General features: G+C 61.6%; 56 protein-coding genes (1 of these 56 only partly in view). 26 read left to right on the forward strand and 30 right to left on the reverse strand.

From position 1 onward, the window contains the following. The coding region (gene hypB, locus DL86_RS09385; protein WP_036260670.1) for a hydrogenase nickel incorporation protein HypB at window positions 1-384 on the forward strand (384 nt) is incomplete at its 5' end. 142 nt (window positions 385-526) lie between these two features. Here the strand turns inward: hypB and DL86_RS09390 are convergent. The 4 genes from DL86_RS09390 to DL86_RS09405 all read right to left on the reverse strand — a co-directional run bounded on the left by DL86_RS09390 (window position 527) and on the right by DL86_RS09405 (window position 5373). Next, the gene (locus tag DL86_RS09390; RefSeq protein ID WP_036260672.1) at window positions 527-1999 is read right to left on the reverse strand and encodes an MBL fold metallo-hydrolase; all 1473 of its coding nucleotides are present in this window, start codon (window positions 1997-1999) and stop codon (window positions 527-529) included. A 674-nt stretch (window positions 2000-2673) separates the two neighbouring features. Beyond that, window positions 2674-3402, reverse strand: coding sequence for an SDR family NAD(P)-dependent oxidoreductase (locus tag DL86_RS09395; RefSeq protein ID WP_036260673.1), 729 nt, complete (start codon window positions 3400-3402; stop codon window positions 2674-2676). 168 nt (window positions 3403-3570) lie between these two features. Continuing rightward, window positions 3571-4230, reverse strand: a complete 660-nt coding sequence (locus DL86_RS09400) for a DUF938 domain-containing protein (RefSeq protein ID WP_036260842.1) — start codon at window positions 4228-4230, stop codon at window positions 3571-3573. Window positions 4231-4329: 99 nt separating this feature from the next. Continuing rightward, entirely contained in the window at window positions 4330-5373 is a 1044-nt protein-coding gene (locus DL86_RS09405; RefSeq protein WP_280948991.1) for an alpha/beta fold hydrolase, read from the reverse strand. Between the two features lie 356 nt (window positions 5374-5729). Here DL86_RS09405 and DL86_RS09410 point away from each other — a divergent pair, with 356 nt between their 5' ends. Continuing rightward, window positions 5730-6068: a YdhR family protein gene (locus tag DL86_RS09410; protein WP_156964561.1), complete on the forward strand. Its 339-nt coding sequence runs from the start codon at window positions 5730-5732 to the stop codon at window positions 6066-6068. Between the two features lie 221 nt (window positions 6069-6289). Here the strand turns inward: DL86_RS09410 and DL86_RS09415 are convergent, their stop codons facing one another. The 4 genes from DL86_RS09415 to DL86_RS09430 all read right to left on the reverse strand — a co-directional run bounded on the left by DL86_RS09415 (window position 6290) and on the right by DL86_RS09430 (window position 10519). Next, the gene (locus DL86_RS09415; protein ID WP_036260676.1) at window positions 6290-7711 is read right to left on the reverse strand and encodes an ABC transporter substrate-binding protein; all 1422 of its coding nucleotides are present in this window, start codon (window positions 7709-7711) and stop codon (window positions 6290-6292) included. Window positions 7712-7919: 208 nt separating this feature from the next. Then, window positions 7920-8765 (reverse strand): ABC transporter permease, encoded by an 846-nt coding sequence (locus DL86_RS09420; RefSeq protein WP_156964562.1) that lies wholly within the window; start codon window positions 8763-8765, stop codon window positions 7920-7922. Window positions 8766-8918: 153 nt separating this feature from the next. Further along, window positions 8919-9704: a Crp/Fnr family transcriptional regulator gene (locus tag DL86_RS09425; RefSeq protein WP_156964563.1), complete on the reverse strand. Its 786-nt coding sequence runs from the start codon at window positions 9702-9704 to the stop codon at window positions 8919-8921. After that, window positions 9701-10519, reverse strand: a complete 819-nt coding sequence (locus DL86_RS09430; RefSeq protein WP_084572824.1) for an ABC transporter ATP-binding protein — start codon at window positions 10517-10519, stop codon at window positions 9701-9703. The genes DL86_RS09425 and DL86_RS09430 overlap by 4 nt, the downstream gene beginning before the upstream one ends. A gap of 180 nt (window positions 10520-10699) precedes the next feature. On the opposite strand from DL86_RS09430, the gene DL86_RS09435 reads away from it, so the two are divergent. From DL86_RS09435 to DL86_RS09445, 3 genes are read left to right on the forward strand one after another with little or no spacing between them, the layout of a single operon-like run. Then, window positions 10700-12433, forward strand: a complete 1734-nt coding sequence (locus DL86_RS09435; protein ID WP_084572825.1) for a fumarate reductase/succinate dehydrogenase flavoprotein subunit — start codon at window positions 10700-10702, stop codon at window positions 12431-12433. Window positions 12434-12442: 9 nt separating this feature from the next. Next, a complete protein-coding gene (locus DL86_RS09440; RefSeq protein ID WP_036260679.1) occupies window positions 12443-12676 on the forward strand; it encodes a 4Fe-4S dicluster domain-containing protein in 234 nt (77 codons plus the stop codon). Then, window positions 12676-13650: a HEAT repeat domain-containing protein gene (locus tag DL86_RS09445; RefSeq protein WP_036260681.1), complete on the forward strand. Its 975-nt coding sequence runs from the start codon at window positions 12676-12678 to the stop codon at window positions 13648-13650. The genes DL86_RS09440 and DL86_RS09445 overlap by 1 nt, the downstream gene beginning before the upstream one ends. Before the next feature lie 178 nt (window positions 13651-13828). On the opposite strand, the gene nikR is transcribed toward DL86_RS09445, so the two are convergent. The 3 genes from nikR to DL86_RS09460 all read right to left on the reverse strand — a co-directional run bounded on the left by nikR (window position 13829) and on the right by DL86_RS09460 (window position 16573). Further along, entirely contained in the window at window positions 13829-14305 is a 477-nt protein-coding gene (nikR, locus tag DL86_RS09450; RefSeq protein WP_051953099.1) for a nickel-responsive transcriptional regulator NikR, read from the reverse strand. 149 nt (window positions 14306-14454) lie between these two features. Next, the gene (locus DL86_RS09455; RefSeq protein ID WP_036260682.1) at window positions 14455-15213 is read right to left on the reverse strand and encodes an acetoacetate decarboxylase; all 759 of its coding nucleotides are present in this window, start codon (window positions 15211-15213) and stop codon (window positions 14455-14457) included. Between the two features lie 187 nt (window positions 15214-15400). Continuing rightward, window positions 15401-16573, reverse strand: coding sequence for a patatin-like phospholipase family protein (locus DL86_RS09460; protein WP_036260852.1), 1173 nt, complete (start codon window positions 16571-16573; stop codon window positions 15401-15403). Between the two features lie 443 nt (window positions 16574-17016). On the opposite strand from DL86_RS09460, the gene DL86_RS09465 reads away from it, so the two are divergent. From DL86_RS09465 to DL86_RS09475, 3 genes are all read left to right on the forward strand, one after another. Next, window positions 17017-17910, forward strand: coding sequence for a DnaJ C-terminal domain-containing protein (locus DL86_RS09465; protein WP_036260854.1), 894 nt, complete (start codon window positions 17017-17019; stop codon window positions 17908-17910). Then, entirely contained in the window at window positions 17907-18239 is a 333-nt protein-coding gene (locus DL86_RS09470) for a chaperone modulator CbpM (protein ID WP_036260683.1), read from the forward strand. The genes DL86_RS09465 and DL86_RS09470 overlap by 4 nt, the downstream gene beginning before the upstream one ends. Before the next feature lie 315 nt (window positions 18240-18554). Then, on the forward strand, window positions 18555-19139 hold the full coding sequence (locus DL86_RS09475; RefSeq protein ID WP_051953100.1) for a phosphatase PAP2 family protein: 585 nt from the start codon (window positions 18555-18557) through the stop codon (window positions 19137-19139). A 104-nt stretch (window positions 19140-19243) separates the two neighbouring features. On the opposite strand, the gene DL86_RS09480 is transcribed toward DL86_RS09475, so the two are convergent. Continuing rightward, window positions 19244-20020: a PRC-barrel domain-containing protein gene (locus DL86_RS09480; RefSeq protein WP_036260685.1), complete on the reverse strand. Its 777-nt coding sequence runs from the start codon at window positions 20018-20020 to the stop codon at window positions 19244-19246. Between the two features lie 142 nt (window positions 20021-20162). Beyond that, window positions 20163-20888 (reverse strand): glutathione S-transferase N-terminal domain-containing protein, encoded by a 726-nt coding sequence (locus DL86_RS09485; RefSeq protein ID WP_036260687.1) that lies wholly within the window; start codon window positions 20886-20888, stop codon window positions 20163-20165. Window positions 20889-21177: 289 nt separating this feature from the next. Here DL86_RS09485 and DL86_RS09490 point away from each other — a divergent pair, with 289 nt between their 5' ends. Continuing rightward, window positions 21178-21666, forward strand: a complete 489-nt coding sequence (locus DL86_RS09490) for a CDP-archaeol synthase (RefSeq protein WP_036260689.1) — start codon at window positions 21178-21180, stop codon at window positions 21664-21666. A gap of 16 nt (window positions 21667-21682) precedes the next feature. Here DL86_RS09490 and DL86_RS09495 read toward each other — a convergent pair whose 3' ends face one another. Beyond that, complete coding sequence (locus tag DL86_RS09495) at window positions 21683-22675, reverse strand: metallophosphoesterase (protein ID WP_051953101.1); 993 nt, start codon at window positions 22673-22675, stop codon at window positions 21683-21685. A 207-nt stretch (window positions 22676-22882) separates the two neighbouring features. After that, window positions 22883-23326 (reverse strand): META domain-containing protein, encoded by a 444-nt coding sequence (locus DL86_RS09500; RefSeq protein ID WP_036260691.1) that lies wholly within the window; start codon window positions 23324-23326, stop codon window positions 22883-22885. 227 nt (window positions 23327-23553) lie between these two features. On the opposite strand from DL86_RS09500, the gene DL86_RS09505 reads away from it, so the two are divergent. From DL86_RS09505 to DL86_RS09525, 5 genes are all read left to right on the forward strand, one after another. After that, a complete protein-coding gene (locus tag DL86_RS09505; RefSeq protein ID WP_036260859.1) occupies window positions 23554-24483 on the forward strand; it encodes a thioredoxin family protein in 930 nt (309 codons plus the stop codon). Window positions 24484-24536: 53 nt separating this feature from the next. After that, complete coding sequence (locus DL86_RS09510) at window positions 24537-25259, forward strand: alpha/beta fold hydrolase (protein WP_036260693.1); 723 nt, start codon at window positions 24537-24539, stop codon at window positions 25257-25259. 364 nt (window positions 25260-25623) lie between these two features. After that, window positions 25624-26292, forward strand: a complete 669-nt coding sequence (locus DL86_RS09515; RefSeq protein WP_036260861.1) for an LON peptidase substrate-binding domain-containing protein — start codon at window positions 25624-25626, stop codon at window positions 26290-26292. 75 nt (window positions 26293-26367) lie between these two features. Beyond that, entirely contained in the window at window positions 26368-26589 is a 222-nt protein-coding gene (locus tag DL86_RS09520) for a Trm112 family protein (RefSeq protein ID WP_036260694.1), read from the forward strand. 374 nt (window positions 26590-26963) lie between these two features. Then, window positions 26964-27257, forward strand: coding sequence for a c-type cytochrome (locus DL86_RS09525; RefSeq protein WP_036260696.1), 294 nt, complete (start codon window positions 26964-26966; stop codon window positions 27255-27257). 156 nt (window positions 27258-27413) lie between these two features. Here the strand turns inward: DL86_RS09525 and DL86_RS09530 are convergent, their stop codons facing one another. After that, entirely contained in the window at window positions 27414-27851 is a 438-nt protein-coding gene (locus DL86_RS09530; RefSeq protein WP_036260698.1) for a universal stress protein, read from the reverse strand. Window positions 27852-28039: 188 nt separating this feature from the next. Here DL86_RS09530 and DL86_RS19220 point away from each other — a divergent pair, with 188 nt between their 5' ends. The 5 genes from DL86_RS19220 (at window position 28040) to cydX (ending at window position 31530) form a co-directional block, all read left to right on the forward strand. After that, window positions 28040-28291 carry a heavy-metal-associated domain-containing protein gene (locus tag DL86_RS19220; RefSeq protein ID WP_084572817.1) on the forward strand — a complete coding sequence of 84 codons (252 nt, stop codon included), beginning with the start codon at window positions 28040-28042 and terminating at the stop codon, window positions 28289-28291. Between the two features lie 203 nt (window positions 28292-28494). Continuing rightward, complete coding sequence (locus DL86_RS09540; RefSeq protein ID WP_036260702.1) at window positions 28495-28680, forward strand: hypothetical protein; 186 nt, start codon at window positions 28495-28497, stop codon at window positions 28678-28680. Continuing rightward, window positions 28677-30248: a cytochrome ubiquinol oxidase subunit I gene (locus DL86_RS09545; protein WP_036260704.1), complete on the forward strand. Its 1572-nt coding sequence runs from the start codon at window positions 28677-28679 to the stop codon at window positions 30246-30248. The genes DL86_RS09540 and DL86_RS09545 overlap by 4 nt, the downstream gene beginning before the upstream one ends. Before the next feature lie 19 nt (window positions 30249-30267). Next, on the forward strand, window positions 30268-31407 hold the full coding sequence (cydB, locus tag DL86_RS09550; protein ID WP_036260706.1) for a cytochrome d ubiquinol oxidase subunit II: 1140 nt from the start codon (window positions 30268-30270) through the stop codon (window positions 31405-31407). An 18-nt stretch (window positions 31408-31425) separates the two neighbouring features. Then, window positions 31426-31530, forward strand: coding sequence for a cytochrome bd-I oxidase subunit CydX (gene cydX / locus DL86_RS19225; protein WP_084572818.1), 105 nt, complete (start codon window positions 31426-31428; stop codon window positions 31528-31530). Between the two features lie 236 nt (window positions 31531-31766). On the opposite strand, the gene DL86_RS09555 is transcribed toward cydX, so the two are convergent. Continuing rightward, window positions 31767-32630, reverse strand: a complete 864-nt coding sequence (locus DL86_RS09555; RefSeq protein WP_036260708.1) for an MBL fold metallo-hydrolase — start codon at window positions 32628-32630, stop codon at window positions 31767-31769. A gap of 197 nt (window positions 32631-32827) precedes the next feature. Here DL86_RS09555 and DL86_RS19780 point away from each other — a divergent pair, with 197 nt between their 5' ends. Next, window positions 32828-33043 carry a hypothetical protein gene (locus DL86_RS19780; protein ID WP_036260862.1) on the forward strand — a complete coding sequence of 72 codons (216 nt, stop codon included), beginning with the start codon at window positions 32828-32830 and terminating at the stop codon, window positions 33041-33043. Window positions 33044-33261: 218 nt separating this feature from the next. On the opposite strand, the gene DL86_RS09565 is transcribed toward DL86_RS19780, so the two are convergent. The 5 genes from DL86_RS09565 to DL86_RS09585 form a co-directional block, all read right to left on the reverse strand. Next, window positions 33262-34692 (reverse strand): coniferyl aldehyde dehydrogenase, encoded by a 1431-nt coding sequence (locus DL86_RS09565; protein ID WP_051953139.1) that lies wholly within the window; start codon window positions 34690-34692, stop codon window positions 33262-33264. 68 nt (window positions 34693-34760) lie between these two features. Next, the gene (gene cydB / locus DL86_RS09570) at window positions 34761-35810 is read right to left on the reverse strand and encodes a cytochrome d ubiquinol oxidase subunit II (RefSeq protein ID WP_051953104.1); all 1050 of its coding nucleotides are present in this window, start codon (window positions 35808-35810) and stop codon (window positions 34761-34763) included. Beyond that, on the reverse strand, window positions 35795-37198 hold the full coding sequence (locus DL86_RS09575; protein ID WP_036260710.1) for a cytochrome ubiquinol oxidase subunit I: 1404 nt from the start codon (window positions 37196-37198) through the stop codon (window positions 35795-35797). Before DL86_RS09575 ends, cydB (DL86_RS09570) begins: the two co-directional genes overlap by 16 nt. 149 nt (window positions 37199-37347) lie before the next feature. Then, a complete protein-coding gene (locus DL86_RS09580) occupies window positions 37348-38118 on the reverse strand; it encodes a CDP-diacylglycerol diphosphatase (protein WP_051953106.1) in 771 nt (256 codons plus the stop codon). 242 nt (window positions 38119-38360) lie between these two features. Then, window positions 38361-38561 (reverse strand): hypothetical protein, encoded by a 201-nt coding sequence (locus tag DL86_RS09585; RefSeq protein ID WP_036260712.1) that lies wholly within the window; start codon window positions 38559-38561, stop codon window positions 38361-38363. Window positions 38562-39031: 470 nt separating this feature from the next. Here DL86_RS09585 and DL86_RS09590 point away from each other — a divergent pair, with 470 nt between their 5' ends. Continuing rightward, the gene (locus DL86_RS09590) at window positions 39032-39592 is read left to right on the forward strand and encodes an NUDIX hydrolase (RefSeq protein WP_051953107.1); all 561 of its coding nucleotides are present in this window, start codon (window positions 39032-39034) and stop codon (window positions 39590-39592) included. A gap of 213 nt (window positions 39593-39805) precedes the next feature. Here DL86_RS09590 and DL86_RS09600 read toward each other — a convergent pair whose 3' ends face one another. The 3 genes from DL86_RS09600 to DL86_RS09615 all read right to left on the reverse strand — a co-directional run bounded on the left by DL86_RS09600 (window position 39806) and on the right by DL86_RS09615 (window position 44468). Continuing rightward, window positions 39806-40603: a DUF2189 domain-containing protein gene (locus tag DL86_RS09600; RefSeq protein ID WP_036260715.1), complete on the reverse strand. Its 798-nt coding sequence runs from the start codon at window positions 40601-40603 to the stop codon at window positions 39806-39808. Between the two features lie 267 nt (window positions 40604-40870). Next, a complete protein-coding gene (locus DL86_RS09605) occupies window positions 40871-42643 on the reverse strand; it encodes a L,D-transpeptidase family protein (RefSeq protein ID WP_162180415.1) in 1773 nt (590 codons plus the stop codon). A gap of 283 nt (window positions 42644-42926) precedes the next feature. Continuing rightward, on the reverse strand, window positions 42927-44468 hold the full coding sequence (locus DL86_RS09615) for a sigma-54-dependent transcriptional regulator (RefSeq protein ID WP_051953141.1): 1542 nt from the start codon (window positions 44466-44468) through the stop codon (window positions 42927-42929). Window positions 44469-44719: 251 nt separating this feature from the next. Between DL86_RS09615 and DL86_RS09620 the strand changes: the two genes are divergently transcribed. From DL86_RS09620 to DL86_RS09630, 3 genes are all read left to right on the forward strand, one after another. Beyond that, a complete protein-coding gene (locus DL86_RS09620) occupies window positions 44720-45544 on the forward strand; it encodes an ABC transporter substrate-binding protein (RefSeq protein WP_036260719.1) in 825 nt (274 codons plus the stop codon). Between the two features lie 9 nt (window positions 45545-45553). Then, window positions 45554-46255 carry an ABC transporter permease gene (locus tag DL86_RS09625; RefSeq protein ID WP_036260721.1) on the forward strand — a complete coding sequence of 234 codons (702 nt, stop codon included), beginning with the start codon at window positions 45554-45556 and terminating at the stop codon, window positions 46253-46255. A gap of 84 nt (window positions 46256-46339) precedes the next feature. Continuing rightward, window positions 46340-48205 carry a M3 family oligoendopeptidase gene (locus DL86_RS09630; RefSeq protein WP_036260723.1) on the forward strand — a complete coding sequence of 622 codons (1866 nt, stop codon included), beginning with the start codon at window positions 46340-46342 and terminating at the stop codon, window positions 48203-48205. Between the two features lie 79 nt (window positions 48206-48284). Here DL86_RS09630 and DL86_RS18685 read toward each other — a convergent pair whose 3' ends face one another. Beyond that, window positions 48285-48740 (reverse strand): hypothetical protein, encoded by a 456-nt coding sequence (locus tag DL86_RS18685; protein ID WP_156964564.1) that lies wholly within the window; start codon window positions 48738-48740, stop codon window positions 48285-48287. Window positions 48741-48930: 190 nt separating this feature from the next. Continuing rightward, a complete protein-coding gene (gene trpS / locus DL86_RS09640) occupies window positions 48931-49965 on the reverse strand; it encodes a tryptophan--tRNA ligase (protein WP_036260724.1) in 1035 nt (344 codons plus the stop codon). 227 nt (window positions 49966-50192) lie between these two features. Here trpS and DL86_RS09645 point away from each other — a divergent pair, with 227 nt between their 5' ends. Further along, complete coding sequence (locus tag DL86_RS09645) at window positions 50193-51296, forward strand: DUF3616 domain-containing protein (protein ID WP_051953113.1); 1104 nt, start codon at window positions 50193-50195, stop codon at window positions 51294-51296. Between the two features lie 147 nt (window positions 51297-51443). Beyond that, window positions 51444-52031, forward strand: coding sequence for a hypothetical protein (locus DL86_RS09650; protein ID WP_051953115.1), 588 nt, complete (start codon window positions 51444-51446; stop codon window positions 52029-52031). Window positions 52032-52145: 114 nt separating this feature from the next. Here the strand turns inward: DL86_RS09650 and hslU are convergent, their stop codons facing one another. The 3 genes from hslU to DL86_RS09670 form a co-directional block, all read right to left on the reverse strand. Next, entirely contained in the window at window positions 52146-53456 is a 1311-nt protein-coding gene (gene hslU, locus DL86_RS09655) for an ATP-dependent protease ATPase subunit HslU (RefSeq protein ID WP_036260726.1), read from the reverse strand. Between the two features lie 22 nt (window positions 53457-53478). After that, complete coding sequence (gene hslV, locus DL86_RS09660) at window positions 53479-54063, reverse strand: ATP-dependent protease subunit HslV (protein WP_036260728.1); 585 nt, start codon at window positions 54061-54063, stop codon at window positions 53479-53481. Window positions 54064-54435: 372 nt separating this feature from the next. Next, window positions 54436-55656, reverse strand: partial view of an alkaline phosphatase family protein gene (locus DL86_RS09670; protein ID WP_245276322.1) — the 3' portion only. The gene runs 702 nt beyond the window's last position; 1221 of the gene's 1923 nt are visible here — the last part of the coding sequence; the start codon falls outside the window, past its right edge — the gene reads right to left on this strand; the stop codon is at window positions 54436-54438.

Consider the following 55656-nt stretch of genomic DNA (forward strand, 5'->3'; position numbering starts at 1 on the left):
CATCTCGACGCCGACATGGTCCGCCGCGGCCTCGACGTCCTGCGGCCGGGGTTCGGATCGCTCGTGTTCATCGAGAATGTCGGCAACCTTGTTTGTCCGGCCCTGTTCGATCTCGGCGAACGCGCCAAGGTCGTCGTGTTGTCGGTGACCGAAGGCGACGACAAGCCGCTCAAATATCCGCATATGTTCCGCGCCGCCGAGCTGATGATCATCAGCAAGATCGACCTCGCCCCTTACGTCGATTTCGACATCGCCCGCTGCGAGGAAATGGCCCGCGAAGTCAATCCAGGCATCCGCGCAATCCACCTCTCCGCCCAATCCGGAGCAGGCCTCGACCAATGGCGCGAATGGATCATAGCCAAAAAGACCCAGCAAGGGGGGTAAGAGCATGTTCTTAAAAAAGTCGATCGACTTTTTCGATATTGGGACATCGGATATATCAGATGTCCCATAAGAGCATGCTCCAACCATCTGATCTTAAGCGATTCCTTCCCGATCAGATGGTTCCATCTGATCGGGAAGCGTTCTAGTTCGTGGCTTGACCGATCGCCGCGCGGAGGTCGGCGAGGGTTACGACGCGAGGGCCATGCAGCGCTGCGATCTGAGACACGTCCAGCTTGAGCTTCTGAATGTTCTCGTAAAGATTCACCGAATAGGGGTTCGGCGCCGCAGGCGGCGTCGCATTGGGGGCGGGCGGCGTATAGGCGTCGGCCTCGATCAGGATTTTCTCGGTTGGCAGGTAAACCAGAGCCAATTCGTCGCTGTGGCCATTGCCGGCGATCCGATGGATTTCGATCGTGCGCGAACCATCGGTCAGCACATGCTTGTCGGCGTAGGTCTCGAACTTCGCGGCCTTCTGCGACGTCGACAGCCGGTCCGGATGCAGCGCCCGCGGCGCGGCCCATGCCTTTTCGAAATAGGGCTTGTCGAGTTCGTGGGTCACGATGACGGCATCCGCGTCGACGAAGGTGCGCAGGCCGCCCGAATGGTCGAAATGGACGTGGCTGTTGACGAGATATTTGATCGGCTTGTTGGGAATTGTCTCTTTGACCTTGTCGATAAGAGCGAGTGAGCGCTCCTCGTTGAGAGGGGCTTCCACCAGCACGACGTGATCGCGCTGCTCAATGGCCACGCTGTGGTGCGTCCCGCCGGTGAGATAATAGACGCCGTCTGCCAGCTTGTTAACCGCGACCGTAGGCGGCGTCGGCTGGGAGCTCGCCACATTCTGCGGGATGGCGATGTCCACGGCAGGGTTCAGCTTGACTGCGGCGATAGTCAGATCGAGCACCGGATGGCCGCCCTGAATTCGCGCGATATGGGCGGGGAATTGGACGCCGCCGAAGTCCTTGTAGTCGGCGAAGCTTGTCTCCACCAACGTGTCGCCGAGGATCGGATTGTCGATCCAGGTGCGCACCCGTTCGATCTGGTTGCGCTCGTTGATTGTGCCGACATATCGGTATTTTCCTTCGGCCGTGAAGGATACCTCCACCTTTGCTCCACTGGGCTCCGCCTTGGCGTTGTTCGCCAGCGCGGCCTTCAGGAAGCCTTGCGGGGTCGACCAAATTTCCGCGATGCGCTCTTCCACGGCGGCGGGTTGGGCGGTGGCGACCGGAGCCGTTCCCGGTGGAGAGTTGGGCGGCGGCGCAAGGTTCCAGGCCTGGGCGCCGCTCACATAAAGGTCAGGCTTCTGCTCCACCGGCGCGGGCCGCTGGCGGCCAGGCTCGATGGCCTGTTTGCGCACGATCTGCACTCGCGCGCTGGGAACGCCATAATCGATGCTGGCGACGTAACTGCTAACATCGAACCGCGGCCAGGGAAGGTTCGGATTTGGCGCCTGGCCAAACTGGAACCAGAGTCCGGAACCAGAGAATTCGATGGATTTTACGCCGGCGACGCCAAGTGCGCTCGCCGCTTCCTGCAAGGAGGCTGCGTGCGCTGAGCACACGGCCATGGTCATGGCCAGCGTCAGGCCGCGAATTGGAATTATCGCTCTCTGCATGAGAACCCCTTCTTTATGGCTAAAAGTCTACTAAACTAGTAGAATAAAGCATAATGCAATTGCATCCGTCAAGACGACCGAGCCAAGAGCTGGGCTAAAACCTGACCTAATCCGGGTCTTTCTGCATCCGTTCAGATCGAGGGGCAGGCAATTGGCGCATGCGATACAGCCGGGATTTTCCAACCGGTAGGGCCGGTTGCTTAAGCGATCGCGTGACCGGAGTTTTGCGTCGAGCTCTCTAGCTGAGGGCGCGTCAATGTACGGCCGCCTCTCATCGACGCGCCGTTCGACCCGCTTTGCCGCCCGCGCCGTTGCGCCGAGCGTGACCTGATGAGCAAGCTAGAGCATGATGCCGAAAAGTGGAAACCGGTTTTCGGCCGACATCATGCTCTAACTCTTTGATGAGAGGCGGATTTAAGACTTTGGACGAGATCGCGTTGCGATTCCGTCCAAAGTCATCCGGCTCTAGAGCGCTTTCAGTTTCGGCGGAATCGGAAAGCAGCTCTAGGTCTTTGTTTTGTCGTATTTTCTTAACGCGAACCGGTATCCACTTCGCTCGAAAATGCTCTAGCTTTCGTCGGAGCGGCTATCGGTTGTGGATCAGCCACGCTCCCGGATATTCGCCATAGGCGCTGCGCCGAGGCGGCCTGAGCGGTGGCTTCGCTCCGAGGCGCTCAAAAGGGCTCCTTGAAAGGACGCAGATCAAGTTCATGCGTCCAGGCGCTCTTTGTCTGACGATGCAAGGCCCAGTAGACATCGGCGATCGCATCGGGTTCGAGGAGTCCGTCCTCGCCCTTCGAGTCAAAGAAATCGGGAAACCGGCTTCGGGCGAAATCTCCCCGGATTACGCCGTCGATCACGACATGGGCCACATGTATGCCCGACGGTCCGAATTCTCTCGCCAACCCCTGCGCGAGCGCGCGCAACGCTGCTTTGGCCGCGGCAAAGGCTGTAAAAGGGGGGCGGGCGCGGAGCGAGGCCGTGGCGCCGGTGAAGATCAAAGTGCCTTTCTGCTGCGGGAGCATGCGCCGGATCGATTCCCGGCCCGCCAAAAAGCCTCCGAATGCATTCTGCCGCCACAGGCTCTCAAACAAGTCCGCGTCGGTCTGTAGCAAGGGGGCCATGGCATTGTTGCCGACATTATAGACGACCAGCTCAAGATCGCCCCCAGCGGCGGCGCGGTCGAAGAGCGCGATGACGTCCGCCTCTCGCGTCGCGTCCGCGACCAGCGTTTCCGCCGCGCCTCCAGAGCGCCGAATGGCCGTTGCGACCGCCTCCAGCCGTTCCGGCGTTCGGCCGGACACGATCACGCGCATCCCTTCACGCGCGAATCGGCGAGCCAAGGCGGCGCCGAGGCCCGCCGTGGCTCCAACCCCTAGAACAACTGCCGAGCCAGAATTCAATTTTCATCCCTTTGTGGCCGCAACTTTGCAGTATTGCTGGCGGCCTCGCCAGTTTCAATAGCGAAACGGGCGCCCGCTTCGACAGCAAAGCGAACGCCCGCCCGCCACTCCGGCCAGCTGCTCAGCCGGCCGCGCTTCCGGCCCCCGCCCCGGGAAGTTCAGCGCACTTTAGGGCTTGCCGAAGAGAAGGATGAAATTGTTCGCCGGCAGGCCTAACTGCTGCTTCAAGACAATCCCGTGCGCATTCGCCGCCCTTTCCAAATCCCGCACGTCCTTGAGTCCCCATTCGGGAACCTTCGCAGCGAGGATCTCCTTGTCGAAATCCTCGTTGGATTGGGTGGTGTATTTGGCGTCCACCTTAAACGGACCGTAAATGGCGAGGAAGCCGTCGTCCTTGAGAACCCGCGCAGCCACTTGCGCTATTCCATCAATGATGGACACGGGCGCCACCTGGAACAGGTTGATGACGAAGATGACGTCATAAAGCCGATCCTTCGGGTCGGGCCATGTTTCCGGATTCGTCAAATCGATGCGCACCGGGTCCGCGACATTGGCGTCGCCGGCCTCGGCCCGCTTCGCCTTGATGCTCTCGAAAACATCAGCATCATAATCGGATGGCTGAAACCGCAATTGCGGGAAATGGGGCGCGAAATAATTGATATGCATGCCGCTGCCGCTGGCGAGCTCCAGGACGTCGCCGGTCTTTGGGAAAAGCTCCTTGAAAACCGAAAGGATCGGATCGCGGTTCCGGTTGCCGGCCCATGCGACATAGGGGCTGAGCGGATAGGGGTCGATCGCTGGCCTGTCGACGAGATCGATAACAGACATGGTTTCTCCTTGTTTCTTCATGAGCCAAAACCGACGCCGAATGCGACGTCGGTCGCCTCATGCGGGCGACTGCCGCCGACGCGCCGGCATTTCAGGACGTCAACTTTGCAAGAGCTCTCTCAAATGAGAGTCGATCTGCGCGTTGTACCCAGGGTCGACGCCGAACAGAGCCAGGTGCCCCCATTGTGACGACACGCGCTTCAATTTGCTGTTTGGCGTGAATGCTTGTTCGAAGGCGATATCCTTGAGGGGAAAAAAGCCATCCTCCTCGATTGCGATGACGAAGGTTTTCGCGGTGATGCGGGACAGCGCCTTCGTTAAGTCGCCCGAAGCGATCCGGCTGACATCATTCTCCTGCCATTTCGAAGCCTGCAGGATCAGGTTGTTGGGATCTTGCTGAATGAAATGATTTTCGACGAAGCCGATCACGAAGTCGTCGACGGACGAAAAGCCGAGCGCTCGCCATCCGGCGGCATTGAAGAGGTTGTGCGTGAAGCCGGAGGTTGCGAATAATTTTGCATGCCGTCGCAGGCCCCGATGCGCGGCGTGCGGGTCGGCGTACCAACCGCCATCCAAAGCCGGATCGCTGGCGATCGCCTCGATGAAGGTTTCGACCAGCAATCGATTATGCGGCGCGGTCTTGGCTGCGCCGGCGATAGGCGCCGCTCGCTTGACGACATCAGGAAAGCGGACGGCCCATTCATAGGTCTGCTGGGCGCCCATCGACCCGCCGAGAACCAACTCAAGTTTCTCGATGCCGAATTTCTCGGTGATCAGCCGATGCTGCGCCCGCACGTCGTCGGCGATGCGAACGCGGGGAAACCGCGGACCATTGAAAGGGACGGGTGCGTTGTGTGGCGAACTGGAAAGGCCATTGCCAATCTGGTTGACGAGAATGATGAAATATTTGTCCGGATCAAGCGCGCGACCCGGACCGACATAGGCGCGCTCCAGACTCTTGCTCGTTCCCGAATACCAGGTTGGAAATAAAATCGCATTGTCCTTGTTAGGGGCAAGCGCGCCAAAGGTGGCGTAGGCTAGTTTCAAGCCTCTGATGCGGCCGCCGTCCTCCAGGTCGAAATCGCCGAGATCGTAGGTTTCGAACGGCCCATGGCTTTCCTGCGAATAATAAAGATTAGCCACGATCTGCATCCTTATCGCGGGACGATTGGCCGCAGCTCCCCTGCATATGGGGAAAAACTCCTGCGGGCCTCGGCTCTGGACATATTTGATCAAAGTCTATAGATTTTAGCAATAAAGAAATTTTGATCGGATGCGCGGCGGCTTTTTGCTCCGCCGGGGACGGCGTTGGTTTAGGCCATTGGAGGGTCGGGATCGTCAGCTAGCCTTGGCCAAGGATCCGTTGCGATGTGCGTTTGCGCAAGGGTTGGGATACAGGCGTCGACATGGGATCGACGCGCAGCCGCGACCTCCCGTCGAACCTGTGCATAGGAACGCAAGCCGCCACAGGCGGCATTCTCATGAAAGGAAGAGCTGTAATGAGCGTGAGCAAAGTTTTTCTATATGCGGAGATCCAAGTTTCCGTGCCCTTCAACGCAGTGGATTGGCCCGCGATCAATATCGCCATGAGCAAAGAAAAGGGCTTGAAGAGCAAGACATGGCTGAGCGGCATAGGCGCCAATACGATCGGCGGATTCTACGAATTCGACTCCGTTGAAAATGCCAGGGCCTATGCCGAGGGCTATCTTGCTGGGGCCGCCAAGCAGTTGGGCGGCAGTCTTTCGGTGAAGCTCTTTGACGGAGATGTGGTTGAAGAGGCCAGCCGGGGCATAGCATCGCCCTACTATGCCCGCGTTGACGAGTCCGTCGCCGCGTGAATGGATCGCGCCGCTCGAAACCTATCCAATTAAGCTAGCTGGCGCGCAATGGTTTCGTTCGCGGCAAGCTCGCGCTTTGAGGCCACGATCTTGCGGCCCTGATAAATGCGACGGCGCAATTACCCTGACGCGGCCAATTGGTCGAAAGCGCAAGGCCGCGCGATGTCGCCCGCATGGCGCGCGCCCTAAACTTGGCCAAGGCGCGCGCCGCATTCATCGCATCAACGATTGGCGGCCCGCGCTGACTGCAGGGCGGCTTTTGCGCCGGCGAAATCCTTGACTTCGCCGCCATGGCTTTGCGCCCAGGCCTCGGCGTCGCTCTTCAGGAGGAAGGCGTTGAGTTCTTCTGGTCCATTGGCGACGAACCATGCTTGGTCGGCGAGAAGTTTAATTCCAGTGTTGCGGTCTTGTGCGTAGACGGCGCCAGTCGACTTGCCCGCTTTCTCAAAGCTCAGGAGAGCCTTCAGGGCTGCCTCCGGCGACGCGTAGTGACGGACCAATGGCTCCCCTTTCAGCCAGATCTGAGCGACGCGCTTCAAATCCGAAATTGGCGCGCCGGTCGTTGCGTCCTTCGCCTTGAGCGGAGACGGAGAATAATTGGCCAGTTGCGCGCTGTAGTCGAGGCCTGACTCGGCGAAGGCCTGACGGATATATTTATCGACGATGAAGGCATCGAGGTCGAGATCCGTATCCGCGCGCTTCAAGAGTTTCAGCGTTTCGACCGAAGTGGCGACGTCCTTGCGATATTCTGGCTTCCACGAAAAATCCCTGGTCTGCAAGCCGAGCGGACCATGGAACAGATAAATGACCGGCGCTTCGATGCCGGAAACTTTGGCGATGAGCTCGCTGTATTTCTCAGGTTCGGCAGCGACAAGCCGATTGGCCTCGATCGCCGCCTTCAAATAGGCGACCACGATTTCAGGGTATTTTTCGGCATAATCCGCATCGACCAGAAGGCCATGGAAGGTCGGCGTGTCGGCTTGCGAACCGTCGAAGATCTTGCGCGCGAACCCGCGGGCGGGGAAAAGTTCAGCGAAGGGAACAAAATCGGCGTGCGCATCGACCTTGTTGCTTTGCAGGGCGGAGCCCGCGACTTCCGGCGCCTGGCTGATTATTTGGACATCTTTTTCCGGATCCCACCCCTGCGCCTTGACCGCGCGCAAGAGCATTCCGTGGGCGGTCGAGGCGAAAGGCACGGAGATCGTCTTGCCCTTCAAGTCGGCGAGCGACTGCGCGCTCGACTCCGTCGGCACAACGATCCCGTTCCCGCTGCCTTTGACGCTGCCCGAAAGCACGCTGATGAACAGGCTGCGCTTGCCCGCTTTTTTGAAGGCGACGCCATTTAGCGAACCCGGGAAATCGGCCATGGCGCCAAAGTCCAGTTTGCCGGCCACCATCTCATTGGTGAGCGGGGCGCCGCTGGTGAAGTTTTTCCATTGAATGTCGTAGACAGCGTCCTTGTACTTGCCTTTCCGCGGCAGATATTTTTTCAAGAGATCGAGTTCGCGAATGAGGAGCCCGCCCGTCGCGCAATTGATGGTCGTGTCCTGCGTGCCGACCGCAACGCGGATCGTCTCGGCTTGCGCCGCGCCGATCATGCTCAAACCGACCGACAAGCTGAAGAGAAGATGAGGTAGGCGCATGACGATCCTCGTAAGCGGGAAATGACGAAAGACGGATCAAGACCGATCCGCGTGGGTGGCGGCGAACGCGGTGAGACTCCCGCACTCGTTTATGCATAGGACTCATGTGTGAAAGGCGCGACGCCAATCCATACGTGTAGTGTGAGCTTCGGATGGGTAGAGAGAAGCAATTAATTTCCTGCGTCCGCGAACCAGAAGATGCTCATCTTCACACGCGGCCTTTGACGGCATGCCAAGGCATCGCCCAAGCGCCGATCTTTCGGACTAAGGCGCTGCTCGCCATCCCGAGAGCGCCGATGATCAACATGCCGACGACGATATCGGCATAGTTCTGCAACGTGTAGGCCTCCCAGGTGTAATAGCCGATGCCGAATTGTCCGGAGATCATCTCGGCGGTGACGAGGCAGAACCACGCGGTGCCCATGCCGATGGCGAGTCCGGTGACGATCGAGGGCAATGCGCCTGGAACGATGACCTCCCGCAAAATCGCGCCGCGCCCGGCCCCAAGGCTGCGGGCCGACGCGATAAGCCTGTGGTCGATCCCCTCGACGCCATGAATCGTATTGAGAAGAATCGGAAACACAGCCCCGGTGAAAGTGATGAATATCATCGAAGCTTCCGCCGAGGGAAACATCAGGATCGCAAGGGGAATCCAGGCCACCGCCGGAATCGGGCGGATCAACTCCAATGGCGGCAGCAGGACGTCTTCGGCCCATTTCGTGCGCCCAATGGCAAGGCCAAGGAGAATTCCGAGCCCGCACGCGACGAGATAGCCGCCGAAGACCCGCATCAAGCTGCTGCCGAGGTGTGGCAGGAGCTTGGAGGAGTGGGCGAGCGCGAGAGCCGCTTCGAAGACTTCGCTGGGCGGCGGGGTATTGGCGAAGGTGACAAGCCCCAAGCTCAGCCGATAGGTCGAAGCCGCTTGCCATAAAAGAACCAGGCCGGCGACGGATGCGAGCCGAAGGAGCAGACGTCGCGGCGGCGGCAAACGCGTCCGCATCGACGCGCCGCCTTTTTTCCTTTGGGCCGGAGCATTGGTGGAAATATCGACCATGGCGCCTTCGATGAAACAGAGTGGACGATCCAGGCTCTTAGGCAAGACCAGGATGCAACCATGTTATCCCTGCGCGGCAAGTGGCTTCGTCAACTAATTGCCTCGACGTCGCGAGACTCCGAGGCCGTCGGCGTTGCATTTGCCTGCGTGCGTCTACAGCGACAAGGGTTGGGGTTCGCTCCCGCGCGGCGAGGCGTCTTCGACGGCGCAACCGGCGAAACGCCGCAGCCTTTGTTCGTCGAGAATGACGATCTGCGTTCGCCTGATGTCGATCATGCCTTGCGCGACCAAGCGCTCGAGCGTCATCGTCACCCATTGGCGGGTCGCGCCGACCATTTTTGCGAGATCTTCATGTGTCAGCGTGCGAGATATAACGACGCCTTCCTTGCAACGCCGTCCGTCCCGGTCCGCCATCAACACGAGCAGTTGCGCCAAACGCTCCGACGCCGATCGGGTGCCGAGCATGTGGATCATGGCCGAGTAGCACTTTCCCTTGTGCTCCAAAGCCTCGACCATCGCTATCGCGAGATTGGGCGTTTCGCTCATCAGACGACGCAATTCGCCGCCCCTGACGTGGAGAACCTGAGTCAGCCGCATCGCCCGGCCAGACCACATATGCTGGCCCCCGCCGAAAATCTCCGGGCCGCCGACGAAGTTTCCAGGCGTCCAATAGGCGAGCGTCAATTCGCGTCCCGATGGCCCAGTATAATAGGTGCGCACTTCGCCCGAAAGGATGACGAACATTCCTTCGTGCCGCTCGCCTTGTCTGAACACGTCTTGCCCAGCCTGGAATCGCCGCACGGAGGAGACGTCGCGCAGGCGCCGATTTTCCTCAGCGGTTAGGCTGAGGAGAAGGTTCGGCCCTCCCGCGTCGCGATGGTCGCTCTCGCACAAATAAAGCGAAGGGTTGCGCGCGCCCGCCGGCATCGGGAGGTTCATCGTGCTGCTCCTTGGCCGTCGAATGCGCGTTGGCTCTCCTGCCGGATGAACTTTAGACATTCACGCTTGGCGTCGGCAAAGGCGGGCAGCGCGAAAACATCCTGCGGCCGCGGTCGGGGCAGGTCTATGGCTAGGTCGAACAAAACGCGGCCAGGCGCGGCGCTCATGACCACGACGCGATCGGCGAGAAACAAGGCTTCGTCGACATCATGCGTGACGAAGAGGACGGTTGCGCCGACTTGCGCGCATAGCCGCAACAGATTTTCCTGCATCAGGCAGCGCGTCTGCGCGTCCAGCGCGCCAAATGGCTCATCCATCAAAAGGACGCTCGGCCGATTGACGAGGGCGCGCGCGATTCCCACGCGCTGCTGCATGCCGCCGGAAAGGGTCGCCGGATATTTGTCCGCGCAACCAGCGAGCCCAACCAATTCAATATATTCGCGCGCCTGCCGACGGGCTTCGACCCGCGAGGCGCCCTGCATCCGCGGCCCGAAGGCGACATTTTCCAGCACGGTCTTCCAGGGGAACAGCGAATATTGCTGAAAAACCATTCCCCGGTCCGCGCCGGGGCCGCGAACCGGGGCGTCATCCACCAGAATATGGCCAGCCGCGGGCGCAACGAAGCCCGCGACGGCGTTCAGGACGGTCGATTTGCCGCATCCGGATGCGCCGAGGAGGCAAATAAACTCTCCGGGCGCAATGTCGAGCCGGAATCCTTCAACGGCGATCTGGGCGCCAAACCGCACGCAGAGGTCATGAATGGCCACCCGACCGCGGCTCACTTCATCGGGGCGACGCCATGCGCGTGCTGTCATGACATCCTTCGCAAGAAAACGCTCATTTCGCTTGGAGAAGGCCCGCAGGCCCAGCGCGGAACGATAAAGAAATACCTCATTAGATTTATAGAGTAAAGCGATTGTGCGGGTGGCGAAGAGCAATTACTTGCCAGACAAAGCTCCGACTCGACGCGAAAATGCGGGATGGAGAGTCGAAAGATGCAGATGGCCGAGCCAGACAACCTGTTCGAAACAGATGTGCTTGTCATAGGTGGCGGCACCGCGGGCCCGCTGGCGGCTTACAAGGCAAAAACCGCCAATCCGGCGCTGAATGTCCTCCTGCTTGAAAAAGCCAACGTCAAACGCTCCGGCGCCATCGCCATCGGCATGGACGGCTTGAACAATGCCGTCGTTCCGGGCTTCGCGACGCCGGAGCAATATGTCCGTGAAATCACCATCGCTAATGACGGCATCGTCGATCAGAAGCCCATCCTCGCCTATGCCGAGCGCTCCTTCGACATGATCCGGGAACTGGACGATTGGGGCGTCAAGTTCCTCAAGGACGAAAACGGCGATTACGACGTCAAGAAGGTGCATCATCTGGGCGCCTATGTCCTTCCCATGCCGAACGGCGCCAATGTCAAAAAAATCCTCTACCGCCGGCTGCGGCAAGCCCAGACGCTTATCTCCAACCGCTTCATGGCGACGCGTCTTCTGAGAGGCGCGGACGGACGGATCGCTGGCGCGATCGCCGTCAACAGCCGCACGGCGGAGATCCTTGTCATCCGCGCCAAGGCGGTCATTCTCGCCATGGGGGCGGCGGGCCGATTGGGCTTGCCTGCATCGGGATATCTTTGGGGCGGCTACGAGAATCCGACGAATTGCGGCGATGGCTACGCCATGGCCTATCATGCCGGCGCCGAACTCTCGAACCTTGAATGCTATCAGATCAACCCGCTGATCAAGGACTATAACGGTCCGGCTTGCGCTTATGTCGGCGGCCCGTTCGGAGCCTATACGGCCAACAGCGAGGGCGCGCGCTTCATCGAATGCGATTATTGGTCCGGCCAGATGATGATGGAATTCTATCGGGAGCTCCACGGCGGCAAAGGGCCCGTCTTCCTCAAGTTCAATCATCTCGCCTCGGAAACCGTCGCCGAGATCGAGAACATCCTGCATCATGTCGAACGGCCGTCGCGTGGCCTCTTCCATGCCGGCCGCGGCGCTGACTACCGCCGAGACATGGTCGAAATGCATATTTCGGAGATCGGCTTTTGCGCCGGCCACAGCGCCTCCGGCGTCTTTGTCGACGAACATGCGCGCACCACCGTCGAGGGCCTTTACGCAGCTGGCGATATGGCGAGCGTCCCTCATAATTACATGCTCGGCGCCTTTGTGAACGGCGCGATCGCAGGGGAGGACGCAGCCAGATTCGCGGCCTCCGCGCCGCTCGCCGAATATGACGCCGGCCAGGTCGAGGCCGAGAGGCTGCGCGTGCGCGCTCCGCTGAGCAATGACGATGGGCTGCCGCCCAACCAGGTCGAATACAAGATCCGGCGGTTCGTGAACGACTACCTGCAGCCGCCGAAAGTGACGCGAAAATATGAAATCGCGCAACAGCGCTTTGCGGAAATTCGGGCCGATCTGCCAAGAATGATGGCGCGCGATCCGCACGAATTAATGCGCGCGCTCGAGGTTTATTCAATCCTCGACTGCGCCGACATGGCGGCCGCCGCATCGCTCTTTCGCACCGAAAGCCGCTGGGGCCTCTATCACTATCGGATGGATTATCCCGAGCCGAACGATGCCGACTGGTTTTGTCACCTGCAGCTCTTCAAGGACGAGAACAGCCGGATGGCCTGCCGCAAGCGCCCGATCGAACCTTACATCGTGCCGATCGATGCGACGGAGAAGGACGCCTATCATCGCCTCCGCATTCCCGCGCACGCCTGAGGTCAATCAATGCCGATAGCAAACAATCCATCTGAAATGCCGGTCAAAATCGACGCGGAAAAATGCATCGCGGACAAAGGCTGCACCGTCTGCATCGATGTCTGTCCGCTCGATGTCTTGCGGATAAATCCGGCGAATGGCAAGGCGCATATGCGTTATGACGAATGCTGGTATTGCCTGCCATGCGCCATCGATTGTCCGACCAAAGCGGTCACTGTCGCCATCCCCTATCTGTTGCGCTGATGATGAAACAGTCCGGTTTCTTCGATGAGCCGCAGGTCGACTTCGTCGATCTTGAGCGACGGCTGGCGAGCTTTGACGCCGCTGAGCGCAGCGTCGCGGCGAGGGAGGTCGCCGAGACCCCCGGACCCGAGGCCGAAAGGCTGCTCATCCACGCCATCGCCGATTCTGACGCCGCCGTTCGCAGGGAGGCGGCGCTCGGTCTGGAGCAGTTCGACGGATTGGCGCCGGCTGAAGCGCTCGCGCAGGCCCTGCTGGACGAGAACGCGGCGGTGGCCGAGGCCGCCGCCGCAAGTCTCGCGGAATTGAAATCTCCTGAAGCCGCGCCGCCACTCCTTGCTCTTATCAAGCATCCCCGGGCCGAAGTGCGTATTGCGGTCTGCCGCGGTCTGCGCAATCTGCGCTTAGAAGCGGCTTTCCAGCCAGGGCTCGAAGCGTTGGGCGATGCCGATGCGCGCGTTCGGCGCGAAGCAGTTGGCATTCTCGCTTATCTCAAGGCCACGAAAGCGCTCCCCGCTCTCGTGAAAGCTGCGTCCGATGAAAATGTCGAGGTGCGGCGGGCGGCGATCTCGGCGCTCGCCTTCGCGCCTGCCGAGGCGTCGCTCGGCTCGGTTCTCACCTGCCTTTCGGACCCCCATTGGTTGGTGCGCGAGGCGGCCGTCGTGCTCGCCGGGAGGGTCAAGGCGGAGGGCGCCATCGCCGGACTGATCAATAGCCTCTCCGACGAGTTCTGGCAGGTTCGAGGCAAGGCTGCTCTCGCGCTTGGCACACTCAAAGCTGTCGCGGCGATCCCGGCGCTCGGCAATCTCATTGGCTTTCCGATCAGCAATCTTCGCAAGGATGTCGCGGCGGCCCTCGGCGACATCGGTCATCCGGATGCCTTGCCTTTTCTTGAGACGGCAGCTGGGGACATCGATCCCGATGTTCGGAAAATCGCCCGCCGCTCCATTCAACTCGTTGAGTCCACTCGGAGCTGAAAGTTGACTTGCCCAACCCGAGACTCAAGATCGACATAGCGCGAAAAGCGATCCAGACCGCTCGTCACCGCCCCGCAGGATTTACTTCTGGCCAAAGGCCTTTTCAACAGCCCGCTAGAGCGCTCGCCGATCAGATTCAAAGGGTCTGAGCATGTTCTAAGACCAGCGCGCGGCGCCGTTATCCAGCGTGGCGGACGTGGATATGCGGATGCCGCTTCGCTTGATCCTTGCCGTGGGCGTGGGTTTCCTGCTTGACTTCGACCGGGACAGCGACGAGCCGGCCATGCCGGACGCCCCGCTCGGCGATGACATGTTCGGCGAAATGATGCACTTCCTGCGTCGCTCCGCGCAGCAGCGCAACCTCCATGCAGCTGGCGTGGTCGAGATGAACCTGCATGGCGGCGACCGACAGATCGTGATGGTGGTGATGCGCGTCGGCGAGACGCTTGGCGAGTTCGCGCACGGTGTGGTCATAGACATAGACCAGCGCGGCGACGCAATCGCCGCTGTCGCTTGTCTCAACCCGCGCCTGCTGCATGCCGGCGCGGGCGAGATCGCGAATGGCCTCCGACCGGTTCTGATAACCGCGTCCCTTCATGAAGCGGTCCAGTTCCGCGATGAGTTCATCGTCGAGAGTGATGGTGACCCGCTGCATCGGATGGTTTCCTTCAAAAGCGTCGCATGATCCCCAAGTCGAAGTCTGGCCGAAGGGAGCCTGCGGAGATCAATATTCAAGAGGAGCGCATCCCGAGAGGTTGCAGACAGTTTGCCGTAGGAAGCGCGCTTGGGCAATCGAGGCGCGGCTCAGGCGTCCTTCAAATAATCGAACACGACTTCGCCTAGCCCGAGCGTCAGATCGGTGACGAAATGGCTGGCGGAGACGACGCCGCGCACCGGCAGGCGGGCGACATCGCACATCGCATGCTCGAACAGCTGGATGGCGGCGGGCCCCGACCACGCGCCTTTCAGCGTGACGTCCTCGCAATAATAGCGCACCAGCTCGCAGATTCGCGGGGTGCAATCCACATGCGGGATGATCTTGATCATGAAATTGGGCCGGGCCAAGCTTTGCAACAAGGGCGCTGGATCGAGCTCGCGATGCTTATAGCCCATCGTGGCGGAGACGCAGAGCACGGAGCCGTAGTGTAACGTGCAGACCAGCGTCTCGCTCTCATGGGTGATCTTGGGCGTTGCGAGTTTCTTCGGAAAGCCCCAGATCTCGCGTCCGCCGGCGATCGGCGAGTTGTCATCGAGATACATGGCGTGCACATAGCCGCCTTCTTGCGCGACGCCATCCTTGCCCGTAAACCGCACCGGGATGACCTGGCCGGTTTCGGTGTAATCTCCGAAGCCGGTCGAGTCCGGCATGCGGATAAACTCATAATTGACGGTGTCGCCGATGACCTCGAGCGGCTCGGGCACGACCGCGCGCAAGGCCTCGGGGTCGGTGCGATAGCTGATCACCACGAATTCGCGATTGTAGAATTTGTAGGGACCCCGCGGATAGGCCGGGTCGTTCAGCGGCATGGCGAAGGCTTTCTTGCGGACCTCGGCGAGCTTCATCGGTCGGTCTCCTGATTGGCAACAAAAATCTTGCTCAGATTGCTGCATTCCGAACTTTTTCGGAACATGCCCTAGAGCGGGGTGCGAAAAGGTGGAAATCCGGCTTTTTCGCCTCAAATCCCGCTCTCTTCTCAACAATAGATCACGTTTCACGCTTTTGGATGTTTCCATCTAAAAGCATCGTGATCTAGTCCCGCCGCAAGTTGGCGCGGTCAAAGGTGAAGACCCCGTCCGGGCCCTCCGGCCGCTTCAGCACCTCCGGATAACGCAAGGTGTGGACCGCGTCATTATATCCCGCCTTCCAATGCTCCAGCATCGTCCGGCGCGAGAACTCAAAATCCTTGGAGCTGCCTTCGTAATTCTGGGCGTGATAGATGAGCTGGACGAGATTGTAGACCTTCTCATCGGCCTCCGCGGCAAGCAACTCCACCTCCGGAGTCTGAAGCAGCTCCTCGGGAAGTTGCTTCATCAAATGCGCGAAGGCCCGCCGAAGCGTCTGCATCTTGCGGAATTGATCGGTCCCGGCGCGGGTGCGGCTGGAGTAGCGGATTTCTTTTTGCCGCAGCTCCGTCTCGATCAGATTGCGCGGCAATTCGCCCCGCGCGTTCCAAAGATCGACCTGAAAGGCGAGCGTATCCTGCCGCGGGCGGCTGTCCAGCACCCATTGCAGCGGGGTATTTGAGACGAGTCCGCCGTCCCAATATTGCTCGCCGTCGATTTCGGTGGCCGGGAATCCAGGCGGCAAGGCGCCGCTCGCCATCACATGGTCCGGGCCGATCTGATCGACATCATTGTCGAAGTAGACGAAATTGCCGCTGCGAACATTGACCGCGCCGACGCTAAAGCGCATCGCGCCGGAATTGATCAGGTCGAAATCCACCAAACGCTCCAAAAGCGCCTTCAACGGAGAGACATCGTAATAGCTGAGGGCTTCCGGACTGCCTGGCGGATAGAGGTATGGCGGCGGGATGCGCGGCTTGAAAAATTGAGGCGCGCCGAAAAGGAGAATGCCGAGAGCGCGGGTCTGATTGACAAGGCGGTGGGTGAAGTCGTCCTTAATTTCGGCCGACGCGAGAGCGGAGAGGCCAAAGGGAGGCTGGCAGACGGTCTCCCAGAACTCCCGCAGCCGGGCGACGCGATGCTCCGGCGGATTGCCCGCGATCAGCGCCGAATTGACCGCGCCAATCGAGATGCCCGCGACCCAATCGGGATGGAGATTGGCTTCTGCCAAGGCTTCGTATACGCCGGCCTGATAGGAACCAAGCGCGCCGCCGCCTTGCAGAAGAAGCGCGATGCGCTCGAAAGGCGGGCGCTCGCGCGGCGCGGGGGTATTCTCCCGCAAATGAGGCTGACCGGACATGGCGGGATCCCTATGGGTGGGCTGAAGGCGCGGCGCGGTTTGGCGCTCGTTTTGAGCGCAATCATTTACTTTTATCACTTTTAGCATTGGCGGCTGTTGCGTGGCAGGACAATTTTTGTTTTCCATCGGCGCGGCTGAGAGCGGAGGCCCGAATCGTTCTGGAGCTTCAAGTCTGAGAACCCTGGCCTATGCAGTTTTCGTGTACGGGAGTAAGATGACAATCTCTTCCCTTCGCCGGCGCCGCCATATCCGCCGCGTGGTTGAGCCAAAGGCGAGCCCATCGATGCAGCGCGTCGACGCGCTCGGATCAGCGGGTTGACCGGCGGCGGCGCGGCCCGGTTTGCACGGACGCCTTGTGTCGGCGGGGACCGCATAAAAATCATTTTTGGACCCAAGCGGCATGGGATCGCCGCGCGCACTGCAGGCACTTGGATCAAGCGGCGATGAAAGATCCCTACCAGATACTCGGCGTTGAGCGCACCGCCAGCGAGAAGGCCATCCAGGCGGCTTATCGCAAGCTCGCCAAACAGCACCACCCGGACGTGAACCCGGACAAGCCCGAGGCCGAGGCCCGCTTCAAGGAAATCTCGGCGGCCTACGCGCTGCTTTCGAACACGGAGAAGCGGGGGCGATTTGATCGCGGCGAAATCGACGCCGACGGCGCTGAAAGGCCGCCGCCGCGCCAATACTATCGCGACTTCGGCGAGGAGGCCGGCGGCGGCAAATATCGGCCCGAGACCGGATTTGACGAGGACGATCTCGAAAGCCTGTTGCGGCAGGCCTTCCGCCAACGGGGCCATGGCGGTTTTGCCGCGCGCGGCCAGGATGCGCATTACACCCTCGCCGTCGATTTCCTCGACGCGGCGAAAGGCGCCCAGCGCCGCCTCACGCTGCCGGATGGCGGAACTCTGGACGTCGCCATACCGGCCGGCCTCAAGGACGGCCAGACTTTGCGGCTCGCCGGCAAAGGAATGCCGGGAATCGGCGGCGGCCCCCCGGGCGACGCCTTTGTCGAAGTGACGGTGACGCCGCATCGGTTCTTCCGCCGCGAGGGCAATGACATTATTGTCGAACTGCCGGTGTCGATCGCCGAGGCGCGGCTTGGCGCCAAGGTGCATGTGCCGACGATCGGCGGGACGGTCGCCGTGACGATCCCCCCCGGCTCCAACAGCGGAACCCGGCTAAGGCTCAAGGGACGCGGCATAGGCGGCGGCCATCAGTTCGTCGAACTGCTGATCGTTCTGCCTCCGGGCGACGAGCCGGAACTTGCCGCCTTCCTGGAGAATTGGAAACCACGCCATCCCTTCAATCCTCGCGCGACGCTGGAGGAAGCATGATGCGGCTCGAGGCGATCGTCACCCGCTTTCCCGATCTCGAGGTAGTGGAGCTTGCCGCCTGGATCGAACGCGGCTGGGTCCGGCCCGAACCGGCCGGGCCGGAAGACTGGATCTTTCAAGAGATCGACATCGCCCGCATCCAGCTCATCTTCGACCTGCGGCGCGATATGGGCGTTTCGGAGGATACCGCGCCGCTGGTCCTCTCCCTCATCGATCAGGTTTACGATCTGCGCGCGACCCTCAAGGCCCTGACTCGCGCTCTGGAAGGCCAACCGCCGGAGGTTCGCGCCGCCCTGCTCGCCGCCATCGCCGCGCGCCCGAAGCCTTAAGGGACCGCCACGATCCCGCTCGCGACAAGCCGCAGAATACTCGGGACATGCTCCAACGCCTCGAACCGAAGCATGTCCCGATCGATCAGGACGCGCGCTCGGCGTCAGGTCCGAAAAAGGCCGTAGGTCTTTGAGACAACATGATGCAGAATAAAGAAATTCGGGCAAGATTGCTCGGGCATTTCCCTATTGCCGGAGCATTTTCGAGCGAAGTGGATACCGGTTCGCGTTAAGAAAATACGACAAAACAAAGACCTAGAGCTGCTTTCTGATTCCGCCGAAACTGAAAGCGCTCCAGCTTCCAGACGAGGGCCCATGACATTGGCCGCTTTCGGACGGCAATCGATTTCCGCCTGTGAAAGAGCGGATCTCCTGCTCGTGCGCTGGTGTGCGCGCTCTGCCCGGCCAAGACTCTTCCGCGCTTCCGCCATCGCCATAAGCTGGATGGGAAACGGCTGGATTTACCCAGCCTTGGGCAGCTCCTGCCTGGTGCTGGGAGGACCGAGGGCGCTTGCCGTGATCTGGGCTGGCGCCTTGAACGCCACGATCCTCCATTGCGTCTATCCGCCGCTGAAGCGTTGGATGTCGCGGCCGCGTCCCTTCCAGAAGGCTCCCGATCTCAAGTCCTTGCTCGCCGCGCTCGACGAGCACTCGTTCCCAAGCGGCCATGCGATGACGCTGACTGGCGGGCTGGTGCCGATCGTCCTGGTGTTTCCCGAAGCGCTTTCGATCTGCCTTGTCCTTTGGGCGGCGATGGCATGGGCGCGCCTTGCCGCCGCGCATCATTACCCCAGCGACGTCCTGGCGGGCTCTGGGCTGGGGATGCTCGTGTCCTATCCGGTGTCAAGCCTCTCGCTAAGCTTTGGCGCGCTGATTGTCAGCCTCTTTGGCGGAGCGTGACCACAGCGCGTCCTGATCCGATCTCATCGGATCGAAAAGGCATCGCTCTCAAGCGGGCATAGATCGTCCGGGCTGCGCCGCGCCGCCGCCAAAAACCAAGGCTTTCATTCGCGGTAGAACCAGTAGCCCGGCCAGTCGTAGTGGCTGTGCAGCTGCTGTTCGTAGGAGTGATCGACCATTTCGACGGAGTCCCAGGGCGGACTCGCCTTGACCTGATCGCGCGTGATGTTCAGCTCGATATGGCGATCCGTCCAGTCGATCTCGCGCACCGCATAAGGCGCGATCAGGACATGCTGTCCCGGCCACCAGTTCCTAGTGTCGACGCCAAGGTAGCGGATGTCCCAATTGGCGTGATCGAAGACGAAATTCTCGATATGGCCGATTTCGCCATCGGTGGCGTGGATATGATAGCCGGTGACCTCCGTCGTGCTGCGGAGATGCGGATCCGCGTCTTCGGGAGGAGCGACGGCCTCAGCCGCCTCCTCGGGCGGGAGGCCTCCCACCAGCGGCGGCGGCGAAAACGGCGTGGCGATCGCGCCAAGGCCGAAATAGCTGCTGCCCCAGGCGGGATCCCAGCCATAGTAATCGTAAAGATGAGCTTCCATCTGACGCGACACCGGCTGGTGATCGAGGAAGTCCGGGCTCTTCTCGACTTCCGCCTTGGTCAGCTTCACGGCGATCGATTGCCGCACCGGATCGGGTTCCGCGAGCGCCGAGGGATGGAGCAAAATTTTCCGCCCCGGCAGCCACTCGCCGGGTTCGAGGACCAGCCATCTGATCTTCCAGCTCTGATCGTCAAAGAGGAAATCGCCGACCGTCCCTATCGCGCCGTCGCTGGCCTCGACGGCGTAACCCTTGAGCGTTGATTCGACGAACAGCATGGCGGAATCCTTCCTCAATAAGTCTTTTCTATCCGGTCTATCCGGCGGCGCGTTCGCCCTCGTCCGGATCTTGTCACTGCGGCGGGGTCTTTTTGTCAATGCGTCATTCGCCGACCCCATTGTCGAAGCGGCGAGCGCCCCGCTACTCTGGCGGCGCCGGCCGGGCGCGTTGATTGTAGAGGATCTTGGCCCGGCGCTCCTGTTCCTCCTGCGATAGATTGGCGTTATCGGCGCCGAGCTCCGCCCCGACCGCCATGCCGCGCTGAACCGCCGGCCGCGCCGCCACGGCCTCGAGCCAGCGCTTGAAATATTTAAACTCGTTGATGTCCTGGCCTTGAGACTCCCAAAGCGCGGACCAGGGATAGGAGATCATGTCGGCGATCGTATAATCCGCGCCGGCCAAATAGGGCCGGTCGTAAAGCCGATTGTTCAACACGCCATAAAGGCGGTTCGCCTCGTCGGTGTAACGGCGCACGGCATAGGACTGATCCCCTTGCGTGTCGCCAAGCCGCCGGAAATGGCCGCATTCGCCGAGCTTTGGACCCTGATTGGCGGCCTGCCAGATCACCCATTGCGCTGCTTCATATTTCTGATGGAGCTCCTGCGGCCAAAACAGGCCGGTCTTTTCCGCCAGATAGAACAGGATGGCGGCGGATTCGAAAACGCTGACCGGCGCGCCGCCGCCAAGTGGGTCATGATCGACGATGACCGGCATGCGATGATTGGGATTAAGGCGCAGGAAACTGTCGGAAAACTGGTCGCCCCGGCCGATATTGACCGGAACGATCGTGTAGTCGAGGCCCGACTCCTCGAGGAAAATCGTCACCTTCTTGCCGTTCGGGGTCGGCCAATAATAAAGATCGATCATGGATGCGCTCCGAATGTGGGGGCGCCGGCGCGGACGCCGCCCTTAGAGCATTTTCGAGCGAAGTGGATGCCGGTTCGCGTTAAGAAAATGCGACAAAACAAAGACCTAGAGCTGCTTTCTGATTCCGCCGAAACTGAAAGCGCTCTAGATAGGAGACCCTATCGCCTCGAGCCTACATCTTTTGTGACTCGCTGAAACAGCGCCGGGTTCAACAGATAATGATTGGCAATTGGCGCGCGTAAATCCATGATCGGGATACTCGGAGGGGCAGTCGAGGGGGGAATGTCGGATGCCGATTTGGCCCATTGTTCAGGGGCTCACGCTCGTCATGGTGGCGAATGGGACCCCGCTCCTGGCGAAGAAAGTTTTCGGCGCGTGGGGCGCATGGCCGCTCGACTTTGGCGCCCGTTTTGTCGATGGCCGCCCGCTTTTGGGAACATCCAAGACCATCCGCGGCTTGCTGCTCGCGCTCGTCGCGACCGCGGGCGCGGCGCCGCTTCTTGGCCTTCCCTGGCAGGTCGGCGCGCTCGCAGGCGCCGCCGCGATGGCCGGCGATCTTCTCTCCAGCTTCATCAAGCGGCGGCTCGGGCTGGCGCCCGAAAGCATGGCCCTTGGACTCGACCAGGCGCCCGAATCCTTGCTTCCGCTACTCGCATGCAAAAATGACCTCGGCCTCGCCACGACCGATGTCCTGGCCGCCACCGCCTTATTCTGGGCCGGCGAATTGGCGCTGTCCCGAGCGCTTTACGCGCTGAACATCCGCGACCGGCCCTATTGACGGGAACACGCGCGGCCTATCGGGATGAGACCGCGATGGGCGGGGCGCTCCGCTCGAGCCGATGCAGGGTGATCTCGGGCGCGCAGTTCAGCCGGACCGCGACGACGCTCGATCCAGCGCCGACCGACGTATAGCCGGCCATCTCATTATATTTCCAGGCCCCCGACCCGAACGCCCTCGGCAGCGCCGAATCAAGGGTGATCGGAATGGCGCCGGGGAGGCAGATCTGTCCGCCATGCGTGTGGCCCGAAAGGAGCGCGCTGAAGCCGGCGTGGGCGGCCTGGCGGTAAATCTCCGGGGTGTGCGACAGCAGGATCGAGTAGGCGCCGGGAGGAATGCCGGCCGCGGCCTTCTCGATATTGTCGACCCGAAAGAAATGAGCGTCGTCGATCCCGGCGAGATAGATTTGCTGGCCCTGCCGGACGATGGTCTCGGCCTCGTTCAGAAGCATCCTGATGCCCATGTCCTCGAGCGCGGGAAGCATCAAGATCGTGTCGTGATTGCCGAGAACGCCATAGACCGGCCCCTTGAGATGGGCATGCACGAAGGAGACGCCCTTGAGAGCCGCCTCGAACGGGCCGTAAGTCTCGCCCCGATAGTCGCCCGTCAGCACGCAAATATCATAATCGAGCCCCGCGACGAGTTCGACGAGCCGGTCCATCGCGGGCCGGCTCATATCCGTGTGCAAATCGCTGAGATGGAGGATGGTAAAGCCGTCGAAGGCCGGCGGGAGCCATGGCGACGCGATAATATTATGGCGCAGTTCGACTTGGCTCGCGTTTTTGCGCGCGCGCCGATAGAGGCCAGCGAGCCAAAGCGCGCCCTTAATGGCCGAGGGCGCCAACAAAAAATTTTCGATATGGAAAAAATTCAACCCCTGACCGAAAGCTTGGGCCTCGTGATCCTGCTCGATGCCGATCCGCTGGCGCGCATGCACTCTTCCCAGGCGGCCCTCAAGCCGGTCGACGATTTCGCGGTGTTTCAGAGCCAATCCCTTAATGCTGGCCATGCGGGCTCCTGCTGGAAATCCTCTCGGAGCGATTTCCGCAGGGCGGAAAAGCGCAAGGTCTTACGCGCCAACTCATTGCGCGGCGGCCTCTCGATCGAATAACTGATAACGGCGAGCTTAGATCATTTGTCTGTGGATTATTTTATTTCAACCTCCCTCTTTCGCAAAAAAATGCCGCTTATGCGGGAGGAAGATCGACTTGCCATCTCACTCGCGCCGCATCGGCGAGAGGCGCATTAAGACGATGCCGGACGCATCGCGCAACAGCAGCGTCGAACCTTCGAACGAATAGGACCGGGCCGCGCCAAGAGCCTCGAGGAAGCGGTTTTCCTGAGCCATGACCGCTGGCGGGCAGGCCATTTTGGTCGAGAGAAGCCGACCAAAGGTCAACTGGCTTTCGGCGATCTGCGCGCTTCCCCCAAACCGGTTGCAGCCGGCATTGCCCGACGCCCGCCCCGCTTCGATGCGCAGCGTAGATTGAAGATTATCGATCACCCCGAGCCGGCCAATGTCCTCGGCAACCCAAGTCACCGATTCCAGAACCGGAGCGGGCTGGGCGCGGGCCTCGGACACCAGGAGAGCCAAGGCAAACCCGCAGGCCAAGCCGCGCGCTAAAGCCAAGCCAATCCCAGGAGCGATCTTGTTTCGCATCTCGGCTTCCTCGCCTGGCGGCCCTGTTCGAGCTGGCCAAAGCCTTCGACTTTGAACGCCAGCCGCAGTCTTATACCGCCGAGCGGCGGCTCCCAATAGTTTGTTTCCAATTGCTCCTTATCGATAAAATAACCCGGTTGATTGGGGTTGCGATTTCCGGGTCGAGGACGCATTTTGGCGACGCAATATTGCCAGCGCGCGAGCCGCTGCAAGAGGAGAGCCGGAACATGGCGGGAATATTCGGCCAAGGCGCGGACCAGGCCAAGCCGCGGGGCGCCGCCGAGGGGCCGGAGGGACCTCTCGTCAAGGACGCGACCTTCGAGAGTTTCGGCGCCGACGTCATCGCGGAATCGGCGCGCCAGCCTGTTCTGGTCGATTTCTGGGCGCCCTGGTGCGAGCCCTGCAAGCAGCTTGGCCCGATTCTTGAGAAAGTGGTGAATGCCGCCGGCGGAAAGGTCAAGCTCGTCAAGATGAACATCGACGAGCATCCGCAAATCGCCGGCAGGCTCGGGGTGCGCTCGATCCCGGCGGTAATCGCTTTTCAGCGCTCGCAGCCGGTCGACGGCTTCGTCGGCGCCCTGGCGGAATCCGAAGTCCGGGGCTTTATCGAGCGGCTCGCTGGCCCCTTGGGCGAGGAGGAGGACCTTCTGGCCGAGGCCGAGGCGCTGCTCGCCGCCGGCGATCCCGCTTCGGCGGCGGAGATCTTCGCCGCAATCGTCAAGGAAAACCCGAACGAATTCGCCGCCGTCGCCGGGCTCGCAAAGATCTTCACCGCCGCCGGCCAAATCGAAAGCGCCAAGACCATTCTGGCCTCGGTCCCGGCGAGCGGCGAGCGCGATCCGGCGATCGTCGCCGCCAAGGCGGCGCTCGATCTTGCCGAGCAAGCCGCCGCCCTCGGCGATTTTTCGGACCTGATCCGCAAGATCGAGGCCGACCCCGCCGATCATCAGGCGCGATTCGATTACGCGATCGCCCTCAACGCGCAGAACCGGCGGGAGGAGGCGGCGGCCGCCCTTCTCGACATCATCAAACGCGACCGGGCCTGGAGCGAAGACGGCGCCCGCAAGCAATTGCTGCAGTTTTTCGACGCCTGGGGGCCGATCGATCCGGCGACGATCGGCGCGCGGAAAAAACTGTCGTCGCTGCTGTTTTCTTAAAGGCCGGCGACGATCGGCCCGAGCCAAAGCCTGCGCGACCCGAGGGGAATGAGGTGACCGCGAAGACCTTCGTGCTGGCGCATGGCTCGTGGCATGGCGGATGGTGCTGGAGCCGCGTCGCGCAACGGCTGCGCGGCCTTGGCCACGCGGTCCACGCGCCGAGCTTTACCGGAATGGGCGAACGCGCCCATCTGTTGAACAAGGACATTTCCATCGAAACATTCGTCGAGGATCTGGTCCAGCTCATTGCGACGGAAGAGCTGACCGACGTCGTGCTGGTCGGCCACAGTTTCGGCGGCGTTCCGATCACCGGCGTCGCGGACCGCATCCCCGAAAAAATCGCCCATCTCGTCTATCTTGATGCGGTCGTGCCTGAAAGCGGCAAGAATGCTTTCTCGACATACCCCGCGCGGGAAGCGCAAGCGCGCATCGCCGCCGCCCAAGAAACCCATGCCGGTCTTGCGGTTCCGGCGCCGGACAACCTGCCCGCGGTTCTCGGGCTCGCGGAAGGAACCCCCGATTACGCCTGGGTCCGGCGCAGACTGACCCCGCATCCGCTCGGCGCCTATGCGACAGCCCTCACGCTGCGCGCGCCGGCCGGCAATGGCCTGCCCCGCACCTATGTGCATTGCATAAAGCCCTCCTTTCCCTTGACCGAGGACTCGCGGCGGCGCGTGCGCTCCTCGCCGGGCTGGAACTGGGTCGAACTCGCAGCGCCCCATGGCGCCCCGATCACCAATCCCGACGAGGTCGCGCATCTGCTCTTGCAGATATGATCCGCGCCGGCGCGCTCTATCGGCGCCCCAAGCTCCCCCAGATTTCCCTTGCCAGGACCAAAAAGAGCGGCAATTGATTTTCCTAGGCCGCAAGGCATGGCGCGACGCCGGCAAGAGGTATATGAACGCGCCCGGCGCTGATTGGTCAGGCGCCGCCGCAGGGGAAGTCGCGAGCGAAGCGGCCTCTGCTTCGAAGCATGACCGCCAAAATTTCGCTTTCGTCTCTTGCTATGGGTGAATTCTTGTGCGGTCCCTTCCTTGCTCGGCATCCTCCAGGCCCGGGCGGAATGGGCCTGGGCCGGCGCAACTTTAGCGGTTGTGGGAAAAAGGACAGGCGCGGGTTTCGGGAGGCGAGGAATTGGACATGAGCACGAACCAATCCTATCTGGGTCCGGATGACCTGCCGGCGGTGTTTCCGATTTTCCCGCTCGCCAAGGCGCTCTTGCTGCCGCGCGGCCAGTTGCCCCTCAATATTTTCGAACCACGCTATCTCGCCATGGTGGACGACGCCATGAAAGGCGCGCGGATCATCGGAATGATCCAGCCCGACCCGGCGGCGCCCGGTTCGCGCCTCGCGCCAAGCCTGTTTCCGGTCGGCTGCGCGGGACGCATCACCCAGCTCGCCGAAACCGGGGACGGACGGTACCTGATCACCCTGACCGGCATCGCCCGCTTCAAGCTCGTTGAGGAAATCGCCGCGGTCACGCCCTACCGGCAGTGCCGCGCCGATTTCGGTCCGTTTTTCGTCGATTTCAGCCCGAGCGCGGGCGAGGATCAGGTCGATCGCGATGGCGTCTTGCGGACCTTGCGCGACTTCGCCGAAACCAACAATCTGCAGATCGACTGGCACAGCATCCACGAAGCGCCGAACGAAGCCCTGGTCAACGCCCTCTCGATGATGAGTCCCTTCGGCCCTAAGGAAAAGCAGGCGCTTCTGGAAGCGCTCGACCTCAAGGGCCGGGCGGATGTCCTGGTGGCGATCACTGAAATCGAACTCGCGCGCGGAAAAAACGAGCCGCCGCATCTTCAATAGGCTGCTTCGCCAAGGGGCATCCTGACGCCCATAGGCCAAACCTTTCGTTTCGCAACACTGACAGGGGACCGACCAATGCCGGATAAGAATCAGAAGCCAAGCGCCGACGCCGCGCCCGAATCGTCGCGGATCGACCCGAGGCTGCTCGAAATCCTGGTCTGTCCACGGACCAAGACAACGCTCGAATATGACGCGGACCGCCAGGAATTGATTTCGCGGGCCGCCAAGCTCGCCTATCCGATCCGCGACGGCATCCCGATCATGCTGCCTGAGGAAGCGCGCCTGCTCGAGGGTTGACGCGCCTTTCGATCGGACCGGAGCGCGGATCGAGCTGATTTCAAAGCGGCTCTGGCTCTGCGTCTTGCGCAAACGCCTTGATCCCAAACTGTTCTGGCCCGCGCGAAGCTATTTGGCGACGCGGGCCAGAACATGGTCGCACGTCAAAAGGCCTAGACTTTCGCGCGGTTCAGAGTTCTGACGCAGGTGAGGCCAGGGCGGCGCCGGATCAAAGCTAAGGCGGCGCGGTCATTCTCTTTCTCCGGCGGATCGCTGACGCGCTTGGAAAAGACCGCTGCGACGGGCGAGATAAGACAATCAAAATGGAATCGAAAACAGCCCGTCCAAGATGGATAGAAGGAGCTGAAATAGCAGTATTTTCAATAGGCCCCCGCATGACGCGCGCCATTTTCCTCGCCGCCCTCGTTTCGACCGCTCCGGCCTGGGCGCAACAGGTGGATCGCGACCTGATCTCCGGCTGCGTTCCCTGCCACGGCGCCGACGGCATCGCGAAATTCGGCGAAACGCCCAATCTCGCCGGCCAAAACGCGCCCTATCTCCTCAATCAGCTGCGAGCGTTTCACGCGGGAAAGCGTTTGCACAAAGAGATGCGCTATATGAGCCGCCACATGACGGAGGCGGAGATGGAGGCCATTGCGGCTTATTTTGCGAGTCTGCCGCCGAGGTGACTTGCTTGGCGGCCAAAACGATTCGCTCCTGCCAGGCGACGTCGCATGCAGCGGAGTTTTTCGAGGTTATTTCGAGCGAAGCAGCGACCGCGCCGCGTTGAAACAATGCACCCAAAAGCTAGCGCGGCTTTCTGATTCCGGCGGACGGTGAGCGTTCTAACGGTAGACGAGGACCGGAATCGCGCTGTGGGTGAGCACCTTGACGGTTTCGCTGCCAAGCACGAGGGCGGAAATTCCGCGCCGTCCATGCGAGGCCATCACGATCAAGTCGCAATGCTGGTCGGTCGCCGCCTCGATGATCGCCTCATAGGGATGATCGCGCTCCATTGTCAGAACATCGCAACTCACGCCCTCCGCCAATGCGGCCGCTTTGACCTCCCCGAGATATTTTGCCGCGCGGCTTGCCACATGCTTGTTATATACTTCAGGCGTATCTGTAACCATCATTGGCTCCACCGCAAAGATGTGGAACGGCGCCGTCACCGTGACGCCAGTAACCTTAGCGTTCACCGCCTTCGCCAACTGGACGCCATGCTGGACCGCGGTCTTGGATAGATCGGAGCCATCGGTGGGGATAAGAATATGTTTGTACATGGCGCTTCGCCTCCGCTCCTTGATGGCGCCAAAATACGCCCTTGTTGGCGCGAAGGATTGATATTGCTCAAGCCGCCCGCGCCCTGACAGGCGGATTCAGATCCGTTGTCGCTTGATTTCGCTCCGGAGCGTCATGATTTACGACCAAGGAGGCCTTGCCTTGGCCCCGTCCGAGAAGGAAACCGCCGATGTCCTCTCTTCCGCTCGATCCCAAGAAGTCCGAATCCTTCAGCTTTCGCGTCGAAGGAATGGCCTGCGACTCCTGCGTCTCACGAGTTGAAAAAGCGATTTCCGCCATGCCGGGCGTCGCCTCGGTCGCCGTCGATCTTGCAACCCATCGCGCCAAAGTGACCTTTTCCGGCGTTCCCGACATTGCCGCGGTCATCGCGGCGATCGGCGAGGCCGGCTATGAATGCGCGGCGGAAACCGCCGCCTCGTAGACCCTTCCGCGATGACGGTCCCGCCCCGGCCCTGCGCCAACCCCTGCGCCAACCCCTGCGCGCTCCATCTGAGTCGATTTGCCACGATCTTGATCGAACGCGCGGCCAGATAATCGGGCGCCTGCCGGTCGCCTGCGGCAAAAGGGGAGGTCGCTTTGTTCCAGATCAATTTTACTTTGCCGCGGCGCCATAGAAAGACAGGCATGTCGAAGAACCCGCTCGCCCGCGAAGTCATCCTCGCCCTCTGCGTCAAGCTGGCGATCATCATCGCCGCCGCCTTTTTCGTCTTCGGACCCGGGCAGCGGCCGAAGGTCGACGCCGGCGGCGTGCAAGCGCGCTTGATCGAACCCTTTTCCCAAAGCCCGCTAGCCAGGACTATTTCTCCATGAGCCTCGCCTTGGACGTCGTGCAGCTCTCGCGGCTGCAGTTTGGCCTGACCGCCATGTATCATTTCCTCTTCGTGCCGCTCACGCTCGGCCTCGCGGTTCTCCTCGCCATCATGGAGAGCGTCTATGTCATGACCGGGAAGGAAGTCTACCGGCAGATGACCAAATTCTGGGGCGTGCTCTTTGGCATCAACTTCGCCATGGGGGTCGCAACCGGCATTACGATGGAGTTCCAGTTCGGGATGAACTGGGCCTATTACAGCCATTACGTCGGCGACATCTTCGGCGCGCCTCTCGCCATTGAAGGATTGATGGCGTTTTTTCTCGAGGCCACCTTCATCGGCCTGTTCTTCTTCGGCTGGGATCGCATGTCGAAGGTGGGGCACCTGTGCGTCACGTGCCTCGTCGCCCTTGGCTCCAATCTGTCCGCGCTGTGGATTCTCGTCGCCAATGGCTGGATGCAAAATCCCGTCGGAGCGCATTTCAATCCCGATACGATGCGGATGGAAGTCACGGATTTCATGGCCATCCTTTTCAACCCGGTCGCACAGGCGAAATTCGTTCACACGGTGAGCGCCGGCTATGTCACCGGCGCCATATTCGTCGCCTCGGTCAGTTCGCTTTTCCTCTTGCGCGGCAAACATCTGGAGCTCGCGCGGCGATCTTTGACCGTTGCGGTGAGTTTCGGGCTGGCCTCCGCGCTATCGGTCGTCGTGCTTGGCGACGAAAGCGGATATACGGCCGGCGAAAATCAGAAGATGAAGATCGCCGCGATCGAGGCCATGTGGGAGACAGAACCCGCGCCCGCCTCGTTCACGATCTTCGGGCTGCCCAATCAGGAAACGCATCAAACCGAATTTGCGGTGCGGGTTCCTTGGCTGCTCGGCCTGATTGCGACGCGATCGATCGATCAGGAGGTGCCCGGCATCCAAGAGTTGGTCGGGCATGCGCAAGAGCACATCCGGAGCGGGCTCATCGCTTTCAACGCGCTGGAAAAGCTGCGGGCCGACCGCACCGACAAGGACGCTCGGGCGCAACTCGACCAATATGGCGGCACTCTGGGCTACGCCCTCCTCCTCAAGAAAATTCGCCCCGATATCGCTCAGGCAACCGACGAAGACATCTCGCGCGCCGCTTGGGCGACGGTTCCACGCGTCTCGCCGCTGTTTTGGAGCTTCCGCGTGATGGTCGCGCTTGGATTTTTCTTCATCTTGCTGTTTGGCTTCGCCTTCTATCTGGCGGCGAGAAGCCGGCTGGAGAAAGCGCGCGGCCTGCTTTGGGTGATGGTCTTCACCTTGCCGCTTCCCTGGATCGCCGCCGAACTCGGCTGGTTCGTCGCCGAGGTCGGCCGGCAACCTTGGGTGATCGAGGGCGTTCTGCCGACCTTTCTCGCCGTATCGAGCATTGCGGCCAGCGACGTATGGATAACGTTGATCGGCTTCATCGCCTTCTATTCGGCGCTGCTCGTCGTCGACATCTACCTGATGGTCAAGGCGATCCGTCACGGTCCAGGCGAACTTGAGCCGGATGCCTCGGCTCCGCCCTTAGCCGTCGCAAGCGCCGCCGAATAGTCCCCAAAAGGAACGCGTCATGCTCGACTATGAAACTCTGCGTCTCGTCTGGTGGGTCCTGCTCGGCGTTCTCCTGATCGGCTTCGCCGTGATGGACGGCTTCGATCTCGGCGCCGCGATGCTCCTGCCTTTCGTCGCGCGGACGGAAAACGAACGGCGCGTCGTCGTCAACACGATCGGTCCGTTCTGGGAAGGCAATCAGGTCTGGCTGATCCTCGGCGGCGGCGCGATCTTCGCCGCCTGGCCGACGCTCTACGCCGTCGCTTTCTCGGGCTTTTATCTGGCCATGTTCCTGGTTCTGGTCACCCTAATCCTGCGGCCGGTCAGTTTCAAATTTCGCTCCAAGATCGACAATCCGCGCTGGCACAGCTTTTGGGATTGGGCTCTGTTCGTCGGCGGCCTGGTGCCCGCGCTGATCTTCGGCGTCGCCTTCGGCAATGTCTTGCTTGGGGTTCCCTTCCGCTTCGACGACATGTTGCGCATCACCTATACGGGAAATCTTTTCGGCCTCCTCAGTCCTTTCGCGCTTCTCTGCGGCTTGGTCAGTTGCGCGATGCTGGTCATGCATGGCGGCGCCTATCTCGCCCTCAAGGCGGATCGACTTGTCGCCGACCGGGCGGCGGCGGCGGCGCGGATCGCCGCATTGGCGCTGCTGATTCTTTTCGCCGTAGGTGGGCTTTGCATCGCCTTCCTGATCGATGGCTTCAAGATCACGAGCGACCTCGTTCACGGTGGACCCTCGAACCCCTTGTTCAAGACCGTCGAGACCGGCGCCGGACTCTGGCTGTCGAATTACAAGCTCTATCCGCTTGCGCTGATCGCGCCTGGGCTGGTCTTTCTCTGCGCGATTCTGACCGTCCTCCTTCTGTGGGCGCGATGGAATGGCTCCGCCTTTATCGCAAGCGGCCTCGCGGTGGCCGGCGTGATCGCGACAGCGGGGCTCAGCGCCTTTCCATTCCTTTTGCCCTCCTCGCTCGACCCCAGCGTCAGCCTCACGGTGTGGGATTCGTCATCGAGCCGCTTGACCTTGCTGATCATGCTCATCGTTACGGCCGTCCTCCTGCCGATCGTTCTGGCCTACACAAGTTTCGCCTATCACGTCCTGCGCGGCCGCGTCAGCTTGGCCTACGTCGAGAAAAACAGCTCCAACGTCTACTGACGGAAAGAAAGTCTCGCGATGTGGTATTTTTCCTGGATTCTCGGCGTCGGCCTGGCGGTCTCCTTCTCGATCATCAACGCCATGTGGCTCGAACAGCGACATGAGCCGGAAGACAAACGGTGACGCGCCTAGAGCGCTTTCAGTTTCCGCGGAATTAGAAAGCAGCTCTAGGTCTTTGTTTTATCGTATTTTCTTAACGCGAACCGGTATCCACTTCGCTCGAAAATGCTCTAGAGCATGTTCCGAAAAAGTTGATCGACTTTTTCGATCAGAACATGCTCCAACTTATTGATCTGGAGCGAGTTCTTATCGATTGGATGATTCCATCCAATCGGAACGCGCTCTAGCCGCGCGAAAGTTTAGAATTTGTCGATCGGAACCTTGAGGTAACGGACGCCATTTTCTTCCGGCGGCGGCAGCTGGCCCGCGCGCATGTTTACTTGCACCGATGGGATAATGAGCTGCGGCATGGCGAGAGCCGCGTCGCGTCGGATTCGCATGGCGACGAATTCAGCTTCGGCGACGCCATCATGAACTTGCACATTATGCGCTTTCTCTTCCGCGACGGTTGACTCCCAGCGATATTCGGCTCGCTCCGGCAAGGGGTAATCATGGCACATGAAGAGCCGGGTTTGCGGCGCCAGCGCGAAGATCCTCTGAATCGAGCGGTAAAGCTGGCGCGCGTCGCCGCCGGGGAAATCGCAGCGCGCCGTTCCATAGTCCGGCATGAACAAAGTATCTCCGATAAAGGCGGCGGCGTCGAAAATATAGGTCATGCACCCCGGCGTGTGGCCCGGCATGTCGATGGCGCGTCCGGCGAGGCGTCCGACTTCGATCTCGGCGCCGTCCCCGAATAGGCGGTCGAATTGACTGCCGTCGCGTTTGAATGCGGGTCCGGCGTTGAACACGTCGCCGAAATAATTCTGCACGATCCCGACCTTGGCGCCGATCCCAATAGTTCCGCCGAGGCGCTCCTTGAGGTAGGCTGCGGCGGTTAGATGGTCCGCGTGAACATGCGTTTCGAGGATCCATTCGACAGCGAGGCGATGCTCGCGCACATAGGCGATGATCGCGTCGGCGGACTTGGTCGCCGTGCGGCCGGCGGCGGCATCGTAATCCAGAACCGAATCAATGATCGCACAGGCCGCGGACTCGGGATCTTTCAAGACATAACTGATGGTCTTGGTCTGCTTGTCAAAGAACGCTTGGATCTGCGGCCGCATGGGCCCCTCCTCCTAACGCTGTGCAGGTCAACGCTTGCGAAATGGTCTTGGCGCCGAAAAATCGCATTTTCTTAACGCAAACCGGCGTCCAATTCGTCCGAAAATACGTTAGGATGGCGTTCGTCGCCGCGAAGCGCGGATCCTTTGAAGCCCGAACCCAGCGCGGCTATATGGGCCGCCATCCACGGAGATTTCCTATGAAGCTTGCAATCATTGTCTCCGTCGCCGCGCTCATTGGGATTGGCTCCATGATGGCGGCGGTCGAGGAGGCGAATGCCGTTGTTTGCGCCCGCGGCGTTTATCGGGCCGGTTGCGTTGGCCCCCGCGGCGCCGTCGTCGCCCGCCGACCTGTCGTCCGGCCAATCGTCCGGCCGTATCATCGCGGGGTCTATGTTCGCCGCCGAATTTACTGAGCGCCGCCGTCCGGATCGGGCGCCCTTCCGTCTACTGGAACGGCGCCCTCGTTTAGAGCATTTTCGAGCGAAGTGGATGCCGGTTCGCGTTTGAGAAAATGCGATAAAACAAAGGTCTAGAGCTGCCTTCTGATTACGCCGCACTGAAAGCGCCTCTCATCAAAGAGTTAGAGCATGATGTCGTCCGAAAACCGGTTTCCACTTTTCGGCATCATGCGCTAGCGCAGCAGGAAGTCGACCAATCGCTCGAACAGCTTGCCGAACGGCGGGCGCACGACATCGGTTAAATTCACCTTCGCCTGTTCGAAGACGCCCCTGGAGTGGCTGAGGGTCTTGAAGCCTTCATGGCCGTGGTAGGCGCCCATCCCGCTCGCGCCGACGCCGCCAAAAGGAATATCGTCCTGGGCATAGTGCAAAATGGTCTCGTTGATCGAGACGCCTCCGGACGTCGTGCGCGCAAGAACCATCCGCCGCCCTGGACCGTCTGGACCGAAGAAATAGAGCGCCAGCGGCCGCGGCCGCGCATTGACATAGGCGACGGCCTCTTCGAGCCTGGCATAGGGGATGACGGGGAGGATGGGGCCGAAAATTTCCTCCTTCATCACATTCATGCCATCCGTCGCGCCAAGCACAATTGCTGGCGCGAGCGTCCGCGCGTTGGTGCGTTCGCCTTCCTTGGGCGCAGCGCCAATCTCGATCACGCGGGCGCCTTTCGCGCGCGCGTCGTCGAGCAAGCCCACGAGCCGCGCATAGTGGTGGTCGTTGATGATGGATGTGTAGTCGGGGTTGGCGGCAATGTCAGGATAGAGCTTTTCGACCTCAGCGGCATAGGCGGCGACAAAATCATTGATCTCTTGCGCGGCCGCCAGAACATAGTCGGGCGCGATGCAGGTCTGTCCGCCATTGGCCAGCTTGCCATAGGCGATGCGCCGCGCCGTGGTCTTGAGGCATGAGCCGCGCTCCACGATAACCGGCGATTTGCCGCCGAGCTCCAGCGTGACCGGGACCAGATTGTCGCTTGCCGCGCGCATGACGGAGCGCCCGACGGGCGTGCTCCCGGTGAACACCAGATGATCGAATGGCAAAGCCGCGAAGGCCATGCCGACATCGGCTTCGCCGGTCGCGACCGCTGCTTGATCCAACGAGAAAATCTCGCCAAGAACGGCGCTCATGAGCGCCGAGGTCGCGGGCGTGATTTCGGATGGCTTGATCATGACGCGATTGCCGGCCGCCAAGGCCGTGGCGAGCGGCATCAGCGCCAGCGCAACGGGATAATTCCAAGGCGATATGACGCCGACCACGCCAAGGGGCTGATATAGCACGCGCGTTGAGCCCGGAAAAAAGTGAAAAGACACCTTCCGTCGCTCCGGCCGCATCCACAACGCGAGATTGCGGTGTAGATATTTGATGCCCTCTATCACCGGCGACAGCTCCAGCAGGGAGGTCTCCTGGCGCGACCTGTGGCCAAAATCGGCGTTGATCGCGGCGACGAAATCCTCCCGATGCGCCAGCAGGGCTCCTTTGAGCCTCATCAAATCGCCGCGCCGTTGCTTGAGGCTTGGCGGACCCGCCGCCAAGAAGGCCGAGCGCTGGCGCTCGAGCAGCGCGCGCAACCGGATTTCGATCTCGCTAGGGGCCTGAACCGACATGGCGATCTCCTTGAGAGCATTTTCAAGCGAAGCAGACACCCGGTTCGCGTTAAGAAAATGCGATAATATCAAAACTCAGAGCGCCCCGCCTCGGCGCTGCTTTCATAGCGCTCCATCGGGCGCAGCTTGCCGCGGAACAACCAATAGACGGCGACCGTGTAGATCACGATCACCGGCATCGCGAACAGCCCGGCGCCCCAGAACAGGAAGGACAGCGAGGCCTCCGGCGCGGCGGCGCCGCCGATCGTGATCTCGTAGGGGATCATATAGGGCCAGAACATCACCGCGAGCGTCGCAAAAGCCGCTGCGAAGAACAGCGCCGTGCAGACGAAAGGCCAAGCCTCGCGACGCAGCGGGATGCTGGCGAAGACGCCCTCCATCGCGACCAGCCCAATCAAGGGGAAAATCAAGCCCCAGGTCCGGCCGTGCAGCATGCCGCCGATCCGGTCCCTATCGCCAAGCGCGACGAAGAAGGCGACGCAAAGCACCAGCAAAACGGCGCCGGCGAGCCAGGGGATGCGCCGCCACGCCCAGTCCAGCAAGGCGCCCTCGGATTTCAGCACCAGCCAGCCCGCGCCGAGCAGAGCGTAGCCGAGCACAAGGCCGATCCCGCAGACCACGGGAAACGGCCTCAGCCATTCGAACGAGCCGCCGGCATATTGGTTGTCGACGACATGAATGCCGCGGATCATCGCCCCGACGGCGGCCCCCTGAACGAAGGCGACGACAGTCGAGCCGAGGAAAAATCCCCAGTTCCAAAGCCCGCCGGCGCTGCCGCGATGGCGAAACTCGAAGGCGACGCCGCGGAAGATCAGCCCAAGCAGCAGCAGCAGCACCGGAAGATAGAAGGCCGGCAGAAACACCGCATAGACGACAGGAAAGGCCGCGAAGAGCGAGGCGCCGACGACGACCAGCCAAGTCTCGTTGCCGTCCCAAAAGGGCGCGATCGCCGCTATCATCCCTTCCCGCAGCGGCCCCGCCTTAGCCGCGCCGAACAGAATGCCGACGCCAAGGTCGAAACCGTCCAGGATCACATAGACCATGATCGAAAGGGCGATTACGCCAGCCCAGAAAAGGGCGAGGCTCGAGGGCTCGAGCGCGGTCACTTCGACGGCCATTTCTCGCTCCTTGCTTCCGGCCGCATCGCAACAGCCATGGGCCGCGACGGCGTAACCGCGTCGGAAAGCGGCGCGGCGCGCGGCGGTCCGTCCCGCAAAAGCTGGTAGATGTAAAAGAAGCCGAAGGCGTAGATCACCGCATAGACCGCGACATAGGCCAGGAGCGAGGCGATCACGTCGCCGCTCGCCAAGGACGGCGTTGCCGCGTCCTTTGTCCGCAACAGCCCATAGACGACCCAAGGCTGACGTCCGACCTCGGCGGTGAACCAGCCCGCGAGCACAGCGACGAATCCGCTCGGGAAAGACAGGAAGGCGCACCACAAAAACCAGCGCGCCCGCTCCAGGGCGCCGCGCCAGCGCAAGAAAAGCCCCAGCCAGGAAATAGCCAGCATGATCAGCCCCATGCCGACCATGATGCGAAAGGTGAAGAAGGGAATGATCACAGGCGGCCGGTCCGCCTCCGGAAAAGCGTCCAGTCCGACCTCGCGGGACTCCCAGTCGCCCGAGGCGATAAAGCTGCCGAGCTTAGGCACTTCGACGGAGAGCCAGTTCCGCTCCCGCGCTGGATCGGGAAGGGCGAGCAGCACCTCGCTCGCCGGCTGCTGAGTGCGCCATCGCGCCTCGATCGCGGCGAATTTCGCCGGCTGGTAATGGTGAACGTAGTCGCCAGTGAGATGGCCGACGAAGAGCTGCAGCGGAACGAGAAGCGCCACCAGGGCGAGCCCCCAATTCAGCATCATCGCGGCCTCGGCGCGGTGGACGCCGCGCAGCGCATACCAGGCTCCTGTGGCGATGACGCTCATGCCGGTGGTCAGGAAAGCGGCCAGCAGCATGTGCGGCCAGCGCACCCGCATGACGGGTCCGGTCGTGATCGCCCACCAGTCTTCCGGTACAATCTTGCCGTCGACGATCGCGTGACCGACCGGGACCTGCATCCAGCTATTGTTGCCGAGAATCCAGAACGACGACATCATGGTCCCAAGCGAGACCATGCAGCAGGACAGGAAATAGAACCAGGGCGGCGCCCGCTCGCGACCGAACAGAACGACCCCGAAGAAGGTCGCCTCCAAGAGAAAGGCGGTGAAGCCCTCATAGCCAAGCAGCGGTCCCTGGATCGACCCGGTGCGCTCAGCCAGCACGCTCCAATTGGCGCCGAACTGGAAGGCCATGACCACGCCGCTGACGACGCCCATGCCAAATGACAGCGTGAACACACCAAGCCAGAACTCGAAGACGCGTCGATAAAGCGGATTGCCGCTCGAAAGGTAGGCGCCCTCCAACGTCGCCAGCCAGGCGGCGAGACCGATGGTGAAGGAAGGGAATATGATGTGGAAGCTGACGACGAAGGCAAACTGCACGCGCGACAACAGCACAGGGTCCCATTCCATCGCAGAATGCCTTTAAATGAAAATGCTCGAAATATTGGATCGACTCGGGACGCCGCTTAAGTCTATTGTAAATCATCCAGCAAACTTAAATAGATATACCATGGAAAGCTGTATCGGCGCCATGCGGCGGTCTTCACCGCAACTCGCGGTCAATCGGCGCATTTAAGGTCGAGCAGCTTTTCCGCGCTTGCGGCGCCCTCAGGCGAGGCGTGGGAATCGGCGGCCAGCAGATAAAATCCGGCCTTGCCGTCGCCGAAGGTCGCTCCGATCACCGCCAATGTTTGGCTCTCCATCGACACTTTGCCCGGAATCGGACGGCGCGCCAGAGCCTTGAACGGATTGAGCTGGGCCAGGCTATCCGCCTCGACCCGCATCGCCGCATATCTTCGCCCAAGCAGCGGCGAACTCAGGGGGGTCCAGGCGGCGCGAATCTCGGCTTGGTGGCGGCGCAGGAAATCGGCGACTGGAGCGGCGATGCAGGCGACATGAATATGCAACTGGTCCTGGCTGCGCCCGGCGGCGGAATTAATCGCCATTCCGACCTTGTCGCGCGGCAGCGGGCGGCGGACGCCCTCCTCCACGAAGCGGCGGGCGTCCCAGGCCGCCGCCCAATAATTTGGCGCGTCTTCGCTCAGCAAGGTCGGGCTTTCGATCCCGGAAATGGGAATCGTTGGGACGACGATGACATGCGCGGCGCTCGACGGCGTCTGGAGCACGGCGAAGCCCCGATCGAGACCATTGGCGATATTGACCTCGGCGCAAGGAAACGCCACGCCAATACTTTGATAGGCCGTCAGGCAAATGTCGTGGACGACGACCCACAAAGCGCCGCGATTGACCGCGGCCACGGAAGGCGGAAGAGCGGCGGCCATGCCGATGATCACCCCGATGAATGCTGCGAAATTGGCGGCTTTGCGCAAGTCGAACCCTTCTTGGAAAATGCGTCTATCGCCCGATTAAAGCAGAGTCGGTCTGGTTTTTCACCTTCAATGCCGTAAAGTTGAAGCCTGAGGGCGGCGAAGGCGCGCCCTGGCGGCGCGGCAAAGGGGACAAGGCCGCGCCGAACGCGCGAACCTCCACCGCACCGGCGCTAGAGCTGCTTTTTGTTCAGTCGCATTCTCTAAACGCGAACCGGCGGGCTGCTTCGCCCGAAAATGCGCTATCAGAGATAACGCCATCCAAGCACGGCGATCCCGAGCGGCTCCTCCGTTACCGCGTTAAGCCAGGCGCCCTCTTCGAAGCGGCAGGGAAAGGGGAGCACGTAAGTGCCGACATGATCCTCGCACAGCAATTCCACGGAGCGGCCCAACGCCGGATTCTGGTCGATCGTGAAATCGGCGATCCTGGCATTTCGCGTAACCATTCTTGATCCTTTCGGGCGCGATGTCTTCAGGCCGAATCGATCTGCAACCGATCTATTCTATTTGTTTTGATGAATGATCCTATCCCGGAACGCGGCATCTTTCCAGGATCATGCTTCCGGCGCCTTGAATGAAGCTGATCAGATGCAATCGGCGGCAAGATCAGCGATCTTGAGCTTGGACTCTGTTGTCAAATTGGCCGGCGACATGGTAGCGCTTGACCGCATCGAAATTTGACGGAGCAAAAAGTCAAATTTTCAGGAGTGCTCCGGTTGCGCTTCCGGCCGAGGTTGGCGCAGTCCACCGGCCATCACGCGAAATTGACGCTGCAAGCGCCGCCGTCGCAACATCTTTAGGGTTCGATTCGTCCTGACCCTCTCGAGCACATCGGATATATCCGATGTGCTAATTGTCGCAATCATCTGTAGGGTTCGATTCGTCCTGACCAGCGGAAATAGAAAGAGCAGACAGCGTGTCCCAAGCCGACGAGTGGCGCGTCCTGGGCGAAGAGACGGTCTTTGAAGGCGGCTCTTTTTTGCGCGTGCTGCGCCAGGACGTCGTCACCGACGCTGGCCGGCGCGTTCCGGATTTCTATCAGGTGATCCTGCCCGATTTCGTCATCGCCTGCTCCCTGACGTCCGACGGCCGCGTCCTGACGCTGTGGCAATATAAGCATGGCAGCCGCCGCTACGGATTGACTTTCCCCGCCGGTCACATCGAGCCGGGCGAAGCGCCTGAAGCCGCGATGCGCCGGGAGCTGCTCGAGGAAACCGGATTTACGGCCGAGCGCGTGGTTTTCCTCGGCCGCTACGCCATGAACGGCAATCAACAGTGCGGCTTCGCCCATCTCTTTCTTCTCGAAGGCTGCCGATGGGTGACTAAAGCCGATTCCGGCGATCTGGAAACCATGGAGCTGCGCTTGATGAGCTTCGATGACGTCGACGCGGCTCTTGCGGAGGGCGCCATATCCATCTTGCCGCATCTCAGCGTCTGGCACGCAGCGCGCGCCTATCTTGCGCGTTCAGGCGCATAGAGCGCGTCCCGATCGCATCGAATCATGTGATCGAAAAATCAAAGAGTTAGAGCATGATGTCGTCCGAAAACCGGTTTCCACTTTTCGGCATCATGCTCTAGCGGCGGGAGCTGCGCCCGCGCCGCTTTTCGCTATCCTTCCGCTCGCCTTTCGCGCTCAAAGCGACCGGGGCGCACCATCCTTCGAAAAGGCGATGCGCCCTGTCGTTCTCCTTCAGCGCGCGAACGGAGCCGCCGGCTCCACGACTTTGCGATAGAGGTGCCAAGTAGCGTGGGCCAAAATCGGCACGACGACGGCAAGGCCAACGAAGAGGAGCGCGAAGCCGACCGCCAGGGCCGCGGCGATGATCAATCCCCAGAGCGCCATCGTCGCCGGGTTCGCCAGCACCGCTCTGATTGAGGTGGAGACAGCCACCGCAAGGCCGACATCGCGGTCAAGCAGCAAGGGAAAGGAGACGACGCTGATGCTCAGCACTAACACGGCGAAGAGAGCGCCGAGAGCATTGCCCAGAACGATCAGGGCCCAGCCGCGCGATGTCGTGAAGATGTCCTGGAAAAACTGCGCATAGGACTCCGGCTGCCGCGCGCCGAACAACCAGAAGTAAAGCTGCTCGGCGCTCGCCCGCCAGCACATGAAGATGATCAGCAGCACGAGACCCAGCGCCAGGATCGCGGGGATCGAGGGCGAATGCCGCACATCGAAGGCGTGAGTCCAGGAGCTCTCCAAGCCAAGTTCGCGTCGGCGGCTCATCTCATACAGGCCGATCGCCGCGAAGGGTCCCACGAGAGCGAACCCGGCCATGAGCGGAAACAGCAAGTAGACCGCGCTGCGGGCGAGAAAAATGCCGATGAGCGGGTAGATCAGGCCAAGGAATACAAGATGTGACGGCATGGCCAGAAAATCATCAAGGCCCTTAGACAGAGCGTCTTTAAGGTCCGCAGGTCCAATCTTACGCACGACGGTCTCGGCCGGGGTCGCATCCGGTCCGGCGATCACATGGAAATTCGTCATCAGCGTTCCTCCTCATCCCGGCGGCAAACGGTTACGAGGCGACAGCGACGCAGCAAAAAACTCAGCTGGCCACACACGACATCGACCCGCGCTCTACTCGGCAACAAGTGAACCTAGCTGAGAAGGAAAGGTTCCCGCCGACGGCGGGGCCGCCGATGATCGGCCGGCTCAGTCCAAGCGCTGGGCAGCGGCTCTTTCGAGAGCGACTCTATTGAGGACGCGAATCGAGCGCGGGGAGGAATCCGCCGCGTCACTCTTTGCGAAGCGCTACCCTTCGAGCCCTAAAGCCGCTTTCACGCGTCGGGAATAGCCATAGATGTCGTCGCGCAATTGCAGGCGGCCTGCCTCATCGACGTAAGTGGTGAAATATTCCAGATGGACCGGCAAAGGTTTCGGCAAATGGACGTAGCGCTCCTTGCCGCCGATCAAGCCCTTGACGCGTTGCTCGCTCCAGCCCTTCCCCAGCACGGTTTCGGCGAAGCGGAACGGATCGTCAACGCGAACGCAGCCATGGCTGAAGGCCCGCTTGTCGGCGGCAAACAGCGCGCGGGAGGGCGTATCGTGCAGATAGACCGCGTAGTCGTTCGGGAACATGAACTTAATGCGCCCCAGCGCATTGCGTTCGCCCGGCGGCTGGCGCACGGTGAGCCTGCCGTCCCTGGAGCCGACCTCATAGCCAAGGCGGCGCAGATAGCCCGAATCCGCGGCCAGCTTTGGCAGCATCTCCTTCCTGATGATCGATTGCGGCACGTTCCAATAGGGATTGACGATCAGGAACTGCATCGTGTTGGAGAAAACCGGCGTCGGCGTCTGCTCTTTGCCGACGACGACGCGATTGCGCTGCACGACGCGCCCATTTTCGATGACGACGGCTTCATAGTTGGGAATATTGACCTCGATGCGGCTCTCGCCCATGTCGCGCGGCATCCAGCGCCAGCGCTCCATATTGGCGAGGATTTCGGCCTCCAGCCGCGACGGCTGTCCGCCGGACAGGACGGCAATCGTCCGCGCGGTCAAGACGCCGGAGGCCGGCAGGCCATTGGCCTTCTGGAAGTCGGCGACTGCCGTCGCGATCCGCGTGTCATAGATCAGCTCGTCCGGCGCGCCGGAGCGTTGCCCGTCGAGGCTAAGGCGGGCTCGAATCAAGGGCACGCGCGGATCGCGCATTCCCACGCTCAAGACGGGTCCGGCGGGGATGATCGGCGCGCGCGCGGCGGGCGCGCGCGCGCGGCGCAACTCCGCCAGCTTGTCGCGCAGCGCCGCATAGGCTTTTTGCGGCGGGTTGAATCTTTGCAGCTCGGCGCCGGCGTCCGGCCCAGCGGCGGCGACGATCGCCAGGACGATCGCGGCGTCGGCGACTTCCGGCTTGGACCCGATCAAGGGCGAAATCACATGTGGATCGATGCGGGAGCCGCTCGCCTGCCGGCCATAGGCGACGACCGCGTCGGTCAGCGCGATATCGGCGGCGGCGATTTCTTCCTCCGATCCGGCGCGCATCGAGCGCGACGGAAGGGCCCTGAGCTCCAGCCCATCGTCGCCGGCGCGCTCCAGCCGGGCCATCACGGGCTTCACCTCGGCATTGGCCTTGCCATCGCTCCACCACAGCGGCGCGAAATCGCGGGCCGCGTAAAAAGCGGCGATCGCTTCGCGCTCCTTGCGCTGCGCGAGGGAGCCCTTGGCGTTCCAACGCGCCTCAAGCGCCGCCTTCAACGCCATATTGACCGAAGGCAGGGCGGGCTGCTCAGCGGTTTGGCCGACGCCATCGGGGTTTGCCGGAGCCAGCGTCTGCTTGGAGGGAGCGGAATTGTCCTCGCCGCCATTCGCATCCGCGGCGGGTGGCTCCGCCGCCTCGGGATCAGCTGGAACTGTCGCTGCATGGCCACGCAACATCAGTGAGGACGCCGGCGCTCCGGCAAGCGACGCGACCGTGCGCGCCGCATCTTTCTCGTCGGCGCCGCTGGCCGGCATGTTCGCGAGGCTGATGAGAAGCGCCAGAGCCGATGCGCTTGTGAAAATGGCCCTGCCAACCGGCGCCCGCATTTTATGTCCCCTGATCGTTTCCGCCATGGCGCCCGCGGCGCGCGGGTTGAAATGGCCTCGCCAAGCCAAGCTATGTCACATCTCGACTGAATCGTCGGTAAAGGTTTCTTACGAAATCAACGTTGAAATTCACGTGCGCGGAAGCACGCCGCGCGCAATCGCCCAAGCTTGCAACGCCGTCACAGCGGAGCAGTTCCAAGGCGATGACGGCGCCGGGGATTTTTTTCTGCATCTCCGCGCGGCGGAGTAGATAAGGCGATTTTTTGCCACATTTGATCATGCTCTAAGCCGCGGCCCCATTGCGACCGCTAGCGCAAATTTCCGTCGAATCCTCCATGGCGCCGTTCTCGACGGCGCTGTCCTCGGCGGCGGGCGCAAAGCCATATTCCTTCATCTTGCGATAGAGCGTCGAGCGGCCGATTCCGAGCTTGCGCGCCACCGCCGACATCCGGCCGCGATGCTGGACGAGCGCGAAGCGAATGGCTTCCGCCTCCAATTGATCGAGCCGGCGCATGTCGCCATTTTCATTCAGAAGCGGCAGAACATTCGGATCGCGCACTTCAACGCGGACGAATTCCTTCTCGCGCGGGGCTTGGAGCGCGACCGGCGCTGGCGCCGCCGGAACCCGGACGTCGAAGCCCTGGACCTGCGCGGCGATCTGCGGAAATTCGGCGACGGTCAATTCGTCGCCATCGGCGAGGACCACGGCGCGGAACACCGCATTTTCCAATTGCCGGACATTGCCCGGCCAATCATAGGCGCCAAGCAAGGCCAGCGCCTCGGCGCCGATTCCGCGCAGGCGCTTGCCCTCCTCGGCGGCAAAGCGCGCGGCGAATCTGCGGGAAAGATCGGCGATATCGTCCCGGCGCTGGCGCAGCGGCGGCACGCCGATCGGAAAGACATTCAGCCGGTAGTACAGATCCTCCCGGAACCGGCCGCCTTTGACGAGCTCGATCAAATTCTGATTGGTCGCCGAGATCAGGCGGATGTCGACCTTGACCGGGCGCTTGGCTCCGACCGGATCGACCTCGCCTTCCTGGAGCGCGCGCAGCAGCTTGACTTGCGCGTCCAAAGGCAATTCGCCGATCTCGTCGAGAAAAAGCGTGCCGCCATGCGCCTCGACGAATTTGCCGGCATGTTTTTCATTGGCCCCGGTGAAGGCCCCCTTTTCATGCCCAAACAGGATCGATTCGATGAGATTTTCCGGCAGGGCGCCGCAATTGACCGTGACAAAGGCGCGCCCGCGCCGGTCGGAGGCCCCCTGGATCGCCCGCGCGATAATTTCCTTGCCGACGCCCGATTCGCCTTCAAGAAGCACCGGAATGGTCGATTTCGCCGCCCGCTCCCCGAGCTTGACGACGCGCTCCATGTCCGGGCTCTTACTGGCGATGTCCTTGAAGGACAAGGCGCCCAGAGCCTGACGGCTCAAGCGCCGAACTTCATCCTCCAGCGCATCGACGCGCAAGGCGTTCTTGATCGAGACCTGGAGCCGTTCAGCCCCAACCGGCTTCACCACGAAATCGAGGGCGCCAGCGCGCATCGCAGAAATCACCGCCTCGATCGATCCATTCGCGGTCTGCACGATGGTTGGAATCTTGAGCCCCCGCTCGCGCATCCGGCCGAGCACCGCCATGCCGTCGAGATCGGGCATGACCAGATCGAGGATCAACAGATCGATTGGCGCATCCCCCACACCCTGCAACCGCTTCAGCGCCGCTTCGCCGCCGTCGAGAACCTCGGCGCCATAGCCGAAGCGGTGGACCAAGGCTTCGAGCAACCGGCGCTGCACGGGATCATCGTCGACGATCAGAATTCTGGGGGACATCAGGCCTCGCCAGTGGTCCGGCCTCGACGCTTGGGGCGTTGCCGAGCCGGCGCACAAATCAGGAAATCGGGTCCAAACGCCCTTCCCGCATGCTGGCCGATTAGGGTAAATGTGGCGTTAACGGGCGGGCAAAGTTCTGCCGATCAGACCGATGGAAGCTCGACCGACGCCGCCATCTCCGCCGCCCGCCGCCAAGTTGACATTGCATCGTAGGGTGGCCACCCTGCCGACGTCTCAAAGCCGGTGACGCCATGTCGCGACGAAATCTTGTTTTCCAACTCATCGCCCTCTTTCTTCTCCTCGCATCGCCAGCGCGGGCAGACGATTCCTTCATCACCCTCGCCTCGACGACCTCCACCGAGCAATCGGGCCTCTTTGGCTTCATCATCCCCTTGTTCAAACAGGCAAGCGGCATCGACGTCCATGTCGTCGCGGTCGGCACTGGACAGGCTCTTGCGGTCGGGACGCGGGGCGACGCCGACGCGCTTCTGGTGCATGACCGCGCCGGCGAGGATAAATTCATCGCCGAGGGGCATGGGATCGACCGGCGCGACGTGATGTTCAATGATTTCGTCCTCATCGGCCCCAAGGCCGATCCCGCCGGCGTCAAGGGCGTGAAGGACGCCAAGGAGGCTCTGCGCCAGATCGCCGCGGCCAAGGCCGCTTTCGCCTCGCGCGGCGATGACAGCGGCACCCACCGGATGGAGTTGCGGCTCTGGAAGGCGGCGGGCGTCGATCTCGCCGGCAACCCGGCATGGCGCAAGGAAACGGGTTCGGGCATGGGACCGACCCTTAATGTCGCCGCGAGTCTCGACGCCTATGTCCTGGCCGATCGCGCCACCTGGGCCAATTTCAAGAACCGCCAGAACCTCGAGATTGTGAGCGAGGGCGATCCCGTCCTGTTCAACCCTTACGGCAGCATTCTGGTCAACCCGGGCCTGCATCCGCAGGTCAAGGCGCAAGCGGCCAGGCGCTGGCATGAATGGCTGACCTCGGAAGCGGGCCGGGCGGCGATCGGGGCCTATAAAATCAACGGCGAGCAGGTGTTTTTTCTTGAGCCGGCGCTGGCTGACTAAGCCGGTTCAATGGAGGATATAGGTCAGGCCTTCGTCATCGCGTTGGAGTTGATCGCCGCTGGCGACCCGGAGCTCTTGGCGACGGTTTTGCTCTCGCTCGGCGTCAGCCTCTGCGCCGCCGCCGCCGCTTTTCTGCTCGGCGCGCCGGCGGGCGCCTTTCTGGTCACCCAAAGGTTCCGGGTCCAGCCGGTTCTGGTTGTCTTTCTCAATGCGCTGCTTGGCCTGCCTTCGGTCGTGGTCGGCCTCGTCGTCTATCTGCTTCTGTCGCGCTCGGGACCTCTTGGGGCCTTGGGCCTGCTCTTCACGCCAAGGGCGATGGTCCTCGCCCAAACGATTCTGACGCTGCCCATCGTCGCCGCCTTGACCTATCGCGCGACGGAAAATTATTGGGCGATGTATCGCGATACGTTCCTGATTTTTGGCGCGGGCCGGCTGCGCGCCATCGCAACCCTGCTCGCGGCGGCGCGCGGCGCGCTGGTCACCGTGTTTCTGGCGGCGTTCGGCCGGGCGATCGCCGAGGTCGGCGCGATCATGATCGTCGGCGGCAATATCAGGGGCTTCACCCGCACCATGACGACGACGATCGCACTAGAAACAAGCCGGGGCGATCTCGCGCTGGCGCTCGGCCTCGGGCTGATTCTGGTGAGCCTGACGCTGCTGATCAGCGGCGCGGCTTTCTTGCTCAACCAGCGGATGTCGGATGAACGATAAGGCGCCCCCCAAGGTTGATCTTGTCGGGCGAGATCCGATATGAACCCTCTCAAGCGCCCGCCAAGACTTTTCTCAAGACCGGTCATGCTCCCCATGCGATCCTTCGGCCTTCCCGACATTCTCCGCGCCGCCCCGCCGGCCGCCGCCGCGAGCGGAGCGGCGCCCGCGCCCGAGACCCTGCCGGAGTGGAACCTTGGCGATCTTTACGCCTCGATGGAGGACCCCGCCTTCGCGCGCGACCTCGCCCAGGCGGCCTCCGAGGCAAAGGCTTTCAACACGGCCTATAAGGGCCGGCTCGAGATGCTGGCCAGGGATGAATCGGGCGCCGGCCTTCTCGAGGCGGTCCGGCGCTATGAAGCGCTGGAGGAATTGTTAGGGCGCATCATGTCCTACGCCGGGCTCGTTTACGCCGGCGACACCTCCGATCCGTTGCGCGGCAAATTCCATGGCGACGCGCAGGAGAAAATCACTTCCGCCTCATCCGATCTCCTCTTTTTCGAACTTGAATTGAACCGGCTCGCCGACGGCGCGCTCGACAAGCCGATGGCGGCGGGGCCGCTCGCCCATTACCGGCCCTGGATCGAGGACATCCGCAAGGGCAAGCCTTACCAGCTCGACGACCGGCTCGAGCAATTGTTTCATGAAAAATCCGTCACCGCCTTCGGCGCCTGGAACCGGCTGTTCGACGAGACCATCGCCGCGCTGCGCTTTTCCGTCGATGGCGAAAAGCTGAGCCTCGAGCCCGTGCTCAACCTGATGCAGTCCGACAAGGAAGAGATTCGCGAAAAGGCGGCCAATGCCTTTGGCGCGGGTTTGAAGGAAAATCTGCGGACCTTCGCGCTAATCTCCAACACCCTGGCCAAGGATAAGGAGATTTCCGACCGCTGGCGCGGCTTCAAGGATGTCGCCGACGCGAGGCATCTCGCCAACCGGGTCGAGCGGGAAGTCGTCGATGCGCTGGTCGAGGCGGTCCACGCCGCCTATCCGCGCCTGTCGCATCGCTATTACAAGCTCAAGGCCAAATGGTTCGGCAAACCGAAGCTCAAACATTGGGATCGCAACGCGCCGCTGCCGAACGTCCCGGCCAAGACCTATCGCTGGGGCGAGGCGCGGGACACGGTGCTCGACGCCTATGGCGCTTTTTCCCCGAAGATGGCCGGCATCGCCAAGCGCTTTTTCGACGAGCGCTGGATCGATGCGCCGGTGCGGCCGGGCAAGGCGCCGGGGGCCTTCGCGCATCCGACCGTGCCCTCCGCGCATCCCTATGTGCTGCTGAACTATCAGGGCAAGCCGCGCGACGTGATGACCCTCGCCCATGAGCTCGGCCACGGCGTGCATCAGGTCCTGGCGGGACCCAATGGCGCCTTGATGGCGCCGACGCCGCTGACCCTGGCGGAAACCGCCTCGGTCTTTGGCGAAATGCTGACCTTCCGCGCGCTGCTCGAGCAAACCAGCGCCGTTAGCGAGCGCCGCGCCATGCTCGCCGCCAAGGTCGAGGACATGCTCAACACGGTGGTGCGGCAGATCGCCTTCTATTCCTTCGAGCGCGCGGTTCACCTCGAACGGCGCAATGGCGAACTCACGGCCGATCAGATCTGCGCGCTATGGATGCGCGAGCAGTCGGAAAGCCTCGGGCCCTCGATCGAACTCGGCCAGGACTATGAGGCCTATTGGGCCTATATTCCGCATTTCGTCCATTCGCCCTTTTATGTCTACGCCTATGCGTTCGGGGATTGCCTCGTCAATTCGCTCTATGGCGTCTATCAGGGCGCGCAGGAGGGTTTCGCGGAGCGCTATCTCGCCATGCTATCGGCTGGCGGCACGAAACATCATGCCGAGCTTCTCGCGCCCTTCGGCCTCGATGCCCGCGATCCGGCATTTTGGCAGATCGGGCTCTCAATGATCGAGGCAATGATCATCGAGCTCGAAGGTTTGGAAGGAAAGGCGTAGGACGGTCGCGCCCGCTCGGCTGGGCGCGCGTCGGCTTTTTTGTGAATGCAAACCGGTTGCCGCTTCGCTCGAAGGCGTTCTATCGAATGCTTCCGACGGCCATCTCGTCGAGAGGGCCGAGCCCATTCTGGGCGCGAATTATGCTGGCGATTCGACTCGCCTTTTCGCGTGTTCCCGCCGTAAAAACCGCGGCCCTCGCGCAGGCGTAAAGGACGTTATAGCCACCAATTCCCGCCGCGTTCGACCGCTTGACGCAATTGACCCTCGCCGCCGCCGGGACATCCCGCCATTCGCGCGACGCCAGTCCGGCAATCCGGTTCAGCCGCGCGATGCAGACAGCGCGGGCAGCCTCCGCCGCGACCCTATTTCCCGGCCACGCCGCATTGCAGCGCGCTGCGACATCATAGCGCGGAAAGTCATCGCCGACGGCGTCGGCGATCGAGATCTCCGGTCCCTTAAAAATCGTGTGTCCGTCCACCGCGCCCGCTGGGGCCGGCGCCAGCGCCAACGCCAGAAAAAGGACGAGTCTCTTCAATCTGATCTCCTCCGCTTGAGCGCCAATTTGCGGCCGCCGCCGAACCGCGCCTGGATTGATGTTCACAGCATGAGGCAAGGAGCCTCATCGGCTCCAGTCCTTTGTCTTGCCGCTTTTCTCTTGCGCGAATCTGGATCCGTCGCGCGAAAAGCGAGTTGCTTATCGTAAGCCATTCGCCCCGATATGTGCCTTAGCGCACAAAGCCTAAAATATCCTTCACGGCGGCCATGTTCTCGCGGGCGATGGTTTTTGCTCGGTAAGCGCCGTCGGCCAGGACCGCGTCGATATAGGAGACATCGTCCTTCAATCGCTTCATTTCAGCCCCGATCGGTCCGAGCTTGGCCACAGAGAGGTCGACGAGAGCCGATTTGAACGCCGAGAAATTGCCGCCCCCGAACGCCCTGAGGACCTCCGGTTTCGTCTCGCCATTGAGCGCGGCGTAGATGCCGACGAGATTGTCCGCTTCCGGCCGATGCGCGAGGCCCGCCGGTTCGGAGGGCAGCGCTTCCGGATCGGTCTTCGCCTTGCGAATTTTCTGCGCGATCGTGTCCGCATCGTCGGACAGATTGATCCGCGAATAATCGGACGGATCGGATTTCGACATTTTCTTGGAGCCGTCGCGAAGGCTCATGACGCGCGTGGCGGGCCCCTGAATCAAAGGCTCCGGAGAGGGAAAAAACGCGTCGCCGTGACCATGCGCGGCGATCGACTCGGCAAAATCGAGATTGAATTTTTGCGCGATGTCGCGCGCAAGTTCGAGATGCTGTTTCTGGTCCTCGCCAACCGGAACATGGGTCGCGCGATAAAGGAGAATATCCGCGGCCATCAGGCAGGGATAAGCGTAAAGGCCAACCGAGGCGTTCTCTTTGTCCTTGCCGGCCTTTTCCTTGAATTGCGTCATCCGACTCAGCCAGCCGACGCGCGCGACGCAATTGAAGACCCAGGCGAGCTCTGCATGCTCGGCAACTTGGCTCTGATTGAAGACGATATGCTGTTTCGGATCGATGCCGGCGGCGACGTAAGCCGCCGTCACTTCGCGGATATTCGCCCTTAGCTCCTCCGGCTTTTGCGGAACGGTGATCGCATGCAGATCGACGACGCAATAGAGGCAATCATGGGTGCTCTGCAATTCGACGAATTTGACGATCGCGCCGAGATAATTGCCCAAGTGCAGGTTCCCGGTTGGCTGCACGCCGGAGAAAACGCGTTCGATAAACTTTGCCATGCTGGCTCCAGATGTCGGGCTGAGCAGCCCTCTTACTTCCTCGAACGCGCGAAGGCAAAAGACGCGCTGTCGCGGTTGTGGATCCGGCCTGGCACAACCAGTCATATCGCGCGCCCTGGTCTCGGATCGGGACGCGCCCTGGGCGCAAATCGTCCCGGCGCCGGCGACGTCAAACCCTTCCTGAGGTAATGTCGTTGCATTGGGATCGCCCAACCAGGGAGGGAAACATGCGCGAAGCATTCATGCCCATCGTTATGTGCCTCACGGCGGCTTTCGGACTTACTGCGAACGCCCTTGCCGAACAGCCCGAACCGCTTCATCCGACGCAGGTTTTTACGGTGAAGCCGCCGTTTCTGGAGAAAAAGAACAAGGATGACGACGATGAAAAAATCGCCGAGGACCTGAGCGGCGCCGCATGCGCGCCTTCCGGCATTTGTCTCGCCATCAACGACCAGAGCCGGTTCGCCCAGCCTTTCACCATCGACAAAGAGAGCGGCGACGACCGCAAGGGGCGGATAAGGGCCGGAGAACCGGTCAAGATCATCGGCAAGAATCCCAGCGCCGCAACGCTGGGGGCGGCGCCGGCCGTCGACAGTTGCCCCGGTGAAAAAGATGATTTTAAGGATTTAGACGGCGAGGGGGTGGCCTATGCGGCGCCCTATTTCTACATCGTCGGATCGCACGGCTGCACGCGCAAGGACGGCGATTTCCTGCTCTCGTCCTTCATTCTGGCGCGCATTCGCGCGGACCAAGTCAGCCCCTCGGGATCCGGGGAAGACGCAAGCGTGGAGACGACCTATCGTCTGGCCGATGCGCTCCGGGCGGCGCCGACGGTCGGGCCCTTTTTCGGCAAGGATCTCAACGACGACGAGGGCCTCAACATTGAAGGCCTCGCGGTCGTCGGGAGCCGCCTGTTCGTCGGCCTGCGGGCGCCCTCGATCAAGGGAGAGGCTTTTCTGGTCAGCGCGCCGATCGATCGACTTTTCGCATCCGGCCATGATCCCCTGGACGCAACGCCCGAGGTCGTTCCTCTTGCATTGGGCCACAAGGTCGGCATTCGCGATCTCGCCGCCTTGCCTGATGGCCGGCTTCTGGTTCTCGCCGGTCCCACCCAAGAGCAAGCGGACATTCCCTACAGCCTGTTCATCGTCGAGCCCAACGTCGGCGGCGAGGCAAAGCAGATCGCCACGCTGGAAGATGTGTACGAAAAAAAGGACAAACGCGCCAAGGCCGAGGCCGTCACGATCCTTGACCCGGACCCGCTGCGCATTCTCGTTTTCTTCGACGGGCCAAAGAACGGAGCGCCGCGCGAATTCGTGATTTCGCGATAGGCCGCCAAGATGGCGCGCTTCTCGACAAGGCCGCGTTGAGCGCCGGCGGAGGGGCGCTATTGCAGCCGTTTTTGACGCTCAAGCGACCAATTTTGTGGTAGCTATTTGGCGACGCGCAAACGCGTCGAATCGCTTTAGGGGGGACACATGAAAGCCGCCATATTTGCGGTCGCGGCGCTCGCCGCTGCGACCTATCCTGGTGCTTGCGCTCGGGCCGAGCAAAAACCTGCGAACGAAGAAAACACAGTGGCGATTCCGCCCGCCAATTGGCTGTTTGTCCAGACCGCCGACTCGATGACCTTTAAGGGCGCGACCCTAACGCTCAAGGGCGTAGCTCCCCAGACCATCATGTTCAGCGACCGGCCGGAACGGCTGACGGGCGACGCTCCAACCGCAAAATTCGTGAGCTTCTGGACCTCCGGCAAAAGCGATTTCGAGAAAGATCCGCCAAATGCGACGCTCTCGGTGAACGTCGACGGCAAGACTCATCTCTCGGTCATCGAGCTCACCGACCCTCAGATCAAGGGAGACACCCTGACTTATACGGTCAAGGTGCTGGGCGATGCTCCACCCGCCGCCGGCCAGGAGGCGACGCTGTTCATCGACTGGTGGTACGGGCCGGGTTGGGGTCCGCGTCATTATTGGGGTCCCGGCCCCTGGGGCCCGTGGCGCGGCGGCGCGTGCTGGCGGGGTCCGTATGGAGGACTGCATTGCCGTCCGGCGTGGGCCTGGTAAGGCGACAGCCTCTCTCGATCAATCATCAACTGCCGGAAGTCGCGCCGCAGATTGGCGCGACTTCTTCCTTAGAGACCGGCCAACCTTAAGACCGCCCAAGAATGGGCCGCGCCTTTAGAGAATGAACCGGCTCAGGTCGGCGTTCTTGGCGAGGTCGCCGATGTTGCGCTCGACGAAATCGGCGTCGATCTCGATCCGTTCGCCGGATCGGTCGGAGGCGGTGAAACTCACATCGTCGAGGACGCGCTCCATCACGGTCTGCAACCGCCGCGCGCCAATATTCTCCACCGTGGAATTGACCTGCGCCGCGATCCGCGCCAGCGCGTTCACGGCGGCTGGCAAAAACACGAGCTCGACGCCTTCGGTGAGGAGCAAGGCTTCATATTGCTTGATGAGGCTCACTTCCGTTTCGGTGAGGATGCGGCGGAAGTCCTCCTCGGTCAGCGGCGCGAGCTCGACCCGGATCGGCAGCCGCCCCTGCAATTCCGGCAGGAGGTCGGAAGGTTTCGACACATGAAACGCGCCCGAGGCGATGAAGAGGATATGATCGGTCTTGACCGCCCCATGTTTGGTCGCGACCGTCGTGCCTTCGATCAGCGGCAAAAGATCGCGTTGGACGCCTTCGCGCGAGACGTCGGCGCCGCCGCCGCGCCCCTCGCGCGCGCAAATCTTGTCGATCTCGTCAAGGAACACGATGCCATTATTTTCGACGTCGCGAATGGCGTCCTGAATGATCTGATCCTGGTCGATCAGCTTGTCGCTTTCCTCAAGGATCAGGGGCGCCGTCGCGTCCTTGACCGTCGTGCGGCGGGGCTTGGCGCGATTGCCGAGCGACTTGCCGAAAATATCGCCGATCGAAATCGCGCCGATCGAGGCGCCGGGCATGTTGGGCAAATCGAACATCGGCATCGACGAGGAGGCTTGGGCGATCTCGATCTCGATCTCCTTGTCGTCGAGGTCGCCGGCGCGCAGCTTCTTGCGGAAGGCGTCGCGGGTTCCGGGCGAGGCGTTGACGCCGACGAGAGCGTCGAGAATCCGCTCTTCGGCGGCAAGCTCCGCCCGCGCATGCACCAGCTTGCGCCGCTCTTCCTTGCTCATCGCGATCGCGGTTTCGACCAGATCGCGAATGATCTGCTCGACGTCCCGGCCGACATAGCCGACCTCGGTGAATTTGGTCGCCTCGACCTTCAAGAAAGGCGCGCCGGCGAGTTTCGCGAGCCGGCGCGAAATCTCGGTCTTGCCGCAGCCGGTCGGTCCGATCATCAGGATATTCTTGGGCAGAACCTCGTCGCGCATCGAACCCTCGAGGCGCAGGCGCCGCCAGCGATTGCGCAAGGCGATCGCCACGGCGCGTTTGGCGTCGTTTTGCCCGACGATGAAACGGTCGAGTTCGGAAACGATCTCACGCGGAGAAAAATCGGTCATTGCGTTAGGCTTCCCCGCGCGGTCATTTCGAGGCTATCGATTCCAGCACATGATTTGCGTTGGTGTAGACGCAGATTTCCGAGGCGATCTGGAGCGCGCGGCGGGCGATGGCCTCCGCGTCCATATCGGTGGCGAGCAGGGCGCGGCCGGCGGCCAGCGCATAATTGCCGCCCGATCCGATCCCCATCACGCTGCCCCGCTCGGCGGCCTCCGGCTCCAGCACGTCGCCGGTGCCGGTGAGCACCAGAGCGGCTTCTTTATCGGCGACCAGCATCATCGCCTCGAGCCGGCGCAAATAGCGATCCGTGCGCCAATCCTTGGCGAGCTCCACGCAAGCGCGCATGAGCTGGCCGGGATATTGCTCGAGCTTGCTTTCGAGCCGCTCGAACAAGGTGAAGGCATCGGCGGTGGCCCCGGCGAACCCGCCGATCACCTCGCCCTTGGCGAGCCGGCGGACCTTCTTGGCGTTGCCCTTGACGATCGTCTGGCCGATCGAAACCTGGCCGTCGCCGCCAATCACGGTGCGGCCGTCCTTCTTCACCATGATGATGGTGGTCCCATGCCAGCCGGATTGCCGGCCCTCGCCCCCGGGCGGATGATCTTGCATCAAAACTCTCTAAATGACATTACGCCCGGCCCCCGGGCGCGGCGGAGGAAGGGTTCGACAGACAATGTTCATGTATGGCCTCGCGCCGGAGCTTGCAAGCCGGGCGGGGCCAGGGACCGCCGCAAGGCGGGTCCCCGCGCCCTCTCGGTCTGGCATTTGAAGATCTGTTCGGTCGGCGGCGCCGCCGCGCTTCGAACGCCGGCGGGAAATCCCACCGGCGCCCGCGTCTAGAGCATATTCCGAACAGATTGGTTCAATCTGTTCGACGAGAATATGCTCAGCCTCTTTAACACTGGAGCGATTTCTGATCGATCGAATGACTCCATTCGATCGGAAAGCGCTCTAGCGCGTTAGCGTCGCGCCAACGCGCGGTTAAGAGCGATTGTCATGTCCATAATCGTCATGGCGGTCGAAATCGAACATATCGAAGAGATCGCCAATGGCCGGCATGTTGCTCGGCACATAGACATTGTGGTCGTTCTGCCTGGGATTGGGCAGGTTGTCGCGGCTGCGCTTGGTCAGCGTCTCCTTGAGCTTCCAGTTCCGTTCGATGAATTTCACAAACGAGGAATGCTCGTTATAGACATGGCTGACATGGCCACCGGTCGAGAACGGCGACACAGCAATCATCGGGACGCGCGGCCCCGTGCCGAAAAAGTCGACCGGTTGGATGAAGCCCGAATCATAGTAGCCGCCGCCTTCATCGGCCGTCACGAAGATCGCGGTCTCGGCCCATTGCTCCTTGTTGCTCTGTGCGAGCGTGATGATATTGTCGACGAAAGCTTCGAAGAGACCCCATTTGGACGAGGCCGGGTGGCCGTCGAGCGCGCCGTCCGGCTTCACGTAGGACACCGCCGGCAACGTGCCTTTGGCGAGGTCGGTGAAGAGATCGGTCACGTCGCGCATATGATCGGCCCGAAGCGAGGGATAGTTCGCCTGATGCTCGAAGGGATTGCAAATGGTGCAATAGCCGTTGACCGCGGCGCCGGCCACCGAAAGCTTATAGCCGCCGCCATAGTAGATCCACGGAATGTGGTGGTCGTTCATCACGTCGCCGATGCTGCGGATATAGACCGGTGGAATGATATTATTGGTTGGGTTGGCATTGTCGGGCGCGCCGGTCGGAATCCCCGCCGGCGTGAAGGCCGGACCGACATTGACCGCCGGATAGTAGTGGCCGGGATCGCATTTCGTATCGACCTTATAAGGCAAGGCGCGCAGGTAGTCGGCTATTGGCTTCACTCCGGGCGCGCTTTCATCCGAACAATTGAACCATTGCGCGCGCAACGTATAAAGATTGAGGGTTCCGGGTTGCGGATTGGGATTGTAAATGCGGGTCGCGATCGGCGTCGCGGCCTTGCCGGTTGAATCGCCGAAGTAGATTTGGTCGGCGAAGCCGAGCGGAATGCTGTCGGGACCCGTTCCGCCCATCACCGACTGATGATAATTATCGCTGATCGTGTATTTGTCGGCGAGGCGCTTGGTGATCGCCGCGTCGCCCTGCTGCATGTTGAAAAAGGCCATGGTCTGGCCGGTGTCATGCGGCGTTCCGCCGAGCGGAGTATTGTATGTCGTGGTAATCGCCGATTGCAA

The organism is Methylocapsa aurea (assembly GCF_000746085.1).
GTDB classification, from domain to species: domain Bacteria; phylum Pseudomonadota; class Alphaproteobacteria; order Rhizobiales; family Beijerinckiaceae; genus Methylocapsa; species Methylocapsa aurea.

Coding starts and splice junctions, on each gene's coding strand:
- DL86_RS09470 (WP_036260683.1), top strand. CDS start 17,907: ATGATGCGGCTCGAGGCGATCGTCACCCGCTTTCCCGATCTCGAGGTA.
- DL86_RS09390 (WP_036260672.1), bottom strand. CDS start 1,999: ATGCAGAGAGCGATAATTCCAATTCGCGGCCTGACGCTGGCCATGACC.
- DL86_RS09500 (WP_036260691.1), bottom strand. CDS start 23,326: ATGCGAAACAAGATCGCTCCTGGGATTGGCTTGGCTTTAGCGCGCGGC.
- cydB (WP_051953104.1), bottom strand. CDS start 35,810: ATGGCCGTCGAAGTGACCGCGCTCGAGCCCTCGAGCCTCGCCCTTTTC.
- DL86_RS09555 (WP_036260708.1), bottom strand. CDS start 32,630: ATGCGGCCGCAGATCCAAGCGTTCTTTGACAAGCAGACCAAGACCATC.
- cydB (WP_036260706.1), top strand. CDS start 30,268: ATGCTCGACTATGAAACTCTGCGTCTCGTCTGGTGGGTCCTGCTCGGC.
- trpS (WP_036260724.1), bottom strand. CDS start 49,965: ATGGCAAAGTTTATCGAACGCGTTTTCTCCGGCGTGCAGCCAACCGGG.
- hslV (WP_036260728.1), bottom strand. CDS start 54,063: ATGCAAGATCATCCGCCCGGGGGCGAGGGCCGGCAATCCGGCTGGCAT.
- DL86_RS09525 (WP_036260696.1), top strand. CDS start 26,964: ATGACGCGCGCCATTTTCCTCGCCGCCCTCGTTTCGACCGCTCCGGCC.
- DL86_RS09505 (WP_036260859.1), top strand. CDS start 23,554: ATGGCGGGAATATTCGGCCAAGGCGCGGACCAGGCCAAGCCGCGGGGC.
- DL86_RS09480 (WP_036260685.1), bottom strand. CDS start 20,020: ATGCTGTTCGTCGAATCAACGCTCAAGGGTTACGCCGTCGAGGCCAGC.
- DL86_RS09490 (WP_036260689.1), top strand. CDS start 21,178: ATGCCGATTTGGCCCATTGTTCAGGGGCTCACGCTCGTCATGGTGGCG.
- DL86_RS09485 (WP_036260687.1), bottom strand. CDS start 20,888: ATGATCGATCTTTATTATTGGCCGACCCCGAACGGCAAGAAGGTGACG.
- DL86_RS09400 (WP_036260842.1), bottom strand. CDS start 4,230: ATGTCTGTTATCGATCTCGTCGACAGGCCAGCGATCGACCCCTATCCG.
- DL86_RS09425 (WP_156964563.1), bottom strand. CDS start 9,704: ATGAACCTCCCGATGCCGGCGGGCGCGCGCAACCCTTCGCTTTATTTG.
- DL86_RS09650 (WP_051953115.1), top strand. CDS start 51,444: ATGAAAGCCGCCATATTTGCGGTCGCGGCGCTCGCCGCTGCGACCTAT.
- DL86_RS09475 (WP_051953100.1), top strand. CDS start 18,555: ATGACATTGGCCGCTTTCGGACGGCAATCGATTTCCGCCTGTGAAAGA.
- DL86_RS09420 (WP_156964562.1), bottom strand. CDS start 8,765: ATGGTCGATATTTCCACCAATGCTCCGGCCCAAAGGAAAAAAGGCGGC.
- DL86_RS09430 (WP_084572824.1), bottom strand. CDS start 10,519: ATGACAGCACGCGCATGGCGTCGCCCCGATGAAGTGAGCCGCGGTCGG.
- DL86_RS09565 (WP_051953139.1), bottom strand. CDS start 34,692: ATGTCGGTTCAGGCCCCTAGCGAGATCGAAATCCGGTTGCGCGCGCTG.
- DL86_RS09585 (WP_036260712.1), bottom strand. CDS start 38,561: ATGGTTACGCGAAATGCCAGGATCGCCGATTTCACGATCGACCAGAAT.
- DL86_RS09545 (WP_036260704.1), top strand. CDS start 28,677: ATGAGCCTCGCCTTGGACGTCGTGCAGCTCTCGCGGCTGCAGTTTGGC.
- DL86_RS09615 (WP_051953141.1), bottom strand. CDS start 44,468: ATGTCCCCCAGAATTCTGATCGTCGACGATGATCCCGTGCAGCGCCGG.
- DL86_RS09600 (WP_036260715.1), bottom strand. CDS start 40,603: ATGACGAATTTCCATGTGATCGCCGGACCGGATGCGACCCCGGCCGAG.
- DL86_RS09530 (WP_036260698.1), bottom strand. CDS start 27,851: ATGTACAAACATATTCTTATCCCCACCGATGGCTCCGATCTATCCAAG.
- DL86_RS09630 (WP_036260723.1), top strand. CDS start 46,340: ATGCTCCCCATGCGATCCTTCGGCCTTCCCGACATTCTCCGCGCCGCC.
- DL86_RS09605 (WP_162180415.1), bottom strand. CDS start 42,643: ATGCGGGCGCCGGTTGGCAGGGCCATTTTCACAAGCGCATCGGCTCTG.
- DL86_RS09575 (WP_036260710.1), bottom strand. CDS start 37,198: ATGGAATGGGACCCTGTGCTGTTGTCGCGCGTGCAGTTTGCCTTCGTC.
- DL86_RS09440 (WP_036260679.1), top strand. CDS start 12,443: ATGCCGATAGCAAACAATCCATCTGAAATGCCGGTCAAAATCGACGCG.
- DL86_RS09445 (WP_036260681.1), top strand. CDS start 12,676: ATGATGAAACAGTCCGGTTTCTTCGATGAGCCGCAGGTCGACTTCGTC.
- DL86_RS09540 (WP_036260702.1), top strand. CDS start 28,495: ATGTCGAAGAACCCGCTCGCCCGCGAAGTCATCCTCGCCCTCTGCGTC.
- DL86_RS09465 (WP_036260854.1), top strand. CDS start 17,017: ATGAAAGATCCCTACCAGATACTCGGCGTTGAGCGCACCGCCAGCGAG.
- nikR (WP_051953099.1), bottom strand. CDS start 14,305: ATGCAGCGGGTCACCATCACTCTCGACGATGAACTCATCGCGGAACTG.
- DL86_RS09415 (WP_036260676.1), bottom strand. CDS start 7,711: ATGCGCCTACCTCATCTTCTCTTCAGCTTGTCGGTCGGTTTGAGCATG.
- DL86_RS09515 (WP_036260861.1), top strand. CDS start 25,624: ATGAGCACGAACCAATCCTATCTGGGTCCGGATGACCTGCCGGCGGTG.
- DL86_RS09645 (WP_051953113.1), top strand. CDS start 50,193: ATGCGCGAAGCATTCATGCCCATCGTTATGTGCCTCACGGCGGCTTTC.
- DL86_RS19780 (WP_036260862.1), top strand. CDS start 32,828: ATGAAGCTTGCAATCATTGTCTCCGTCGCCGCGCTCATTGGGATTGGC.
- DL86_RS09460 (WP_036260852.1), bottom strand. CDS start 16,573: ATGTCCGGTCAGCCTCATTTGCGGGAGAATACCCCCGCGCCGCGCGAG.
- DL86_RS09520 (WP_036260694.1), top strand. CDS start 26,368: ATGCCGGATAAGAATCAGAAGCCAAGCGCCGACGCCGCGCCCGAATCG.
- cydX (WP_084572818.1), top strand. CDS start 31,426: ATGTGGTATTTTTCCTGGATTCTCGGCGTCGGCCTGGCGGTCTCCTTC.
- DL86_RS09495 (WP_051953101.1), bottom strand. CDS start 22,675: ATGGCCAGCATTAAGGGATTGGCTCTGAAACACCGCGAAATCGTCGAC.
- DL86_RS09410 (WP_156964561.1), top strand. CDS start 5,730: ATGAGCGTGAGCAAAGTTTTTCTATATGCGGAGATCCAAGTTTCCGTG.
- DL86_RS19220 (WP_084572817.1), top strand. CDS start 28,040: ATGTCCTCTCTTCCGCTCGATCCCAAGAAGTCCGAATCCTTCAGCTTT.
- DL86_RS09435 (WP_084572825.1), top strand. CDS start 10,700: ATGCAGATGGCCGAGCCAGACAACCTGTTCGAAACAGATGTGCTTGTC.
- hslU (WP_036260726.1), bottom strand. CDS start 53,456: ATGACCGATTTTTCTCCGCGTGAGATCGTTTCCGAACTCGACCGTTTC.
- DL86_RS09455 (WP_036260682.1), bottom strand. CDS start 15,213: ATGAAGCTCGCCGAGGTCCGCAAGAAAGCCTTCGCCATGCCGCTGAAC.
- DL86_RS09625 (WP_036260721.1), top strand. CDS start 45,554: ATGGAGGATATAGGTCAGGCCTTCGTCATCGCGTTGGAGTTGATCGCC.
- DL86_RS09620 (WP_036260719.1), top strand. CDS start 44,720: ATGTCGCGACGAAATCTTGTTTTCCAACTCATCGCCCTCTTTCTTCTC.